The following is a 57,671-nucleotide window of genomic DNA, read 5'->3' on the forward strand; positions in this document are numbered from 1 at the left end:
GCACAGACGATCCTCAATGTGCCGATCCCCATCAGGAACCCCGCACCCCAAGGCCGCAACGGCTACCAACTGCCGCCGCCTGCGCATCCCTTCTCGACTTCACGATCTACAATGTCCAAGATCCATCCCGATCACGATGCGACATCGACCGGTGAACCGGATCGACGAGCTATCAATTTCAGATCGGGGAAGCGCAAACCGACCGGTTCGCGCTGGCAGGCATCTTTTCTAGCTCTCTCGGCCGATCGGGTCAAGCCCTTTTTTCGGCCTCTCCACCGAAGCGTCGGCGGAGCACTGAGCGGAAACGACCTTGCCCCCAATCAATCGGGGTCTCGACCATCGCCACATCCCTGTCCGGGTGCCGCCGTCAGCCGAGGAGCGGCTATATACGCAGGCCGATCCGGATCGTCCAGGGCAAAATTCACCACGTCACGATTTTGCCCTACCCCGCCTGTCCGGCTTCCGCTTCCGAATGGGAACGGGGAGGAGCAGAGCTTCTTCGTCGGGTGACCTGCGGGATGCACTTGCGGGATTGGCCTCCGCAAGACCATACAGTTGCGCCCCTGCCCCATCGCGATCCGGTCATGCACGATTTCACCCTCCTCCTGGACGTCCTGTTCCTGCTTCTGGCGGCGATCCTGGTGGTGCCGCTGTTCCAGGTTCTGCGCATCCCGGCGGTGCTGGGCTATCTGGTCGCCGGCGCCATGCTCGGCCCGCACACCCCCGGTCCGGTGGTCGATCTGGCGGTGCCCCAGGTGCTGTCGGAATTCGGCGTCGTGTTCCTGCTGTTCGCGATCGGGCTTGAATTGCCGGTCTCGCGCCTGCGGGCGATGCGGCATTACATCTTCGGCCTGGGACTGATGCAGGTCGGTCTGACCAGCGCCGCCATCGGCCTCGTCGCATGGTGGCTCGGCCTGACACCGGAGGCGGCGCTGATCGTCGGCGGCATGCTGGCTTTTTCCTCCACCGCCACGGTGCTGAAGCTGCTGGTCGAGCGTGGGGAGACGGTCGCCCGCTTCGGCCGCATTTCGGTCGCCGTCCTGATCTTCCAGGATCTGGCGGTGGTGCCGCTCCTGACCCTGCTGCCGCTGCTTGCGGACTCCAATGCCAGCATCCCGCTCGCCCTGGCCCTTGCCACGGGCAAGGCGGTGGCGGCCATCGTCGTCATCATGCTGCTCGGCCGCTTCGTCGTCCGCCCGGCCTATCGCTTCATCGCGTCGGCCGGCAATCCGGAGCTGTTCACCGCCACGAACCTGTTCGTGGTGCTGGCGGTCGGCTGGCTGACGGCGGAGGCCGGCATGTCGATGGCGTTGGGCGCCTTCCTGGCCGGCATGCTGCTGGCCGACACCGCCTATCGCCATCAGGTGGAAGCCGACATCGAGCCCTTCCGGGGCCTGCTGCTCGGCCTGTTCTTCATGACGGTGGGCATGTCGCTGGATCTGCCGGCGATGATGACAGAGGCGCAGACCATCGCCGCGATCACCGTCGCACTGCTGGTCGGCAAGAGCCTGTTGCTGTTTCTGCTCTGCCGTCTGTCGGGGTTGGGGCTGGCGACGTCGCTGCGGATCGGATTACTCCTGTCGCAGGGCGGCGAGTTTGCCTTCGTGCTGATCGGCAAGGCGGTCGGGCTTTCGGTGCTGGACGGTCACACCGGCCTGCTGCTGTCCTCTTCGGTCGCGCTGAGCATGGCGGTGACCCCGGCGATCGGCGCGTTGGCCCAGCGCCTTGCCCAGTTCATCGAGGCCCGGATGGGGGCAGAGGCCTTCGGCATCGAGACCAGCGACTTGAAAAGCCATGTGCTGATCTGCGGCTACGGCCGCGTCGGCAAGGCGGTCGCCAAGCTGCTGACCGAGCACAACATCGCCTATGTGGCGCTGGACCTGGAGCCGCAGCGCATCGCCGCGGCGCGCCATGACGGGCTGCCGGTCTATTACGGCGACGCCAGCCAGGGGAGCGTGCTGCGCGCCGCCGGGATCGAGCGCGCACGCGCCGCCGTGATCACACTGAACCGGCCGGACGCTGCCCACCGTGCGGTGGAAGCGATCCACGCCACGGCTCCGTCTCTGCCGATCATCGCCCGCGCCCACGACCTGGGGCAAAGCGCCGCCCTGGCCGGGGCGGGAGCGACCGCCATCGTGCCGGAAACCATGGAGGCCAGCCTGCAGCTCGCCGGCCTCGTGCTGCGCAGCGCCGGGGTCGAGACCGCCGCGGTCGACCTCAGCCTGAAGGCCTACCGCGAGGGCAACTACCGGGCGCTGGCCGAGCAGAAGAACGCGGACTGAGCCTTAGCGGGCGAAGACCCGCGCCCGGTCGATGTGGACGGCGCAGCGGTCGCCGGCGACGATGCCGAGCGTGGTGAGCCGCTCGCGGTCCATCTCGGCCTCCAGCGCCAGACCGGCGAGGTCGATCTCGATCCGCGCGTCGGGACCGACGACATGGATGCCGGAGATGCGCCCCGGACCGGCCGTGGCCGGGGTGACGCCGAGGTCGTGTGGGCGGACATAGGCCACCGCCGGTCCCTGCACGCCGCCTTCGGTCGGAATCGTCAGGGCGCCGCCGCCGACATGGGCGACGCCGCCTTCCACCGTGCAGTCGAAGCGGTTCACCTGCCCGAGGAACTCGTAGACGAAGGCCGAAGCGGGGTGATCGTAGACCTCCGCCGGGGTGCCGATCTGCTCGATCCGGCCCTGGTTCATCACCACCACGCGGTCGGCCAGTTCCAGCGCCTCTTCCTGGTCGTGGGTGACGAAGACGGAGGTGATGTGGATGTCGTCGTGCAGCTTGCGCAGCCAGCGCCGCAGTTCCTTGCGGACCTTGGCGTCGAGCGCGCCGAAGGGCTCGTCCAGCAGCAGCACCTTCGGCTCGATGGCGAGCGCGCGGGCGAGCGCCACGCGCTGGCGCTGGCCGCCCGACAGCTGCGCCGGATAGCGACCGGCGAAGGGCGACAGCTGCACCAACTCCAGCAGTTCGGTCACGCGCTGGCGGATCTGGGCGCTGCCCAGGCGCTGGCCGCGCGGCCGCACCTTCAGCCCGAAGGCGACGTTTTCGAACACGGTCATGTGCCGGAACAGGGCGTAATGCTGGAAGACGAAGCCGACCTGCCGGTCGCGCGGCTTCAGCCCCAGCGCCTCTTCCCCGTTCAGCAGAAGGCCGCCCGCATCGGGGCTTTCCAGCCCTGCCATGATGCGCAGAAGCGTGGTCTTGCCCGAGCCGGAGGGGCCGAGCAGGGCCAGAAGCTCGCCCGACTTCACCTCCAGATCGATTGAATCCAGTGCGGTGAAATCGTTGAAGCGCTTGGTGATGCCTGAAACCTGGATCGCCATGGGTCGCGTATTCCTCTCCAGAGTCCGGCGATCAGTGCCGGGCCGCCGCCAGCTCGTCCCCGAATCGCCACTCCAGCGCGGTCTTCACGACCAGCGTGACCAGGGCCAGCATGGCCAGGAGCGAGGCGACCGCGAAGGCGGCGACGAAATTGTATTCGTTGTAGAGAATCTCGACATGCAGCGGCATCGTGTTGGTCTCGCCCCGGATATGGCCGGAGACGACCGACACCGCGCCGAACTCGCCCATCGCGCGGGCGTTGCAGAGCAGAACGCCATAGAGCAGCGCCCACTTGATGTTGGGCAACGTGACCCGCCGGAAGGTCTGCCAGCCGGACGCACCCAGCACCAGCGCCGCTTCCTCCTCGTCGGAGCCCTGTTCCTGCATCAGAGGGATCAGTTCGCGCGCCACGAAGGGGAAGGTGACGAAGATTGTGGCGAGCACCAGCCCAGGCACCGCGAAGATGATCTGGACGCCCATGTCGCGCAGATAGGTGCCGAACAGGCCGTTCATCCCGAACAGCAGCACATAGATCAGGCCCGAGATCACCGGCGAGACGGAGAAAGGCAGGTCGATCAGCGTGATCAGCAGGTTCTTGCCGCGGAAGTCGAACTTGGCGACGCACCAGGATGCGGCGACGCCGAACACCAGGTTTGCCGGCACCGAGATGGCGGCGACGATCAGCGTCAGCTTGATCGCGGCGACCGCATCCGGTTCGATCAGCGCCGTCCAATAGGCGTCGACCCCGCGGCGCAGCGCCTCCACGAACACCGCGACCAGAGGCAGCAGCAGGAACAGCGCCAGGAACAGCAGGGCTCCCCCGATCAGCACGGCGCGGACCCAGGCGGGCTCGGTCAGGGCCGATTGGGCGGGCGGCACCGGGATGGAGGCCGGCACGGAAATGCCGGGGCCGGCGGGCATGTCAGCGGGCATGGCGCGACCTCATCCACTGCTGCAGAAGGTTGAGGATCAGGAGCATGAGGAAGGAGACACCCAGCATGGCCGTGCCGACCGCGGCGGCGCCGGCATAGTCGTACTGCTCCAGCTTGATGACGATCAGCAGGGGGACAATCTCGGTCAGGCCGGGCATGTTGCCGGCGATGAAGATGACCGAGCCGTATTCACCGACGCCGCGGGCGAAGGACAGGGCGAAGCCGGTCACCAGCGCCGGCAGGACCGCCGGCAGGATCACGCTGCGGAAGGTCTGGAAGCGCGAGGCGCCGAGGGAGGCCGCCGCTTCCTCCTCCTCCGCCGGCAGGTCCTGCAGGATCGGCTGGACGGTGCGGACGACGAAGGGAAGGCCGATGAAAATCAACGCGATGGCGATGCCCAGCGGCGTGAAGGCGACCTTCAGGCCGAACAGATCGTTCAGCGGCTTGCCCAGCCAGCCGTTCGGTGCATAGAGCGCGCTGAGCGCGATGCCCGCCACCGCGGTCGGCAGGGCGAAGGGAAGATCGACCAGCGCGTCGACCAGCCGCTTGCCGGGGAAGTCGTAGCGCACCAGCACCCAGGCCACCAGGAAGCCGAACACCGCGTTGGTCAGCGCCGCGGCGAAGGAGAGGCCGAAACTGACCTCGAACGCGGCGATCACACGGGGCGTGGTCACCGCCGACCAGAAGCCGCCCCAGCCGAGGCTGCTGGACCGGACGATCAGTGCGGCCAGCGGAACCAGCACGATGAGGCTGAGATAGGTGAGCGTGAAGCCCAGCGTCAGCCCGAAACCCGGAATGACGCTGGGTTTCCGGAAGAGGGGAACGGGGGCGCGGACCGTCACCGCGCCCCCCTTTCCCGCCAGAGCGCCGTCGCTGTCGGCAGCGGCGACCATGGGTCAGCGCCCCTTCTGGAAGATCTGGTCGAAGACACCACCGTCGGAGAAATGCTTCTCTTGCGCGGCACGCCAGCCCCCGAATTGGTCGATCGTGACCAGCTTAACATCCGCAAAGCGTCCCGCATACTGGCTCACCAGCTCCGGAAGACGCGGACGGTAATAGTTCTTCGCCGCGATCTCCTGCCCTTCACGGGTGTAGAGGAATTGCAGGTATGCCTCGGCCACCTTGCGGGTTCCCTTGCGGTCGACGACCTTGTCGACGACGGCGACCGGCGGTTCGGCCAGGATCGACAGGCTGGGCACCACGATCTCGAACTTGTCGGCGCCGAATTCCTGCAGCGACAGGTAGGCCTCGTTTTCCCAGGCCAGCAGGACGTCACCGATCTCGCGCTGGGTGAAGGTCACGGTTGAACCGCGGGCGCCGCTGTCCAGAACCGGAACGTTCTTCAGCAGCTGCGACACGAACTCCTTGGCCTTGGTCTCGTCGCCGCCGTTGGCCTGCAGGGCATAGGCCCAGGCCGCCAGATAGTTCCAGCGGGCGCCGCCGGAGGTCTTCGGGTTCGGGGTGATGACCTGGACGCCCGGCTTCACCAGATCGTTCCAGTCCTTGATTCCCTTCGGGTTTCCCTTCTTCACCAGGAACACGATGGTCGAGGTGTAGGGGGCGCTGTTGTTCGGCAGGCGGCTCTGCCAATCCTTCGGCAGCAGTCCGGCATCGGCGACGGCGTCGATGTCATAGCCCAGCGCCAGCGTCACGATGTCGGCGTCCAGGCCGTCGATGACGGACCGCGCCTGCTTGCCGGAGCCGCCATGCGACTGGCGCACGGTCAGGGCGCGGCCGGTTTCCGCCTGCCACTTCTTGGCAAACGCCTTGTTGAACTCGACATAGAATTCCCGCGTGGGATCGTAGGAAACGTTCAGCAGCGTGTCCTTGGAATCGGCGGCTGCAACACCCAGCCAAGCCAACGTCAGGCCGGCGGCGAGAAGGGTCAGGCGGCGAAGCGACATGGCAGGGATCTCCTTGGGTAGCTCCTGAATTGCACGAACTTCTTTCGTGGTATCCGTGCCGTCTTTTCTATTTCATATGTAGAGTTTGCCCATCGGTTGCGCGCTTGGGAAGTGGTTTTTTCGCATCCACCCACGAGAAAAACGCCAATTCCACTCAATCCATTGGCGTTAAAGCGGAAAGCTCCTCCGGCAACCTCGTTCGGCGCACCCTGGCGGAACCTGCACCGGATGGGGAACCGCATCCGGAACCGGCAACTTTGCCGGCCTCGGCCTGTTGAATAGCGACAGATCGACGAATTCAGGAGCACACACGATGGCTGGCAATTTCCGGAAAGTAGGCACTGAACTTCCGAAGGCCGGCACCTCGCGAGGATTGGGCCGTCCTGCCATGTGGACAATTCTGGGCATCCTCGCGGTCATGGCCCTGCTGCTGCTGTTCTTCCCGACTTGGTGACGGGGGCCGGCGGGGAGTAAGCCATGCTGGTCTACGGCGACCGGGACACCTGCGAGGATCCCCGCCGCACCATCGCACGGCTGAAACAAGGGCTTGCCGGTGCCGACCGGCTCCCCCCAGGAGCGGAGCGGCACGGCGCCTTGGTAACGCTGTTCATCGAAGCGGCGGAACTGGCGCAGGGTCTTGCCGACTCGGAATTCCACAGTGTCGGCGAGGATGATTGCACGCCGTTGCAGGAGGCGACCATGGCGGTCGTCATGGACCTCGCACAACGGGTCGCCGGGTCCTGGCGTCCGGTGGAGCGGCAGAAGTCTGCGGTCCCGCTCGATCCGTACTCTCTGGAGAGCTTGGTTGCTTTCCCCCTGCCGGACCTGATCCGCATGCGGCGGGCCGAGGGCTATGCCTTCTACAGCCTTTATCCCGAAGCCTGTCTCGAAGCCGCGTCGAGATTGCCAACGCGGTTCGCCAACGCCCCGGTGGTGATCGGGCTGCGCAGCATCGGCACCGGGCTGGCGGCCCTGGCGGCAGTGGCGCTGCAGTCTCGTCCACCGATAACGCTGCGCCCGGTGGGGCATCCGTTCCGGCGGGAACTGCGGATTTCGAACCGCCTCCGTGCCAGGATGCTGGCTGATCCCGGCGCCGCTTACGTCATCGTCGACGAAGGGCCGGGCCTGTCCGGCAGTTCGTTCGGCGCGGTGGCCGACTGGCTGGAATCGCAGGGGGTTGGTGCAGACCGGATCGCCTTCCTGCCCGGCCATGGCGGAGACCTCGGACCCCAGGCATCCGAGCCGCACCGCCGGCGCTGGGCCGCCGCAGCGCGCCCGGTGGTCGATTTCGATTCGCTGTTCCGGTCGGGCGAGGGGCCGTTCCCGCCGCTGGAGCGCTGGTTCGAGGATTTGCTCGGCCAGGCCTTGGCGCCCCTGGAAGACCTGTCGGGCGGGGCGTGGCGGCGGTTGCACGATTCCACAGGCGCCTTGCCGACCAATCCGCAGCAGGAACGCCGGAAATTCCTTCTGCGCACCAGTAGCGGTCCCTGGCTGCTGAAGTTCGCCGGCCTGGGCCGTGCCGGGAAGGAACTGCTCGAACGCGCCCGCGCGCTCCATGCCGCGGGCTTCACCGCCGAACCGGCGGGTTTGCGCCATGGCTTCCTCGCCGAACGCTGGCTGGAGGGCGCCCGCCCGCTGGCCAGCCCACTGACCGACATCACGCCGGATGCCGTGGACCGCCTCGCTGACTACCTCGGCTTCCGCGCCCGGCATCTGCCGGCCCCTCAGGACTCCGGCGCCGCCCTGCCCGACCTGCTGGCGATGGCCCGCACCAACGTCGCGGAGGCGCTGGGCAAGGATGCCGCCGCAGCGCTGGACATCTGGACGCCGGAACGACTGGCGGAGTTGGAGACTGCCGTATGCCGGGTGGTAACCGACAGCCGGCTGCATCGCTGGGAATGGCTGCGGCTGCCGGACGGGCGCCTGATGAAGACCGATGCGCTGGACCATGCCGCCGCCCACGACCTGATCGGTTGCCAGGATATCGCCTGGGACGTGGCCGGCGGCGTCGTGGAATTCGACCTGTCCGAGGCGCAGGCCCGCGCCCTGTGCCGTGCGGTGGACGCGGCAGCGGGGCTGGACCGGCGGCTGCTGGAATTCCTCCTGCCCTGCTACATCGCCTTCCAGATCGGCTACTGGACCTTCGCCATGGACAGCGACCCATCCGCCGCCGCGGAGCGCCGGCGCTATGAGGAGCAATGGCACCGGCGGATCGGAGATGGCGGTCGGACCGGCTAGGCCATTTCAGCCGACGGAGTCGCTCCGGCCAGCGCCTCGTCCAGGGCTTGCAGCAGGCCGTCGATGCGGTAGGGCTTCGGCAGCACCCGGATGCTCTCGGTCCGCGCCACGTCCTCGCTGTAGCCGGTCGTCAGCACAACCGGCAGGCCGGGACGCAGGGCGATCGCCTCGCGGCAGAGGTCGATGCCGCTCAGCCGGCCGGGCATCACGACATCGGAGAACAGCAGGTCGATGCGCTCCCCGCCGGCCAGCATCGGCAGCGCCTCGTCCGCGGTGGTGGCGCGCAGCACGATCCAGCCGGCATCCTCCAGCGCCGCCGAAACGGAGGAGGCGACGACCGGATCATCCTCCACCATCAGCACGCGGGCGGCTTCCCGGCGCCGGATCGCGATGCGGGCCGGCGGGGCGGCCACCCGCGGCGCCTGGGCGGAGGCACGCAGAAGAAGCGTGACGGTGGCGCCCTGCCCCGGCCGGCTGTCGATCCAGACGGTGCCGCCCGCCTGCCGGGCCAAGCCATAGACCTGCGCCAGCCCGAGCCCGGAGCCCTTGCCGACCTCCTTGGTGGTGAAGAAGGGGTCGAAGGCCTTGGCGATCACCTCCGGCGGCATGCCGGTCCCGGTGTCGCTGACCGACAGGCGCACGAACTCGCCCTCCAGGCCGGTGGGATCGCCGGGTTCGAGCGTCGCGTTTTCCGCCGCGATGGTCAGGCTGCCGCCCTGGGGCATCGCGTCGCGCGCGTTCACCGCCATGTTGATCAGCGCCAGTTCGAACTGGGTCGGGTCGACCTCGATCGGGCGAAGCTCGGGGGCGAAGCGGGTTTCCACCCGGATGTCGGCGCGTAGCGCGCGTTCCAGCAGGCCGGCCATGCCCAGAACCCGGTCGCGCAGGTCGATGGGCTCCGGGCGCAGGCTGTCGCGGCGGGCGAAGCCCATCAACTGCTGGACCAGCTTGCTGCCGCGGTCCACCGCCTGCATCCCCGCCTCCAGCAGCGGCGCCACGCGCGGCTCAGCTGTGCGGCGGCCGATCATGGTCAGGCAGCTGCTGAGCGCCTGGAGCAGGTTGTTGAAGTCATGCGCGACCCCGCCGGTCAATTGGCCGACCGCCTCCATCTTCTGCGCCTGCCGCAGCTGTTCCTCGGCCCGGCGCAGGGCGGCCTCCGACTCCTTGCGCGCGGTCACGTCGCGGCCCACCGCGTGGATGAAGCGGTCGTCGGGAACCGCGGTCCAGGAAATCCAGCGGTAGGATCCGTCCCGGTGGCGATAGCGGTTCTCGAACCGCATGGTGGTCAGGCCCGATTCCAGCCGGCCCGTCTCGGCCCCCGTCGCCTCCCGGTCCTCGGGGTGGACGTAATCGAGGAAGACCGTTCCCAGCAATTCCCGCTCCTGCCAGCCCAGCAGGGCGGTCCAGGCCGGGTTGACGGCGGTGATGGTCCCGTCGAAGCGCGCGACCAGCATGATGTCGGTCGACAGCCGCCACATGCGGTCGCGGTCGGCGGTGCGTTCGGCCACGCGCTGTTCCAGCGTCGCGTTCAGTTCGCGCAGGGCCTCCTCGGCACGCTTGCGGTCGGTGATGTCGTAACAGGCGCCGAGCACCCGCGTCACGCCCCCTTCCCCCTGCGGCCCGGCATGAGTGATCGCCTGCGCGCGCCGGGCGATCCAGCGCACCTCACCACTGCCGGGACCACTGCCGGGCCGGAGGATGCGGTATTCGACATAGCCCAATCCCTCCGCCGGCAAGCGGCCGGGCTGAAGGGTCGGCAGGGATGGCCGGTCCGCCGGATGGATCAGGGTGACCAGTTCCTCCAGGGGAACCAGAGGCCGCGGTTCGACACCCCAAAGCCGGCAGAATTCCGGCGACACCGCCAGCATCCCGTCCTCGCGCAGTTCGAAGGTGCCGACGCCGCCGGCATCCTGCGCGATGCGCAGCCGCTGCTCGCTTTCGCGCAACGCGTCCTCGGTGCGCTTCATCCCGGTCACGTCGTTGCCCTGGACGAACATGCCCGTGACTTGGCCCTGGTCATCCCGGATGGGCTGGAACACGAAGGTGACGAAGCGGTCCTCCAGCGGCGCGCCGGGCCGCCGCGCCAGCTTCGCGCGCATCCCTTCGCCGACGAACGGTTCGCCGGTGGCATAGACATGGTCGGCCAGTTCGAAGAAGCCCTGCCCGACCACTTCCGGCAGAGCCTGCCGCGCCGGCTTTCCGATGATGTCGCGGCGGCCGATCAGGTCGAAATAGGCGTCGTTCGCAATCTCAAAGACATGGTCGGGACCGCGCCAGACATACATGAACCCCGGCGCCTGCCGGAACAGGGCGCGGAAGCGCTCCCCTTCCGCCCGAAGCTGGCGGTTGGCGCGGCGCAGCTCGGATTCGGCCTGCACGCGCTCCACCGCCGACCAGGTCCGTTCGGCCACCTCCCCGACCAGTTCGACCTCATCGTCGCGCCACCGCCGCGGGGTCCGGTTGTGCACATAGAGCGCGGCGACCATCCGCCCCTGCTTCACCAGGCTGGCGGTGATGACGGCGGCGAATTCCAGGGCGTCGAAGGCCGCCCGCAGGTCCGGCGCCGCCGTGCGTGGATCGCGGGTGGCGTCGTGGATGACCAGCGTCTCCCCCTTGCGCAACGCCGACAGAACGGGCTTCCCGAAGCCCATCAGGTCATGCGTGCCGATGTGGGACTGCACCGTTCCGTCGGTCCAGTTGCGTTCGGTGGTGAAGAAGCGCTCGCCGTCGTCCATCCGGCCATAGCCGACGCGGCTGGCGCCGAGATGCCGCCCGATCGCCTCCGCCGCCGCGACCACCACGTCGAGCGGGTCCGACAGCTCCCGCAGACGGTGTTCCAGCTCGACATGGAAAGCCATGCGCCGCTCGGCCAGCACCGCCGCCGTCGTCTCGGTCACGATGCAGAGGAATCCGCCGACGGCGCCATCCATGGCCATGATCGGCGTATAGGAAAATGTGAAGTAGGCGTCCTCCTGATAACCGTTCCGCTCCAGCGGCACCGTCCAGTTCTCGTGCCTCAGGGCTTCGCCGCCCAAGACCTGACGGACGAAGCCCTGCACCTGCGACCAGGCGTCCGGCCATACCTGCGCCATCGGCCGTGCAAGCGCATCGGGATGCCGCGCACCGAGAATCTCGACATAGGCGTCGTTGTAGAGAAAGGTGACCTCCGCCCCCCAGCCGATGAACATCGCCTGCCGGGAATGCAGCATCAACCCGGCCGCGGCACGCAGTTCCGGCGGCCAGCCGGCAGGCGGGCCGAGAGGCGTCGCATCCCAGTCATGGCTGCGCATGAGCCCGCTCACCTCGCCCACGCCGGTCGGGAAGGCGGGCGGCACGGCAATGTCGGATGACGGTCTCACCGGCGAGGCCCGGCGTTGGCGGAGTTCGGGCAGCCTTGGGCGTCCATCACAAGCAAGCGAATGGTCAGAGTCGAAGCAATCCCTTATCACACGCCGGTAGGGTGACGAGGTAGCTGTCCAATCGTCAGCCCCGTTCGGGGTAGCACCTGTGTCGAAGGGGCAAGCGCCGTCGAACGGGCTTTGCACGGCAAAGCCATACTAATATATTGCAACCGGTGCCGCACGCTGGCCCCATCGGCCGCCTCGGGCGGCCGACACAGGGACAGCTTTCGGATGCTCCTCTCGGAATTGAGGCCCGCCGTGCTATTTTGGCCGGCGGCTTCCTTTTCCGTCCTGCGGACGCTCCCCCCTTATCAAGACCTGCAAACGGGACCTGGACATGACCTTGCCCTGCCAAGCGGTCCTGTTCGATTTCGACGGTGTGATCGTCGAATCGAACGCGATCAAGCTTGAAGCCTTCCTCAGCCTGTACCGCGGGCACGGCCCGGAGGTGGACCGGGCGATCGCCGATTTCTACCACCGCAACGGCGGGCTGCCGCGGGGGCAGATGCTCCACCACTTCGACCAAGTGCTGCTGGGCCTGCCGCGAAACGAGGAACGGATCGAGGACATGGTCCGGCGCGTCGGCGGGATGGTGGAAGACGCCGTCACCGCCTGCGAGGAGATCCCCGGCGCGCTCGACTTCATCCGCCGCCATGCCAACCGGCATCCGCTGTTCATCGCCTCCGGCACGCCGGAGACGGAGTTGCAGCGGATCGTGGAGCGCCGCGGCTGGACGCCGCTGTTCGCCGAGGTCGCCGGCAGCCCCCGCCACAAGACCATCGTCGTCGCCGACCTGATCGACCGCCACGGCATCGACACCAGCCGCAGCGTCTTCGTCGGCGACGCCCTGACCGACCTGGAGGCGGCGCAGTCCAACGGCCTGCCTTTCATCGGCGTCGTCCGCCCCGGCGCGGAGAACGTGTTCCCCGCCGGCACCCACATCGAACCCGACCTGACCGCGCTGGAAGGCGCCATCGCGACGGTGCTGGGACGGGCGTGAGCGCGCCGCCCACGATAAGGTGATGCGGAACGGCCGGCCCGAACACTGCGCCGGCCGGCCCGATCCCCCGCCGGAGGCCCGGCAATCTCGTGAAACTCTCCGTCCCGCCGCTTTCCCCTGCGGCAAACTGTCCGTTCGGGCCTGGAAACGCCGAAGCGGTTTGCCTTCGGTTCTAATATATTAGTATAATAATGCCACGATGCTTCCGGTGAGGCCCAAACCATGACCGCGGACCCATTGGAAACGGCACTGCTCCTGCGCGTGGTGATGATCCTGGGGCTGATGCTTCTCGGTTTTCTGTAACCTCTTCCACGGGGATGCCTGGACAATGGCGACCTACACCGACCTAAAGCGCGACGATTACCGCGCCACCATCGACGGCAAGCCGGTGGACCTGTTCACCCTGCGCAACGGCCGGGGCATGGTGGTGCGGATCACCAATTACGGCGCCAAGATCGAACAGATCCTGGTTCCGGACCGCGACGGCGTTCTGGGCGACGTCGTCCAGGGTTACGACACCATCGACGGCGCGACGGGCGGCCAGCCCTCCATGGGGTCCTTCATCGGGCGCTATTGCGGGCGCATCGACGGCGGCCGCTTCACGCTGGACGGCGTGGAGCATCAGGCGTCGGTGAACAGCCCGCCCAACACCGTGCATGGCGGCCAGCGCGGCTCCCGCTTCCGGGTCTTCGATGCCCGCCAGCTGGACGAAGCCAGCCTGGAACTGACCTACGTCTTCCAGGATGGCGAGGAGGGCTTCCCCGGGACCCTGCCGGTGCGGCTGGTCTATTCGCTCGGCGACGACAATGCCCTGACCATCGCCTGGACCGCTGTGGCGGCCGACAAGACCACCATCGCCAACTTCACCGACCACACCTTCTTCAACCTGTCGGGCGATCTCGGTTCCTCCATCCTCGACCATGTCGCCACCGTCCACGCCGGCCGCTATCTGGCGCTCAGCGACACCGCGGTGCCGACCGGCGAGGTGGTGGACGTCACCGGCACCCCGCTCGACTTCCGCAAGCCGGCGGCCTTCGGCGACCGCATCGACGCCGACGACCGCATGCTGGCGCTCGGCAAGGGCTATGACCTGCATTACGTGATCGACAAGCCGGCATCCGGCCCCGCGCCGGCGCTGCAGGCCCGCATCCTCCACCCCGGCAGCGGCCGGACGCTGGAGGTGCTGTCGACCGAATCCGGCCTTCAGCTCTACACCGGCAATTTCCTGGAGGGCAAAGCCCCCCGCGACATCGGCAAGGGCGGCACGCTCTACACCAGGCACAGCGCCTTCTGCGCCGAACCGTCGAAGTTCCCGAACGCCGTCAACATCCCCTCCTTCCCCTCGACCGTGCTGCGCCCCGGCCAATGGTACGCCGGGTCGATCGTCTACCGGTTCGGGGTGGCCTGAGGCGGCAACGCCGCCCGCCCCCCTTCCTGTCCCGCACGGCCACCATCTTCTCTTCGGAGCCTGTTACCCCCATGAGCACTGCCAAGCCGATCCGCCGTTACCGGCAGACGAAAATCGTCGCCACGCTGGGTCCGTCCTCCTCCTCGCCCGCGATGATCCGCCGCCTGTTCGAAACCGGCGTCGACGTCTTCCGCCTGAACTTCAGCCACGGCAGCCACGAGGACCATGGCGAGCGCGTCCGCGCCATCCGCGCGCTGGAGGAAGAGACCGGCCGCCCCGTCGCCATCATGGCCGACCTGCAGGGTCCGAAGCTGCGGCTGGGCCGCTTCGCCGACGGTCCGGTGACGCTCACCGCCGGCCAGTCCTTCTGCCTCGACCTGCTGTCGGAGCCGGGTGACGCCCGCCGGGTCGGCATGCCGCATCCGGAGATCTTCGCCGCCCTGGTGCCGGACGCCGAACTGCTGCTGGACGACGGCAAGGTGCGGCTGCGGGTGACCGCCTGCGGCGCCGACTTCGCCGAGACCGTGGTGGTTTCCGGCACGAAGCTGTCCGACCGCAAGGGCGTCAACGTCCCCGGCGTCGTGCTGCCGCTGTCGCCGCTGACCGCCAAGGACCGCGCCGACCTCGACTTCGCCCTCGACCAGGGAGTCGATTGGGTGGCGCTCAGCTTCGTCCAGCGTCCCGAGGACGTGGCCGAGGCGCGCAAGCTGATCGGCGGCCGCGCCGCCCTGCTGTCCAAGCTGGAGAAGCCGCAGGCGATCCAGCATCTCGACCGCATCGTCGAGATGTCGGACGGCGTCATGGTGGCCCGCGGCGACCTGGGCGTGGAAATGCCGCCGGAGGACGTGCCCTCGATCCAGAAGCGCATCGTCCATGCCGCCCGTCTGGCTGGCAAGCCGGTGATCGTCGCCACCCAGATGCTGGAATCGATGATCTCCGCCCCCGCCCCAACCCGTGCGGAGGCGTCCGACGTCGCCACCGCGGTGTTCGACGGCGCCGATGCTGTCATGCTGTCGGCGGAAACCGCATCGGGCGAATATCCGATCGAAGCGGTGTCGATCATGGACCGCATCGCCCGGCGGGTGGAAGGCGACACGCTCTATCGCAAGATGATGGACGCGCAGCACGCCGATCCGGAGCAGACCGCATCCGACGCCATCACCGCCGCGGCCCGTCAGGTCGCCCACACGATCAAGGCGGCGGCCATCGCGACCTACACCACCAGCGGCTCCACCACGCTGCGGGCGGCCCGCGAACGGCCGGAGGTGCCGATCCTCTGCATGACCGAAAAGGCCGCCATCGCCCGCCGCCTCGTGCTGGCCTACGGCGTCCACGCCGTGCTGACCGAGGACGTGCAGAACTTCTCCGACATGGTGCACAAGGCCGCCCGTCTGGCCTTCGTCCATGGGCTGGCCGAGGAAGGGCAGCGGCTGGTCATCACCGCCGGCGTTCCGTTCGGCATGCCGGGATCGACCAACATCCTGCGCATCGCCTGGGTCGAGGCGCCGAGCCGTCAGGACCGCGAGCGCGAAGCGCAGGCCCGCAAGCCGATGGAACTTACCGAGGCCTGATCGGCAGCCCGGCATAACCGCAGCTTCTGCCAACAGCCAGGCTTCCGTTTCGAAGAACCGGAAGCCTGGCGGAGCACGCAAGCGAATAACCGATCGGCCTTCAGGTCCCGCTTCCTCGACGAGGCGGAGGATCGATCCACTCCCATGCAATCCGCGACCGTCCGACAAATATCAGGGTTTCCCCCAATAGCATCGCGCCGGAATTTGCGGTGCCGCCGCAGAACATTCTTGAGACAACACCCTCGCTTCATCGGCGGCTACTGTCAGCCTGGATAGACAATTAACCTTTTCTTCGGTGCTTCACGAATAAGGATGAGCTCTGGCACCTTGGTGCCGGTGATCGTCATCCTTTTCGATCCGGGACAATGCACCAAGCCCTGACCGCCGAGCCGACCGCCGGATTCGACTGGCTTCCGGACCGCAAGCAGGCTCCGGTGGATGCCGTGCACGACGCGCTTCCGGTGGGGATCGCGTTCCTCGACCGGCGGCTCCGTTGCCTGCGGATGAACCGTCGCATGGGCGCCATGGCCGGACTGCCATCCTCTTCGGCGGCGGGCGTGTCGTTGGCCGACCTCTGGCCGGAGGCGGAGGAGGCATTGCGCGCGGCCCTGCCGGCCGTCCTGGCCGGCGCGGTGGTCGAGGGCATCCCGCTGACCGGCACCGACGCGGCGCTGATCGCCGCGCTGCACCCCCACAGCGACGAGGATGGAGCCGCTCTCCTCTGCATCGTGGAGGACCGCACCGAACTGCGGCGGCGGGAGGCCGACCTCCGGCAGTTCGAGGAGCTGCATCGCCACACGCTGGAGCAGAGCAACCTCTATCCCTGGTGCAGCGATCCCGACGGCACGCCGCGGACGACGCCGCGCTGGCGCGACCGCATCGGCCAGACCACTGAGCAGACCGCCGGGCAGACCGCCGGGCAGACCGCCGGGCAGACCGCCACCGCCGAAGGTTGGAGCGCCGCACTCCACCCCGACGACCGCGCGCCCTTCGCCGCCGCCTGGGCCGTGGCGCTGAATTGCGGCACGCCGCTTGAGATAGACCTGCGCCTGCGCGTCGTGGGAGAAGAGGCGCAAGGCGGCGACGGCTATCGCTGGTTCCGCCGCCGCGCCTCCGCCCACCGCGGCGGGGATGGACGCATCCTCCATTGGTACGGCACGGACGAGGACATCCACGAGCGCCGTATGGCCGAGGACGCGCTGCGCGAGAGCGAGGACCATTACCGCCATTCGGTCGAGCTGAACCCGCAATTCCCCTTCACGCTCGATGCCGACGGCCGGCTTCTGGAAGTTTCTTCGCGCTGGCGCGCCCTGGTCGGCCTGACGCACGAGGAGACGCTGGGGCATGGCTGGATGGGCGCCGTCCACCCCGACGACCTCAGGAGCACCCTGGACAATTGGGCCGACGCCATGGCGACCGGTGTCCGGATGGATCATGAAAAGCGCATCCGCATGGCCGATGGCAGCTATCGCTGGTTCCGCGCGCGTGCCACGGCCCGCCGCGACGCGACCGGCCGGGCCATGCGCTGGTACGGCTCGACCGAGGACATCCACGAACGGAAGATGACGGAAGCCGCCCTGCGCGAGAGCGAGGCCTTCGCCCGCCAGATCCTCGACAATACGCCGGAATGCGTCAAGGTGCTGGACATGGAGGGGCGGCTGACCTTCATGAGCATCCCCGGCCTCGCCCTGATGGAACTCGACAGCTTCGACTGCGTGAACGGCCAACCCTGGGAAACATTCTGGCCCGAGGAACGGCGGGCGGAATTGCGGACTTCGGTGGAAACCGCGCGGCAAGGCGGCACCGCCCGTTTCATCGGCTTCTGTCCGACGGCCAAGGGCACGCCCAAATGGTGGGACAATCTGGTCTGCCCCCTGCCCGGCCCCGATGGGCGACCGCAGCGGCTGCTGGCGATCTCCCGCGACATCACCGACATCCAACTGGCCCGGCAAAAGGCGGACGAGTCCACGGCCCTGCTGTCCGGCGTGCTGGAGAGCACGACCGACAGCGTGGTGTTCGTCGATCGCGACTGGCGCATCACCTACCGCAACCCGGCCGCCGCCGCCATCCATGAGGGCTGCGGCATCCGGCTGGGCGACGACTTCTTCGGCGCCTTCCCGCAGCAGACCGGCACCCGCGACCTCTTCCGCCGGGCGATGGTGGAGCAGCGGCCGGTGGTCTTCGAGGAATTCGTCACGACACTCGGTGAATGGACGGAGGTTCATGCCTTCCCCACCGCGCAGGGCCTGTCGGTGTTCTTCCGCAACGTCACCGAACGCCGCCGCATGGAAGAGGAGCGGCGCGCCGCGCAGGAGAAGATCGCGCGTCTCGCCCGGCTGGATTCGCTGACCGGCCTGTCCAACCGCCTCTATTTCCAGGAAAGGCTGGAGCAGGCCCTGCGCGAGGCGACACCCGACGGCGTGATGGCGGTCCACTACATCGACCTGGACCAGTTCAAGGCGGTCAACGACACGTTGGGCCATCCGGCCGGCGACGCGCTGCTGCGGCAGGTGGCCGACCGGCTGCGCGGCTGCATCGGCGCGGCCGACCTCGTGTCCCGCTTCGGCGGCGACGAGTTCGCCATCCTCCAGCCCGGCCTTTGGGGAATGGGAGAGGCGGAGGAGCTTGCCCGCTGCATCGTCTCCGTCCTGGCACAGCCCTTCGACGTCGATGGCGCCCAGATCCAGACCGGCACCAGCATCGGCATCGCCCTGGCCCACCGCGACGGGACCGACGCCGATTCGCTGATGAAGGCGGCGGACATCGCGCTCTACCGCGCCAAGGCCGACGGGCGCAACACCCACCGCTTCTTCGCGCCGGAGATGGCGGAACGGCTGAAGGCCTTCCACGACCTGAAGCTCGGCCTGCACGACGCCCTGCGCCATGACGAATTCGAACTGTACTACCAGCCGCTGATCGCCACCGACGACGGCCGCATCCGCGGGCTCGAGGCGCTGATCCGTTGGCGCCATCCCGGGCGCGGCCTGATCAACCCGGCCGACTTCATCCCGGTGGCGGAGGAAACCGGCCTGATCGCCCCCATCGGCGAATGGGCCCTGCGCACGGCCTGCCGCGAGGCCATGCGCTGGCCGGACGGGATCGGGGTCAGCGTCAACGTCTCCTCCGTCCAGTTCCGCAACAAGGGACTGGTCGAGGCGGTGCGCAACGCCCTGGCCGAGACCGGCCTCGCCCCCGGCCGCCTGGAGCTGGAAATCACCGAATCCGTCCTGTTGCAGGACGACGACACCAACCTCCACACTCTGCGGGAACTGCGGGCGCTCGGCACCCGCATCGTCATGGACGATTTCGGCACCGGCTATTCGGCGCTGGGCTATCTCTGCCGTTTCCCCTTCGACAAGGTGAAGATCGACCGCAGCTTCGTCGCCGACCTGCCGCGCTGCACCGGTTCCACCGCCGTGGTGCAGGCAGTGGCCGGCATGGGCCGCAACCTCGGCATCGTCATCACCGCCGAGGGGGTGGAGGACCGGGCGCAGCTCGACGCCGTCCGCCGGCTTGGCTGTCACGAGGCGCAGGGCTACCACGTCTCGCGCCCGATCCCCGCCGCGGAGGTGCCGGCGCTGATCGATCGGCTCCAGGGCGGCCGGCTGCAGGGCGGCGGCTGACCACCCAGCCCTGCACCGCCGTCAGTCCAGATCCAGCAGCGGACCGAAGGCCTCCTCCAGGCTGGTGCGGTGCAGGCCGAGCTTTGCCGGGTTGCCCGGCGTCAGGTTCACGGCACGGATCAGGCGGCGCAGCACGCGGCCGTCGGCCACATCGACGTCGATGATGTTGATGCAGCCGTAATCCTGTTCGAAGGCCGACAAGGCGGACAGCCCGGCCCCACAGGCCCAGGACAGCAGCATGCGGTTCACCCCGTCATGGGCGGCCAGCGCCAGATGGGTCCAGCCCGGTTCCAGCACCAGCGCCTCGATGGCCGACACCACCCGGTCGCGGACTGCCGCGAAGCCGTCGCCGCCGGCGAAGCTGCCCTCCTCGGTGGCGGCGTCGAAGCCATAGACATAGGCGGTCTCGCGGTTTTCCTTCGGAATGCCGGCCAGCCGCCCGGCGCGGATTTCCAGGAAGGCCGGGTGATCCTCCACCAGCAGCCCATGCGGTTCGGCAACCAGCTCCGCCGTCTGCCGCGTGCGGGCGAGGCCGGAACACAGCACGCGGTCGAGCGGTACGGCGGAGAGCAGCCTGCCGGCCGCCCGCGCCTCTTCCCGCCCGCGCTCGGTCAGGGCGGCCAGCTTCGGGTTCAGCGGCTTGCCGTCGGCATCGTAATAGGAGACATGCCCATGGCGGAGCAGGTACAGGCGTCGCCGCGCGACGGTGCTGTCCAGCGGGGCGAAGGGGCTCATCGACCGGAACCCGGCGCTTCGGACCGGGACGTTTCAGCCGCCAGCCGCTTCGGATTGCTCACCGCCAGCCTTGCCCGCGTGATGTCCATCAGCACCGCACGAAGGGCCGCCTGCCGCTCGGGAGAATCGAACCGTCCGGCGTCGATGTCGGTGCAGAGCCGGGGCAGCAGCGCCCGCAGATCGCCCTTGGCATCGATGAGTCCCCCGATCGCAGCGGCAAGCTCCGCTTCGCCTTTGCCGCCGGCCGCCAGTTCGCGTTCGGCCACGCCGAGCGCGTTGGCGATCATCAGCGCGGTGAAGCGCTGGTCGGCAGGAATCACGGGCAGGATCGCTTCGCGGAAGCTGCGCAGCGCGATGGCAACGAGGTCGCCGGCCTTGGGATCGTCGTTGATCATACGAAACCTCCGCGCGCCGCGACGGCGTCCAGGTGCAGCAACAGGTCCATTTCGATCTCCGGCAGCATCCGCCCGGTCAGCGCCAGTTCCAGCGAAGGTTCGGTGCCGGAGATGTGGCGGTTGGCCTGCTGGATGGCGATCACCGCCCAGCGCATGCAGGCCGCCGCTTCCCAATAGGCGACGGCATGCGGGTCCACGGGACGGCCGGCGGTCTCCTCGTAGCCCGCATAGAAGTCGACCCGGTCGGCGATGCCGCCGGCCTCGCGGTCGTTGCGGCCGAAGCGCCAGCAGGCGGCGCAGAACCAGCCCAGATCCTCCATCGGGTCGGACCAGCCCGCGAACTCCCAATCGATGATCGCGGACAGCCGCCCGCCCTCGACCATATAATTGCCGGTGCGGTAATCACGGTGGCACAGCACGAGGTCGCCGGATGGCGGCGCGTTCCGCTCCAGCCAGCGCAGGCCATAGGCCAGCACCGGATCGGTCACGGCATAGCGCCCGGCCCAGCGGCGGAAATCCTCCACGGCCTGCAACGCCGCCGTCGGTTCGGGCAGGGCCAGGAACTCCAGCCCCGCGGTTCCCGGCCGCACGCGGTGGATCAGGCCGAGCTGCCGGCCGAGTTCACGGGCCAGATCGCGTTGCGGCGCCTCGCTCTTGACGATGCGGAAGCCGGCGGCGATGCCCGCCGCCCGCCGCATGATGTAGAAGGGCGCGCCCAGCATCGCCGGGTCCGATCCGACGAACAGCGGCTCCGGAACCGTGGCGCCGGCCGCGAAGACGGCGCCGAGAACCGCCGCCTCCTGCACCTTGCCGAGGCTGGCCGACACGCCGGAGGCGGAGCCGGTGCGCAGCACGCAGGCATGGCGGCCGTCCAGCCGTCCGCCGTCAATTTCCAGCGTCACCGCCAGGTTGAGCGAGATGGCGCCGCCGCTGAGCCGCCCCTCCTCCGTCACCGTCACGGCCCTGGCGCCGGCCTGCCGGACCAGCCAGGATTCCAGCGCCGCCTTGCGCTCAGCGGTCAGGCCGGTGTCGCCGCCGCTCATCGCCAGCCCCAGAAATCGTCGCCCTCGGCGAGATAGCTGCGGCTCAGCACCATCTTGTGGACCTCCGACGCGCCGTCGACCAGCTTGGCCTGCCGGGCGTAGCGGTAGATCCATTCCAGCACCGTGTCCTTGGAATAGCCGCGCGCGCCGCAGAGCTGGATCGCCGTGTCCGCCGCCTTGAACAGCGTGTCGGCGACCTGGACCTTGGCCATCGACACTTCCTTGCGGGCAAAGCTGCCGCTGTCGAGCGCATGGGCGGCCTTCATGGTCAGCAGCCGGCCGATCTCGATCTGCATCGCCGTCTCGCCCAGCATCCACTGCACGCCCTCATGCTCGGCCAGCGGCATGCCGAAGCTCTCGCGCTCCTTTACATAGGCCGCCGCGATCTCCAGGCAGCGCTTGGCAAGGCCGGTCCAGCGCATGCAGTGGGTCAGCCGCGCCGGACCCAGGCGGATCTGCGTCGCCTTCAGCCCGTCGCCGACCTTCATCAGCACATTTTCGTCCGGGATCTCCAGCCCGTCGAAGATCAGTTCGCAATGGCCGCCATGCTCCTCCGGCCCCATGATCGGGATGCGGCGCTCGATGCGCCAGCCGGGCTGGTCCTTGTCGAACAGGAAGGCGGTCAACCCCTTGCGCGGATCGTCCGACGTGCGCGCCATCAGGATGAAGTGCTGCGCCGCGTCGGCCCCGGTGATGAACCATTTGCGGCCCGAGACGACCCAGCGGTCGCCCTTGCGCTCCGCCCTCGTCTTCATCATCGACGGGTCGGAACCGCCGCCGGGATGCGGTTCGGTCATGGCGAAGGCGCTGCGCACCCGGCCCTCGACGATGGGGGCGAGCCAGCGCTCCTTCTGGGCCGGCGTGCCGACCATGCTCAAGAGCCGCATGTTGCCGTCGTCGGGGGCGGCGGCGTTGAAGCAGACCGGGCCGAAGATCGACCGGTTCATCTCCTCGTAGCAGGCGGCGACGCCGACCATCGGCAGGCCCTGCCCGCCGACCTCCTTCGGCAGTTGCAGGGTCCACAGCCCGGCGGCCTTGGCCTTGGCGCGCAAGGTCGCCAGGGGGGCGTCGGCGATGTTCTCGTGCTCGTCCCAGTTGGCGCGGTCGGCCTCGACCGGGAGGATCTCCTCCTCGACGAAGGCGCGCACGCGGCGGCGGTAGTCGTCCAGCTCCGGGGGAAGGGTGAAATCCATGGAACGGCTCCGTTCGCTTGAGTGCGATCGGTTCGGACGGAAACGTCCGAAGCGTGAATCGCACGAAAAATCATAAGCCTAGAGTCCGTCAGATGCTTCAGTAAGCATCTGACGGACTCTAGAGGGAGGACACCAGATGGCCGCCGTCGACGGCGAGAACCGATCCGGTCATGTAGGCGCCGGCATCCGACGCCAGCAGCAGCAGCGGCCCGTCCAGATCGGACAGCCGGCCGAGCCGGCGCTGCGGGATGCGCTTGACCAGCGCCTTGCCGGCGTCGCTGGCGAAGAAATCGGCGTTCAGTTCGGTCTCGACATAGCCGGGGCAGAGCGCGTTGACGCGGATGTCGTAGCGGGCCAGTTCCAGCGCCATCGCTTTGGTCAGATGCACCAGACCGCCCTTGGCCGCGATGTAGGACGACACATGGCCGGCAACCCGCATGCCGAGGATGGAGGCGATGTTGACGATGGTCCCGCCCCGCCCGCCGCCCTGCGCATCGTCGCGCATGCGCCGCGCAACGTCGCGGGCAACGCGGGCGCAGCCGGTCAGGTTGGTGTCGATCACCCGGTCCCACTCCTCCTCGCTCATGTCGAGGAAGGGGCGCGTGGCGGTCACGCCGGCATTGTTGACCAGGATGTCGATGCGGCCGAGCCCATCCCAGGCCTGCCCGACCGCCGCGGAGACGGAGCCGGCATCGGTGACGTCCATCGCGACCACCAGGGCGGTGCCGCCGGCCGCCTCGATTGCGGCCTTCGTCTCGGCCAGCGCGTCGGTGCGCCGGGCAGCCAGCGCCACGCGGGCGCCCGCCTTTGCCAGCACCCCGGCGAAATGGCGGCCCAGGCCGCTCGACGCGCCGGTGATCAGCGCCGTCCTGCCGGTCAGGTCGATGGTGAAGCTCATGCTTCCTCCCGTGATTGGGCCGTGGTTGGGATTTCTTTGCGGACGCCTCCGCAGGCACCCTGAACAGCGCTCTTGAAAAAACGAGCGAGCGCTCGCTTTATATCCCTGACGCCCGCCTTGTGCAAGAACGATTGCCGTCACGAACGATAGGACCCGACCGCATGAGCAGCTTTCAGGAGTTCCAGGCCCGGCACGACCTGTCGATGGAGGCACTGTGCGCCCGCATCCTGGAACGCCATGCCGCGACCATCCGGGTGAAGAAGCCGGCGGTCGCCATCGCCAACCTCGCGCGCATCGTGGAGACGACGCTGACGCTGGCGAACCGCAAAGGCTTCCATTCCATGAGCCTGCGCGACCTGACCGAACAGTCCGGGCTGAGCATGGGCGCGCTCTACGCCTATTTCGACAGCAAGGACACGCTGCTGATGATGATCCTGGGCCAGGTGGTCGGCGTGGTGGAGGAGGTGCTGGGCCGGCCGCCGGAGGCACTTGCGACGGATCCCGCCAGCCGGCTGCGCTGGCTATTGGAAACGCATCTCTATCTGACCGAGGCGATGCACCCCTGGTTCGTCTTCGCCTATATGGAGGCGAAGGCATTCCCGAAAGAAGGACGCGAACTTGCCGTCAGCAGCGAGATGATGACGGAATCGATGATCGCCGACGCGCTGGCCGACGGTGTCGCCCGCGGGCTGTTCGCGGTGCCGGACGTGTCGATGGCCGCGGTGCTGATCAAGCCGATGCTGCAGGACTGGTACGTCAAGCGCGCCAAGCACCGCCGCCGCGGCGTCACCCCCGACCTTTATGCCGAGCAGTTGATCGCCTTCGTCGAGGCGGCGGTGAGACTAAGGACGATGCAGGCGGCGGGGCGCTGATCCGCAACGGAACAGCGCCCCCGGCCGCGGACTTACTTCACCAGCGGGCAGCCGCCCTTGTCCATCGGGCGATAGGCCTCATTGCCCGGAATGGTGGTCAGCACCTTGTAATAATCCCACGGCCCCTTGGATTCGGCCGGGGTCTTCACCTGCATCAGGTACATGTCGTGGACCATGCGGCCGTCGGCGCGCAGCGTGCCGCCCTTGGCGAAGGCGTCGTTCACCGGCGTCTCGCGCATCTTCACCATCACCGCCTTGGCCTCGTCGGTGCCGGCGGCCTCGATGGCCTTCAGGTAGTGGCGCACGGCGGAATAGCTACCGGTCTGGATCATGCTGGGCATCTTGCCGGTCTTGGCCATATAGGCCTTGGCGAAGGCGCGGGCATCGTCGTCACGGTCGGCGTTCCAGCCATCCATCAGCACCAGCCCCTGCGCCGCCTTGAGACCCAAGGAATGCACATCCGTCGGGAACATCAGCAGGCTCGCCAAGGTCTGCCCGCCCTGCGGCAGGCCGAACTCCTGCGCCTGCTTGATCGAGTTGGCGGTGTCGCCGCCGGCATTGGCGAGCGCGATGACCTTCGCCCCCGACCCCTGCGCCTGCAGCAGGTAGGAGGAGAAGTCGGCCGTGTTCAGCGGATGCCGGACGGAGCCGGTGATCTTGGCGCCGTTGGCCTTCAGCACCTCGGTCAGCGACTGTTCCAGCGCATGGCCGAAGGCGTAGTCCACGGTCAGGAAGTGCCAGCTGTCGCCCAGGATCTTGGCGCCCGCCTTGCCCATGCCCTGGGCCAGCGCGTAGGTGTCGTAGGTCCAGTGGGCCGTGGTCGGCGAACAGGCCTCGCCGGTCAGCTGTGCGGCACCGCCGCCGGAGATCAGGAAGACGCGGTTCTTGCGCTTGGTGATGTCCTGCACCGCCAGCGCGACTGACGAGGTCGGAACGTCGACGATCACGTCGACCTGCTCGGTGTCGATCCACTTGTTCACCAGCGACGCGCCGATGTCCGGCTTGTTCTGGTGGTCGGCGAAGATCACCTCCACCGGCTTGCCGGCGACCTTGCCGCCCATCTCCTCCACCGCCATGCGCACCGCCTCGACCGAGCCCATGCCGGTCGGGTCGGCATAGACGCCGGTCATGTCGTTCAGGACGGCGATCTTGACCTTGCCGTCGGAGATTTGAGCTTGGGCAGAGGCTTGAGTGGCCCCCGCGATCAGTGCGGCGGAACAGACACCGGCGGCCAGAATCCAGCGTTTCATGGATGTTTCCTCCCTGTTTGGTTGGTTTTTCGGGTGGTCAGAAAGCGACGTTGTCGCCGCCCTTGGTCTGCAGCATCGCCCGCGCCTCCTCCGGCGTGGCGATCTCCAGGCTCAACTCTTCGAGGATGCGGCGGATCTTGGCGACCTGTTCGGCGTTGGAGGTCGCCAGCTTGCCGCGCCCGGCATAGAGGCTGTCCTCCAGCCCGACGCGGACGTTGCCGCCGAGGATGGCGCTCAGCGTGACGAAGGACATCTGGTGGCGCCCGGCGGCCAGCACCGACAGGTAATAGTCGTTGCCGAACAGCCGGTCGGCCGTGGCCTTCATGTGCATCAGGTTTTCCGGATCCGGGCCGATGCCGCCGAGAATCCCGAAGATGCATTGCGTGAAGAAGGGCGGCTTGACGATGCCGCGGTCGGCGAAATGCGCGAGAGTGTAGAGATGGCCGACGTCGTAGCACTCGAACTCGAACCGGGTGCCGACATCGCCCAGTTCGCGCATGCCGCGCTCGATCTGGGCGAAGGTGTTGGACAGGATGAAGTCGGTGGTCGACTCCAGATAGGGCTTCTCCCAATCGTGCTTGAAGCTGTCGAACTTCGCCGCGGCGCCGGAGATGTTGAAGTTCATCGACCCCATGTTCATCGACGCCACTTCCGGCTGCGCCCTCTTGGCCGCGGCCAGCCGCTCGTCCAGCGTCATGCCCAGCCCGCCGCCGGTGGTGATGTTCAGGATGGCGGCGGTCTGCTGCTTGATGCGCGGCAGGAATTCCATGAACAGATCCGGCGAGGGCGAGGGCTTGCCCGTCTCCGGATCGCGGGCGTGCAGGTGGAGCATCGCCGCACCGGCCTCCGCCGCCGCCACGGCGTCGCGGGCGATCTCGTCCGGCGTGACCGGCAGATGGGGCGACATGGTCGGCGTGTGGATCGAACCGGTCACCGCGCAGGTGATGATGACCTTGTCGGCGCGTTTCATCGGGTGTCTCCTCCCTTGTTTTCCGTAATGTCGAGTGCGGTCAGGAGCCGGTGCGCAGGGCCCGGCGTTCCTGCTGGAGCGTCTCGATCAGCGCCAGGAGCAGTTGGTCGCGCTCCTGCGCCAGATCGGCCTGGGACCGGCCGTGCAGCGCCTCCCGCATGCCGGCGGTCAGCTGGTCGCGCAGCTCCGGCGTCAGCGCCGGGGTGCCGAGATCCCGCCACCAGCCCTCCATCGCCGGGCCGATATGGTTGAGGAAATGGGACATGCCGCCCTCACCGCCGGCGAGGTTGAAGATCATGTTCGGCCCCATGATCGCCCAGCGCAGGCCCGGCCCCTCCGCGATGGCGGTGTCCACATCCTCCACGCTGGCGAGCCCGGTGGCGACCGCATGCACCGCCTCGCGCCAGAGCGCCGCCTGGAGCCGGTTGGCGAGATGGCCGGGCACCTCGCGGTTCAGGCGGATCGGGCGCTTGCCGACCGCACGGTAGAAGGTCATCAGCCATTCGATCGTGCCGGCCGTCGTGTCCCGGCCGCCGACGACCTCGACCAGCGGGATCAGGTGCGGCGGGTTGAACGGGTGGCCGACGGCGAAGCGTCCCGGCATGCGGCGGCCCTGCTGCAGTTCGCTCATGATCAGGCCGGAGGTGCTGGAGGCCACGATCACCTCGTCGTCCAGCACCTCTTCCAGCGCGGCGTAGAGCGCGCGCTTGACGTCGTCGCGCTCCGGCGCGTTCTCCTGGACGAATCGGGCGCCGCGCGCCGCATCGCGCGGGTCGGTGTGGAAGCTCCACGTCTCCGGATCGGCGCCGGGGGCGAGGCCCAGCCGTTCCAGCGCCGGCCAGGATTGGGCGATCAGGCCGCGCACCACCGCTTCCGCGGCGGGATTGGGGTCGCTGACGGCGACGCTCATCCCCCTGGACAGGAACAGCGCCGCCCAGCTGGCGCCGATGGTGCCTGCGCCGATGACGGCGACGCGACCCACCGCGTCAGGATGAGGGACCACCGGCCCCTGAAGGTCCGTTCTGGTGCCGGTCGGTCTGGCCGCCGGATTGGCCGCTGGGTTGGCCCTGGGATCGAGTGTCATGGTCCTCCCCGGATGTTCTTGTTTTGCCCAGGCCGTTCATCAGCAGGTCGATGCACTGGGCGGCGATGTCGTGGGCGCTGAGGCCGCCGTTCGGCTGGTACCAGCGGCCGATCCAGCTCAGGGCGCCCGCCACGGTGAAGGCGGCGATCTTCGGATCGCAGGGCGCGATGCAGCCCTCGGCGATGCCGCGTTCGATCAGGCGGCGGAACTTGCGGTCGATGCTGCGCTTCAGGGACCGCAGCGTTCGGCGGCTTTCCTCCGTCAGCGGTTCCTCGCCGACGCGGATGACGCACATACCGAAATCCATGGTGACGATCTCGGCGTATTTGCGCATCACCGCGATCAGCTCCTCATAGGCGCTGCCGCCATGGCCGATCACGTCGTTGGAGGCCTCGTCGAGCATCTCCAGCCCGATGCGCACGCACTCGAAAAGGATCTCCTCCTTGTTCCTGACGTAATAGTAGATGGTCGGCTTGGTGACGTTCAGACGCCGCGCGATGTCGTCCAGCGAGGTGTTGTGGTAGCCCATCTCGTTGAAGGCCCGCGCCGCCGTCCGCAGCACGGCGACGCGCTTCGCCTCCCGCTCCGTCTGGCGGTCGGATGACGCCTTCCATGGCGATTGGCTGTCCAAAGATTCCTGCATCGCGTCAACACTCCGTTCCGGCACGCGCTCTTCCCCCAGCCTTTGCATTCCCCTCCGCTTCTGTCCATCGCCCCGACGGCAGCAATAGCGACAGCCGCAGCAGCCACAGCCGATTGGTCGCCACACACACTGTTGACCATCGCATCAATCTGCCTCATCCTACTCGCAAGTAACATGCCTTCCAACAAGTATGTTGAGGGCGCAAACATCGAGGGAGGAGGAACGCATGGACAGCATCGCCCTGGCCCGGACCGACAGCATCGGCGCAGCGCTGGCCCGCAGCGCCCGGCGTAACGCCACGCGGACCGCCCTGACCTACGAAGAGCGGGACTGGAGCTTTTCCGGACTGCACCGTGCCGCGCTGCGGGTGGCCCGGCGGCTGGGCGACCTGGGCATGCGTCCGGGCGACCGGGTGGCGGCCTATGGCCGCAACTCCGACGCCTATGTGATCGCCTGGCTCGGCTGCGCCATCGGCGGCTTCATCCATGTGCCGATCAACTACGCCCTGACCGGAGAGGAGCTGTCCTACATCGTCGAGCAGTCGGGCGCCCGCATGCTGCTGCACGACCCCGACCTCGCCGCCAACCTGGAGGGCGTCCACGCCGCTGGCCGGGTGGAGCAGTTCGGCACGCTGACGGTTGGCGACGCCGGTGGCCTGGACATCCTGGCGGTGGCGCTCGACGAAACGGCTCCGGCGGAGGTCGACACGGCGGTTCGCGCCGACGACGTGGCGCAGCTTCTCTACACCTCCGGCACCACGGCGGCGCCGAAGGGGGCGATGATGACGCACGGCGCGCTGCTGGCGGAGTATCAAAGCTGCATCTACAGCTGCCGCCTCGACCAGGACGACCGCTCGCTGGCCGCCTTGCCGCTCTATCATTCGGCGCAGATGCATGTGTTCGTCATGCCGCAGCTGCTGATCGGGGCGACGACGCGGCTGATCCAGGCCCCGGCGCTGAAGCGCTGCCTGGAGCTGATCGAGCGCCACGGCATCACCTCCTTCTTCGCGCCGCCGACGGTGTGGGTCGGGCTGCTGCGCCATGCCGATTTCGACGCGCACGACCTGTCCTCGCTGCGCAAGCTCTATTACGGCGCCTCGATCATGCCGGTGCCGGTTCTGCAGGAGCTGCGCCAGCGGCTGCCCAACGCCCAGGCCTTCAACTGCTATGGCCAGAGCGAGATCGGGCCGCTCGCCACCGTCCTGCGGCCGGAGGAGCATGAGGCGCGTCCCGCCTCCGCCGGGCGTCCGGTGCTGAATGTCGAGACGCGGGTCGTCGATCCCGACATGAACGATGTGCCGCCGGGCACCCATGGCGAGATCGTCCACCGCTCCCCCCAGCTGATGGTCGGCTATTGGGGCAAGGAGCAGGAAACGGCGGAGGCGTTCACCGGCGGCTGGTTCCATTCCGGCGACGTCGGCTATTTCGACGAGGAGGGCTATCTCTACATCGTCGACCGCATCAAGGACGTCATCAACACCGGCGGCGTCCTGGTCGCCAGCCGCGAGGTGGAGGAGGCGATCTACACCCATCCGGCGGTGGCGGAGGTGGCGGTGGTCGCCCTGCCCGACCCGAAATGGATCGAGGCGATCAGCGCCTTCGTCGTGCTGCGCGACGGCCAGACCGCGACGGAGGAGGAGCTGGTCGCCCATGTCCGCCAGCATCTGGCCCACTTCAAGGTGCCCAAGCGGATCGAGTTCCTCGACACCCTGCCCCGCAACACCGCCGGCAAGCTGCTGAAGCGCGAACTGCGCAAGTCCCACGGCGCCTGAGCGTCTTTGCCGCTGGATAAAGCCCCTCTCCCCTTGCGGGAGAGGGGTTGGGGTGAGGGGGCGCAAGCCTGATTCCCTCCAGCCTTTGGCCGGCAGCACCCCTCATCCCGCCCCACAAGGGGAGAATGGCATCCGATCCAGATGCGTTGCTGTTCAAGTTTCAATCGCGATAGCCCGAACCGACCACCCGTACTCAAGGATCGAGAGCGATGAACCAAATCTTCGCCGCGGGCCGCACCCGCTTGCCCGCCACTCTCCCGGAGCACGCGTGATGGAAAGGGCAATCCGCAAGGTCGCGGTGATCGGCGCCGGCTCCATGGGATCGGGCATCGCCGCGCAATTCGCCAACGGCGGCGTGCCGGTTCTGCTGCTCGACGTCGCCGGCCCTGAAGACGACCGCACCGCTCCGGCCCGTGCCGGCGTGGAACGGCAGCTGAAGGCGCAGGGCTTCATGGACCCGTCCGCCGCTGAATTGGTGAGCGTCGGCAGCATCGAGGACGATCTGGCCGCCGTCGCCGACGCCGACTGGATCGTCGAAGCGGTGGTGGAGGATCCGGCGGTCAAGCGCCGGCTGTTCGCCCGGCTCGATGCCCTGCGCAAGCCGGGGGCGGTGGTATCCTCCAACACCTCCACCATCCCGCTGGCACAGCTGACGGAGGGGGCGTCGGAGGCGTTCCGCCGCGACTTCGTCATCACCCATTTCTTCAACCCGCCGCGCCACATGCGGCTCATGGAGCTCGTCGCCGGCCCCGGCACCGCGGCGGAGACCGCCGCCCTGGTCCGCGATGTTGCGGAGACCGTGCTGGGCAAGACCGTGGTGGATTGCCGCGACACGCCCGCCTTCATCGCCAACCGGCTGGGCTGCCATTGGATGTCGGTCGCCGCCATCGAGGCATTGCGCCACGGCCTGACGGTGGAACAGGCGGACGCCGTGGCCGGTGCGCCCTTCGGCGTGCCGCGCACGGGGATCTTCGGGCTGCTGGATCTCGTCGGCATCGATCTGGTCCCGCTGGTGTGGGGCAGCCTGCTGGGCGCCCTGCCCGCCGGAGATGCCCACCACCGCCACGATTTGACGGCCGAGCCGTTGATCCGCCGCCTGATCGCCGAGGGGCGGATCGGCCGCAAGGCCAAGGGCGGCTTCTACCGTCTTGCCCCCGGCGGCAAGGCGCGCGAGGCGCTGGACCTCGCCACCGGAGAGTACCGTCCACAGGCGGACGCCGCAGCCAACCGCGATCTGGCGGCGCTGATCCGGCAGGAGGATGCGGCCGGACGCTACGCCTGGGCCGTGCTGTCCAACAGCATCGCCTACACCGCCGCCGTGGCGGGGGAGATCGCCGACGACGTGGCGGCCATCGACACCGCCATGCGGCTCGGCTATGGCTGGGCCGAGGGGCCGTTCGCGCTGGCCGACCGGGTGGGCTGCGCCGCCATCGCCGACCGGCTGGCGGCGGAGGGGCGCGAGGTGCCGCCGCTGCTCGCCACCGCCGCGGCTGAGGGAGGCTTCTACCGCCGCGCCGCCGCCGGGCGGGAGACCCGCAGCACCGTTGGCGTCTGGACACCTGTCCGCCGGTCGCCGGGCGTGCTCGACCTCGCCGAGGTGAAGGAGCGCGGGCCGCGCTTCGCCGGCAACGGCTCGGCCTCGGTCTGGGATCTGGGCGGCGGCGTCGCCTGCCTCGAATTCCACACCAAGATGAACGCCATCGACCAGGGCATCCTCGCCATGGTCGCGGAGGCGGCGGAGCGGGTGCCGTCGGCGTTCCGCGCCCTCGTCCTCTACAACGACAACCCGCGCGCCTTCTCCGCCGGGGCCAATCTCGGCTATTTCGTCGAGCGGCTGGAGGCCGAGGACTTCGCCGCGCTGGAACGCTTCGTCGAGCAGGGGCAGGCGGCCTTCCGCGCGTTGAAGCATGCCGCCATCCCGGTGGTCGGCGCGCCGGCCGGGCTGGCGGTCGGCGGCGGCTGCGAGGTGCTGCTGCATTGCGACGCCATCCAGGCCCATGCCGAGACCTACATCGGGCTGGTCGAGTTGAAGGTCGGCATCGTTCCGGGATGGCGCGGCACGGCGGAGCTTCTGCTGCGCTGGGGCCGCAGGACCGACCGGCCCGCCGGTCCGGAGGGAAATGCGCAGGCGGCCTTCGGGACCATCGCCGGCGCGCGCATCACCGGTTCGGCGCTGGAGGCACGGATGCTCGGCTACCTGCGGCCGGAGGACGGCATCACCATGGGCCGCGACCGGCTGCTCGGTGACGCCAAGGCAAGGGCGCTGGCGTTGGCCGAGGGCTACCGCCCGCCGGGCGTGGGCTCCGTCACCCTGCCGGGTCCGGAGGGGCGGGAGGCGCTGCAGGCCATCGTCCGGGGCTGGCGGCAGGACGGGCGGGCCAGCCCCCATGACGAACTGGTCGCGGGCTGGCTGGCCGGCGTGTGCTGCGGCGGTCCCGAAGCCGGTCCGCAGACCCCCACCGACGAGGATACCCTCGCTGCATTGGAACGTGAGGCCCTGTCCGCCCTGATCCGGGAACCAGCCACCCGCGCCCGCATCCGGCACATGCTGGACACCGGCAAGCCCCTGCGGAACTGAGGAGCACACCCATGGCCGTTTATCAGCCGCCGCTTCAATCCATGCGCTTCCTGGTCCATGAGGTGCTCGACGCGCCCGCCGTGCTGGCGGACGCAGGGTGGGAGGAGATGTCGGGCGACCTGTTCGACGACGTTCTCGCCCAGGCCGGCCGCATCGCCGCGGAGGTGCTGTTCCCACTGAACCGGTCCGGCGACGAGGAGGGGGTGCGCGTCGAGGCGGACGGCGTGCGCATGCCCGCCGGCTTCGCCGACGCCTACCGCGCGTGGCGGGAGGGCGGCTGGAACGGGCTGGCCGGTGATCCCGCCTATGGCGGACAGGGCATGCCGGCGCTGCTCGACACGCTGGTGACGGAGATGGTGTGCGGCGCCAACCTCGCCTTCAGCATCGTGCCCGGCCTGACCCAGGGCGCCATCCGCGCCATCGCGGCGCATGCGGGCGACGCGTTGAAGGACGTGTATCTGCCGCGGATGATTTCCGGCGACTGGACCGGCGCCATGGCCCTGACCGAGCCCCACGCCGGCACCGACCTCGGCCTGCTGCGCACGCGGGCGGAGCCGGGGCCGGACGGCAGTCATCGCCTGACAGGCCAGAAGATGTTCATCTCGTCAGCCGACCACGACCTGACCGACAACCTCGTCCATCTGGTGCTGGCCCGCCTGCCCGATGCGCCGCCGGGCACGCGGGGCATCAGCCTGTTCCTGGTGCCGAAACGGTTGCCGGACGGCTCCCGCAACGGCTGGACCGTGCTGTCGTCGGAACAGAAGATGGGCCTGCACGCCTCGCCCACCTGCGTGGTGTCCTACGAAGGGGCGGTGGGCTGGATGGTGGGGCAGCCGCACCGCGGCCTGCCGGCCATGTTCACCATGATGAACCACGAACGGCTGTTCGTCGGCATCCAGGGCATCGGCGTCGGCGAATGCGCCGCCCAGTCCGCCCTGGCCTACGCGCGCGAGCGCGAGCAGGGACGGGCGCCAGACGGTCCGCGCAATCCCGATCGGCCTGCCGATGCGATCATCCACCTGCCCGACGTGCGCCGGATGGTGCTGACCGCCCGCGCGCTGACCGACGCCGGCCGGGCGCTGGCCGCCTGGACCGCGCTGTGGATGGACCGTGCCCATCGCTCCGACGATCCCGCCGTGGTGGAGGAGGCGGAGGATTGGGCGGCCCTGCTGACCCCGGTCATCAAGGCGGCCGGCACCGATTTCGGCTTCGAGGCGGCGGTGCTGGCCCAGCAGGTCATGGGCGGCCACGGCTATATCCGCGACAACCGGGTGGAGCAGCTGGTCCGCGACGTGCGGGCGACGCAGATTTATGAGGGGACGAACGGCGTCCAGGCGCTCGACCTCGTGCAGCGCAAGCTGACTCTGCATGGCGGCCGGCCGGTCGCCCGCCTGTTCGCGGCGATCGACGCGGCGGCGAGGGACCTGGAGGCCGAACCGCTCACCCGCGACATCGCCGGCCCGCTGCGCGACGCGGTGGAACGGCTGCGCGGGACGGTGTCCTGGCTGGCGGAGGCGGGGTCACACAGCCCCCTCGCCCCGGCGGCAGCGGCGACGGACACGCTGAGGCTGATGGCGCTGGTGGCCTATGGCTGGATGTGGGGGCTGATGGCGGCGGCGGCGGCACGGCGGCCGGAGGGCTACGACGGTGCCTATCTGGACGGGCGGATCGGACTCGCCCGCGTCTTCGCGAACCGCCTGCTGCCCGAGACCGCGGCGCTGGAGCTGCGTATCCGCAGCGGCCACGACAGCCTGTTCGATCCCGGCCTGCCGGCCGACCTTGCCGCCTTGGACGGTTAGGGCCGAAGGAGCATGGGTTGACGCAGGTCAAGGCGGATTCCGCGGAGATCTGCTTTGCTTGTGGAATGGCACCGGTTCGACCAGGAGCGCCCCGATAACGGCCGACGCCGTCTGCTTTGGGAGGACGCGACATGAAACTGCGGATGCTCGTTCCCCTTCATACCTATCCCGATGGCAATCCCGACAGCATCGCCCGGCTGGTGGCGATGTACGCCCGTCACCTGCAGGCGGATGTCTGCGCTCTCGCCTGCAACATCGACCTGCCGAACCCATCCAGCATCCTAGGCTCCCTGGCCATCAACGTGCCCACGATGATCCGGGAGGCGAAGGCCGGAAGCCGCGCGCGGTCGGCGGCCCTGATCGACGCCATGAGGGCCGAGCTGGACCCGTTGGGGATTCCCCTGCGCACCATGGAGGCCGAGCGCTATCCAGCGGAGTTCGGCGACGTCATCGCCCGTCAGGCGCGCTATCACGACATCGTCCTGTTCGGCATGGGCCAGCGCGACGGCATATCGCGCCTGACCGCCGAAGCCGTGATCTTCGGGTCCGGCCGCCCCACTCTTCTGGTTCCGGACTCCGCACCGGCGAGCCCCCCGGACCATGTGGTGATTGCCTGGGACGGCGGGAGTGCCGCCGCGCGGGCCGTGTCCGATGCCCACCCGTTCCTGCGCCGCGCCGGAACGGTCACCATCGTCACGGTGGCCGGTGAGAAGCCTCTGACGGACGACCATGCGGGCGAACGGCTGGCGGAGTATCTGGCCGATCACGACATCAAGGCCCAGCCGTCCCGGCTGCAGGGCGACGATCGACCCATCGCGAACATCCTGCAGGCGCATGTGCGCGATGTGGGCGCGGGGCTGCTGGTGATGGGAGGCTTCGGCCATTCCCGGATGAGGGATTTCGTCCTGGGCGGCGCCACGCGGGGAGTATTGGAGGATCTTCGGGTTCCCGTGCTCGTTTCGCACTGATTGCGGCAGACACCGCATTCACCGGGACGCCGCGGTTACTCGAGCGCGACCGGCGGTCAGGGACGCAACGCCTTCAGGACCAGTTCCACCATATGGGCGAGCCGCTCCTCCCGCGCCGGCTCGGCCAGCAGGTCGCGACCGAAGATGACTGACAGGGTGTGGACGTTGGACAGGTAGAAATAAGACAGGCCGGCAATGGAGATGTAGAGCTGCACCGCATCCACCCCGGCCCTGAACACCCCAAGCTCCACCCCGCGCGCCAGCACGTCGGCGATCATCTGGACGAAGGGCGAATGCATCGACTGGACATGGGCGGAGGTCTTCAGCAACTCCGCCCGGTGCAGGTTCTCGATGTTCAGCAGCGCCATGAATTCGGGGTGATCGATGAAATACTGCCAGGTGAATTCGATCAGCCGCGCGATGGCGTCGGGCGGATCCAGCATCTCCAGGTTCAGCGTGCGTTCGGTGGCTCGGATATGGGCATAGGCCCCCTCGAGGACCGCCAGATACAGCTCCTCCTTGTTGCCGACATGGTAGTAGAGCATGCGCTTGTTGGTGCCGGCCTGCTCGGCGATGCGGTCGATGCGGGCGCCGCCCAGACCGTAGCGCGCGAACTCCTCCGTCGCGGCGGCCATGATGCGGGCCCGCGTCCCTTCCGGGTCACGGGTCGCCTTGGCCGGCGCGGCGGCTCTGTTCGGCGTCGGTGCGGGCGGCACCGGCTCGGGTGCGTCGGTCAGGCTGTCCATGCGGGAAGCCGGCTCCTGCGATACGGGAAGGGGGCGGTCTTCCCCGATGGTAGAGCGTCGGCCGGCGAATTCAAACCACGCTGCGGTGCCGTTCGATGCAGGTGTCCAGCACCTCGCCCATCGGCCGTTCCCACCAGTTGTTTTGCGAGAAGATCTCCACCTCCGAAAAGCCGGCGAAGCCGCACTCCTCGACCCAGCCGCGGATGCGCGGGATGTCGATGACGCCGTCGCCCATCATGCCGCGGTCGAGCAGCAGGTCGGTCGTCGGCACCAGCCAGTCGCAGACATGGAAGGCCAGCAGCCTCTCCTTGCCGGCACGGCGGATCTGCGCCTCCAGCTGCGGATCCCACCAGACGTGATAGACGTCGACCGCCACCCCCAGCACCCCGGTCCGCGCCGGGTCGAGCCGGTCGCAGAGGTCGAGCGCCTGGGCCATCGTGTTCACGCAGGCGCGGTCGGCGGCATACATCGGGTGCAGCGGCTCGATCGCCAGCGGCATGCCGGCCTTGCGGGCATAATCCAGCAGCTCGGCGATGCCGTCCTCGACCTGTGAGCGGGCCAGCGCGATGTCCTTGCCAGGCGCCGATCCGGGGCGGGAATATTGCGGCAGGCCGCCCACCACCAGCACGAGACAGACGGCACCCAGCGCCGCCGCCTCGTCCACTGCGCGGCGGTTGTCGTCGCGCACCTCCGCCGCCTTGGACGGGTCGGCCGGAAACATGCCGCCGCGGCAATAGCCGGACAGTGCCAGTTCTCCCGCCCGCACCGCCCGCATCGCGGCGTCCAGCCCCACCGCCGCCACCTGATCGCGCCAGGGCGAAACCGCACGGATGCCGCGGCGGGTGCAGGCGTCGAGAATCTCCACCAGATCGCCCTGCTTGCGAACGGTGGCGGTGTTGATAGACAGCCAGCGGTGATCTCCGGAAAAGTCGCGCATCACGAAATCCCCCGCACCGCCAGAACCGCTGCCATCCGCCGCGCCGCCCGGTCGGGATCGGACAGCAGCCCGGCCTTGTCGGCCAGCCGGAACAGTTCCGCCAGATGCAGGGTGGAGCGCGTGCTCTCCTGCCCGCCGACCATGGTGAAATGGTCCTGGTGTCCGTTCAGATAGGCCATGAAGACGACACCGGTCTTGTAGAAGCGGGTCGGCGCCTTGAAGATGTGGCGCGACAGCGGCACGGTGGGGGCGAGGATGTCGTGGAATCCCGCCTCGTCTCCGTCGGCCAGATGGGCCAGCGCCGATGCTGCGGCCGGTGCGATGGCGTCGAAGATGCCGAGCAGCGCGTCGGAATGGTGCTGCCCGTCGCCGGCGATCAGTTCCGCATAATTGAAGTCGTCGCCGGTGTACATGCGGACGCCGCCCGATCCATTGGCGGGCAGCCGCCGCCGCATGACGATCTCCTTGTCCTTGTCGAGCAGCGAGATCTTGATGCCGTCCACCTTGGGCGCGAAGTCGCCGATGATCGACAGCGCGGTGTCCATCGCCGCGTCGATGTCGGTGGCCCCCCAATAGCCGGCCAGCGCCGGGTCGAACATGTCGCCCAGCCAATGCAGGATCACCGGCCGCTTCACCTGCGACAGAATGCGGCCATAGACGCGGATGTAATCCTCCGGCCCCTTGGCGACGCGGGCCAGCGCGCGCGACGCCATCAGGATGATGCGGCCGTCGAGCGCTTCGATCGCCTCGATCTGCTCCTCATAGGCGCGGATGACGTCGTCGATATCGCGGGCGTTCTCCGGCGGCAGGTGGTCGGTGCCGGCGCCGCAGGCGATGACCCCGCCGCGCGCCTTGGCGGCGGCGAGCGAGCGGCGGATCAGCTCCAGGGACGTCGGCCAGTCCAGCCCCATGCCCCGCTGCGCCGTGTCCATCGCCTCGGCGACGCCAAGGCCGAGATCCCACAGATGCTCACGGAAGGCGATGGTCCGGTCCCAGTCGATGGCGGGGGCCAGCCACGGATCGCAGTTTGCCAGCGGGTCGGCGACCATATGGGCGGCGGCGAAGGCGATGCGGGTCAGCGGCCGGTCTGTGCGGGCGGGAAAGCCGCGCGGCGGGGCGAGGGTGTAGCTTTCGATGCTGCGGTCGGGGCGGGGGAGGCGGATGGTGGGCATGGGTATTGTTCCTGGAAGAGTCGCGGCGACGAGCCCCATCCCCATCCCTCCCCCACCTTCGGTGGGAGAGGGGGTAGAACGCTTGTCGGCGTGACTTGATCGCGTAGCAGCGGCAGTCCCCTCTCCCGCAAAGCGGGGGAGGGTTAGGGTGGGGGTCTAACTCGGCCGACGCCTCACCCCTCGATGGCCGGCACATCCACCCAGCGGCGCTCGCGCCAGCTCTGCAGCGCGCATTCCACCAGTTGGACGCCCTTGGCGCCTTCGATCAGGCCGTGCCTGTAGGGCGCATCCTCCACCACATGGCGGATGAAGGACTCCCACTGCACCTTGAAGCCGTTGTCGAAGACGGCGTTGTCCGGCACCGGTTGCCAGGTGTCGTAGAAGTCGATGGTCTGCTTCTGGTCGGGGTTCCACACCGGGCGCGGGGTGCCCTGGCGCGGCTGGATCACGCAGTCGGTCAGGCCGGCGACCGCCGAACCGTTGGTGCCGTCGACCTGGAAGGTCACCAGATCGTCGCGATAGACCCGCGTGCACCAGGAGGAATTGATGGTGGCGATCACCCCGCCCTCAAGCTCGAACATCGCATAGGCGGCGTCGTCGGCGGTGGCCTTGTAGGGCTTGCCCGTCTCGTCCCAGCGTTCCGGAATGTGGGTGGCTCCCAGGCAGGAGATGCTCTTGACCTGCCCGAACAGATTGTCGAGCACATAGCGCCAGTGGCAGATCATGTCGAGGATGATGCCGCCGCCATCCTCCTCGCGATAGTTCCAGGACGGGCGCTGCGCCGGCTGCCAGTCGCCCTCGAACACCCAGTAACCGAACTCGCCGCGCACCGACAGCATGCGGCCGAAAAAGCCGCTGTCACGCAGCATGCGCAGCTTTTCCAGGCCAGGCAGGAACAGCTTGTCCTGCACCGTGCCGTTCTTCACCCCGGCCTCCGCCGCCAGCCGGACGACGCGCAGCGCCTCGTCCAGGTTGGTGGCGATGGGCTTCTCGCAATAGACATGCTTGCCGGCGCGGATCGCCTTCTCCAGCAGGGTCGGCCGCATCTGGGTGGTGCCGGCGTCGAAGAAGATCACGTCGTCGCGGTTTTCCAGCGCGGCGTCGAGATTGTCGCTCCAGCGCTCGATGCCGTGTCGGCGGGCCAGCTCCTGCATCTTCTCGGCGTTGCGGCCGACCAGGATCGGGTCGGGCATGACGCGCGTACCGTCGGACAGGGCCACACCGCCCTGGGCGCGGATCGCCAGGATCGAGCGGATCAGGTGCTGGTTCATGCCCATCCGCCCGGTGACGCCGTGCATGATGAGGCCAAGGCGCTTGGTGCTCATGGGGGAACTCCTTCGGAAAGCGCTGATGTCGGGTTTGAAAGGGGCGACAGGCCGGACCAGTCGGGATCCGTTGAATGGGCGAAGCCGGGACTGCGTAGCGGAGCCGTCGGCAGCCGGCCGGAGCCGGTGGCGAGCCGGACCGTCCCGTCGGTGTCGCGGGCGTAGAAGCCGGGATGCGCGGCGAGGAAGGCATCGGCCTCCGCCTCGCTGCCGAAGCCCTCGCCATACTGGTGGCCGTTGCGTTCGGCGTGCGGGATGCCGAGGACGGCGACCAGCGCGGTGTCCTGCTGCACCGACAGTCCGGCTTGGCAGGTCAGATCCTCGGCGGAGATGAAGTGCGGCGGCCCCCACGCCGCGCAGCGGGCGCGGTTGAGCATCGCCTTGTACAGGCCCTTGCAGGACTTGGACGACACGCCGCGATAGCCCAAGGCGCGGGCGCACGGGAAGGCATCATAGCCGTCGTCGGATTCGTCGATGATGACCGGCACCCGCTCCGCCACCGCGCCCAGCGGCCGGGCGAGCGCCGCCTCCCGTGCGATGGGCTGCTCCAGATAGGCGAGCGCCCTGCGGAAGCCCGCCAGCGCCGGGGCGGCGTCCATCCGGTCGAGAAACTCCGCGACATGGCCGGCATCGCGGTACTGCTCGTTGCCGTCGAGCGTGGCGCGATGGCCGGGAACGGCCTTCTCCAGAACGGCCGACAGTTCGCCAAGCCGGTCGATGTCGGCGGAGATGTCGCCGCCCAGCTTGATCTTGAACCAGCGCAGCGGTGAGCGCTCCAGCAGGGCGCGTAGGTCGTCGGGCTTGTCCAGCAGGCCGACGGTGTGACGCAGTTCCACCTCGGCAAGTGGGGAGAGGCTCTTCAGGAAAGCATCCAGATTGAAACCGGCGAGGTCGGGCGTCAGCCGCGCATCCAGCCCGGCGACGTTGGCGCCCAATCCCTCGAACGCATTCAGCCCCAGCACCCGCAGAAGCCCGTCCAGAACCGCCTTGTCGATCTGCGCCGGACCGAAGGCGGCGGCCAGCTTCGGCTCCAGCGTCGGCGTGAAGGCGGCGTGATGGCCGAAGGCGGTGTCGAGGCGGCCGTCGGACAGATAGGCCTCCCGCGCTTCCACCAGCGAACGGCGCAGGCCGTCCACCGTGTCGGCCGGGCTGCGGTCGGGACGCTTGTCGAACCATTTCGGCATCATCATCTCGGCCGTCGCCCCCCAGGCCTCGCCATGCCCCTCCACGTCGACCAGGGCACGGACGAAGGCCTGCGGTGCGGCCTCCACCGTCACCGCGCCGAAGCGGAACGGCTTCACGAAGCGAACGGGCCGCTCGTACAGCTCGATGGCGCGGATGCGCAGACGGGGGGCGGGCATGGAATGGTCTTTCGTGGTGATGGTGTCTGGCCCCCACCCTTCCCATGCGGGCGCATGGGCCCCTTCCCTCCCCCGCCCAGCGGGAGAGGGTCAGGGTGGGGGTCTAACGTGGCTCCCTAATCCAGATGCCCCTGCGCCGCGAAATGCTTGCGAATGGTCTGGGTCAGCTGGATGAAGACGGGGTCGCCCATGACGTCCAGCGTCCGCGGGCGCGGCAGCGGGACCTCGTAGGTGGCGGCGATGGTGCCGGGGCGTTCCGACATCACCATCACCCGGTCGGCCAGGAACACCGCTTCGGGGATGGAGTGGGTGATCAGGATCACCGTCTTGCCGGTCTCGAACTGGATGCGCTGCAGCTCGACGTTCATCCGCTCCCTGGTCATGGCGTCGAGCGCGCCGAACGGCTCGTCCATCAGCAGGATCTTCGGGTCGTGCACCAGCGCCCGGCACAGGGCGGCGCGCTGCTGCATGCCGCCCGACAGCTGCCAGGGGTATTTGTTCTCGAACCCCGTCAGCCCGGTCATCCCGATCAGCTTGTGCGCACGCTCCAGATAGCGCTCCCGCGGCAGGCGGCGGATTTCCACCGGCAGCATGATGTTACGCAGCACCGACCGCCAGGCCAACAGGGTCGGGCTCTGGAAGACGATGCCGGTGTCGTCGTGCGGCTCCGTCACCGTGTCTCCTTCGATGCTGATGGTGCCGCTGGTGACCGGCAGCAGCCCCGCCAGCATCTTCAGCAGGGTGGACTTGCCGCAGCCGGACGGGCCGACCACCACCAGGAACTCGCCCGGCCGCACGTCGAAGGTGATGGGGCGGAGCGACGGCACCTCGCCGTCGCGGCTGCGGTAGGTCTTGGTCACGCCGTCGATGCGGATCAGCGGCGCGCCGGATAGGCGCTGCGTTTCCGCTTCGCCCACCAGTTTCAACTGAGGCTGTGCCATGCTCTCCTCGTCGTGCCTTGCGGGGGGCCGGTCGGTCGCCACGGGTCGGTCACTTGGCGGCGGCGTTCATCGCCTTCGCCGCGGGGTCGGCCGGCAGGAAGTCGCGGGTGTAGAAGCGCTTGGGGTTCTCCTTGGCCGAGGCGTCCAGCCCGCCATATTCGACCAGCATGTCGACCGTCTCCTTCATGTTGGCGTCGGTGACCTGGAAGGGCCGCATCCCCTGCGTTTCCTTGGTGCGGTAGAGCGGAATGGTCAGCTCGAAGCCTTCCTGCAGTGTGTCCGGCTTGCCGCCCTTCGGGTTGGCCTTCAGGATGGCCGCCGCAGCCTCCTTCGGCGCCTTTTCCGCCTCCTCCACCGCCTTGGTGGTGGCGGCCATGAAGCGGCGGACGAGGTCGGGGTTGTCCTTCAGCGTGTCGGTGTTGGCGATGATGCCCGACGAGACCATGTTGACGCCGTAATCGGCGAAGCGGATCGGCGTCACCGACTTGCCGGTGGCGTCCTTGATCTTCATGCTCTGGTCCATGACGTAGCCCAGCAGCAGATCGGCCTGTCCGTTGATGACGGCGTTCAGCTTGGTCTGCGCGTCGCCGGACACAACTTCGAAGTCACGCTCCTTAAGGCCGGTCTTCTTCAGGAACAATGGCCAGATCTGGGACATGCTGTCGCCCGGCGTCATGGCGACGATCCGGTTCTTGATGTCCTCGGGCTTGCGGATGTTCTTGTCGGTGAAGCCCATCGCCGACATCGGGCTGGTCTGCAACAGCACGCCCGGCGAGGTCACCGGCGCGCCCTTCATCGCCGCCTTGATCATGGTCGGCACGTCGACATAGCCGAAGGTGACGCCTTTGCTGGCGACCAGCTGCGTCGTCACCGCCGACCCGCGGCCCTCCTGGATTTCCAGGTCGATCCCTTCGGCCTCGTACAGGCCCTTGTCCTTGCCGTAGTAGAAGGGCGCGTGTTCGCCGTAGACGTACCAGTTCAGCATCAGCGTCACCTTGTCGGCGGCCTGCGCCGGCAAGGTGGAGGCGGCAAAGGCGCAGAGCGCCGCGACGATGGTTTTCTTCATCACGACCGGTGTCCTCCCATGGGTGGTGGATCGCCCCGTCGGCCGGCGCTGTGCGGCGTCGGGGTTCTTGTCGGTGAATGGAGTTTTTTGGTTTCGCGTCAGACGGTGGGGCTGAACTTGTCGCGCTGGCTGGCGTGCCAGGGGATGGCGAAGCGTTCCAGCACATCGATGACCCAGAACAGCACCACGCCCATCAATGCCAGCACGGTCAGCGCCGCGAACATCAAGGGCAGTTCGAAATTGCCGATGGAGCGTTGCAGGACGAAGCCGATGCCGGAGTTGGAACCGACGAATTCGCCGACCACCGCCCCCACCACCGCCAGGGTGATGGAGACCTTCAAGCCTGCGAAGATCGCCGGCAGCGCATGCGGCAGGCTGACCATCCGGAAGGTCTGCAGCCGCGATGCCTTCATCGAGCGGGCGAGGTCCATCATCTCGCCATCCACCGACTTGAAGCCCTGCACCGCCGATACGACGACGGGGAAGAAGCCCAGCAGGAAGGCGGCGATCACCTTCGGCATCAGGCCGAAGCCGAACCACACTACGAACAGCGGCGCGATGGCGACCTTGGGGATCGACTGCGAGAAGACCAGCAGCGGGTAGACATAGGCCTCCACCGTGCGCGATCCGGCGATCAGCATCGCGATGGGAATGCCGAACAGAACCGACAGCGCGAAGCCGCCCAGCGTCGCCGTGAAGGTCGGGACGGATTCGGACAGCAGCCGCGGCCATTCGTCGATCATCGCCAGCACGACGTCGCCGGGCTTGGGCACCAGATAGGCGGGCACGCCGAACAGCCGGACCGACAGATCCCACAGAACCAGCAGGATGACCATCAGCAGGATGGGGCGGACCCAGTCGGAATTGAGCAGGCGCAGTGCTGCGCCCGAGCGTGAGCGACGTTCCATGCGTCTTCTCCGGCCGGCGGGCTCGGGCGGCCGAAGGAGCGGCCGCGGTGTTTTAACCGGCTGGTTAAAAGTACGCCCGCGCTGCCGTTCCGGTCAACGCTTACAATGGTGGTAACGGACTATTTTGCATGCTGACGGTTTGCGGCTGGCGCCGGGGCATCCGCGGCCTGGATTCCGGGAAGCTCGACCTTTCCCATTTCCACAACTCAGCCGTTAAAATCTATCCATAAAATTATAGGGTTTGTTTAATACATCTTTAGGGAAAATAACCCAGCGTGACTGAAGAAAGATCGCGGTCCGTTTGCGTATCAATCAGACGACTCTCATCTCCACCCAGGCTACATCAGTGCGGACCCTAGAAATGAATGCCGCTACATTCACCCAGCTCCAAAGTCCTTTGGCTCGTGGCGAGCAGAACATTTATGGATCTTCTGGAATAAATCTGAAGTTGCATTCTTTGCATAAATCCATGTCGGAGCAAGGTGCGCAGTCATGAGTCAGGAAGAAGCCCGGCTGGACGCGCTACGCGAACTGAACCTGCTGGATACGGCGCCAAGTGAGAGCTTCGATCGCATCACCCGCATGGCAAGCCAGCTGTTCGGCCTGCCGATTGCCGCCGTCTCGCTGACCGACAGGGACCGGCAGTGGTTCAAGTCACGTGTCGGCGTCGACCACTGGCAGATCCCGCGTGAAAAGGCGCCGTGCGGACAGGTCGCGGAAAGCTGCGACCTTGTGGTCATTCACGACTTCGACAAGGACGATTGCTATCGGGACAGCCTTCTGGCCCGGTCCGGCATCCGGTTCTACGCGGGCGCTCCTCTGATCACCCGCGAAGGACACACGCTCGGTGCGATGTGCGTGCTCGGTACGGAGCCGCGCGCGATCACCAGTCAGGAAACGGCGGCGCTCAAGGATCTTGCAGCGATGGTCATGGCGCAGATCGAACTGCAGCATGCCCTGGGACGGATCGATCCGGTCAGCGGTCTGCCGAACCGCACGCAGTTCATCGAAGACATCGAGGATCTCGCACGGGATCATCCGGGGGAGCAGCGGCATGCCATCCTGGTCGATCTGATCGACGTCGCCCAGCACACCGCCACGCTCCGCGCCATCGGCCCGGCCTTCACCGATGACCTCGTGCGGGCGGCCACCCGGCGTCTGCGGCGCGTGGTCGGTCCTGACACAAGGATCTATCAGATCGGCACGACCCACCTCGGCTATCTGCCGCCTGTCATGGGCGAACAGGAAATGATGGCCGCCGCCGCCAGGATACCGACCGAGTTGGGCAAAGTGAGCGGCGCGCAGGAAACGCCTGTGGTCATCCGCGCGGCCATCGGCGTGGCTCCGTTCCAACTGGGCGCGGCCACCCCACAACATGTCCTGCGCATGGCCTACAGCGCTCTGCAGGATGCCCGCGAGGCGGACAGAGGGGTCGGCATCTATTCCGCGTCGCTCGACGACGCTCACCGTCGCCGCTTTCAACTGCTGGCCGATTTTCCCCAGGCGCTCGCCGCGGCCGACCAGCTGACGCTCGTCTTTCAGCCGCGCGTGGACATCCCGACCGGCAGATGCGTCGGTGCGGAGGCGCTGCTGCGCTGGTCCCATCCCGTTCTCGGCGCAATCCCGCCTGGGGAATTCGTCCCTATCATTGAGCAGACCGCTCTCGCCGACGGCATGACCGACTGGGTCGCCCGCACCGCGCTGTCACAGCTGGCGGCGTGGCAAGCCGCGGGCATCGATCTGACGCTTTCCATCAACATCTCGGCATCGAACCTGGACCAACAGGATTTTCCCGCCCGTCTGGCCGGTTTGGCCAAGCAGTGTCACGTTCAACCGGATCGCATCGAACTGGAACTGACCGAAAGCGCCATTCTCCGCAATGGCGAAAACGCTTTGCAACGGATGGAAGATCTGAGATCGACAGGCTTCGGGATCGCCATCGACGATTTCGGCACCGGGTACAGCAGCCTGTCCTACCTTGAAAAAATACCGACGGACGTGGTGAAGATCGATCGCTCCTTCATCCAGGGACTCGGCGATCAGGACCGCAGCTGTACGCTGGTAAGCGCGATGATCTCCCTGATCCATCAGCTGGGCTATCGGGTCGTTGCCGAAGGGGTGGAGAACCACGCCGCTTTGGGCATGCTGTCCGAACTGGGATGCGACGAAGTCCAGGGCTACCATATCGCGCGCCCGATGACGGCGGCGGTGTTCGAAGGTTGGCTGCGCGATCACTCGGAAGGTAGGGGGTGACCGCCGTGGGGAGCCACCGGGCGATCAACGGCGATACCGTCCGTCCCCCCATTGTCCTTCAGGCCGAGACCCGCTGCCAGCCCAGCCGCTTGTAGCGCGCTTCCAGAATGGTCGGCGTCGCGCAGGCGTAGCCGAACCAGAGCCCCACCAGCATGAGGGCCCCGCTGGGCCAAAGCAGCAGGGCGACGACGGTCAGAACCGCGTGGATCGCGCTGTGCATCCACTCGCCCTTGGACGCGAAATAGAACGGGCCGCACAGGAACGCCCAGACACCGGACCTGTTGGACACCGCTTCCGTCTGGCCGGTCTCGGGGTTTTGGAAGATGGTGGCTGATGACGGCGATGCCATGTTCGTCTCCTTGGCTTGCCGGACCCAGTCTGGACGACGGTCGCCGCACCCGTCGCTTCCGCCAGCCGGCTTTCCCGCATGGTGGACAATCGGGCGCCGCGATGGCCGCTCGTCAGGCCTCGGCCGCGCTTTCCTCGTTTCCGGTTCCGCGCAGGACCTCCAGGAAACGCTCCAGCACCAGATTCGGCTGGGCCCCCTTCTTCGTCACCACCTGAAACTTCAGGGCATGATGGTAGGTGTCGGGCAGCAACGCCCGCATCATGCCGCGCTCGACCCATCGCCGCGCGTAATGGGTGGGCAGAAAGCCGACATAGCATCCGGTGAGGATCAGGAAGGCCACCCCTTCGCGGTCGGTCGCCGTCGCGGTGTTGTTCAGCTCATGGGGAAGCTGCGCCTGGGTCGGCGCCACGGCGTCGGCGGCCTCGACCTCCTCCCGCATCACCGTTGCGTCGGGACGGTCGAACAGCGGATGACCGTCGCCGCAGTAGAGCAGGGATTCCTCCTGGTAAAGCGGAAGACCGGCCAGTCCCGGCAAACCACGGCGGACCGGTACGACGCCGACGTGCAACTGCCCGTCGAGCACGCCGCGCTCGATCTCATTGGGTGGGATCATGCGGATGTTGACGCGAACCTCCGGCGCCAGTTGCTTCAGGCTGCGCAGGGCGTGGGTCACCCGCATCTGCGGCATGGTGACGAGATTGTCGGTGATGCCGATGTTCAATTCGCCGCGCAGGCGGCCATGAACGGTGTTGATCTCGCTGCGGAAGCTCTCGGTGCTGGCCAGCAGGCGCAAGCTCGCCTCATAGGCCAGATGCCCTTCGTCGGTCAGCCGGAAACCCGCCCGCCCGCGCCGGCACAGCGTCAGGCCGAGCCGCCGTTCAAGATCCGCCATGTGCTGGCTGATCGCCGCCCGGCTGATGTTCAGCTCCACCTCGGCAGCGGAAAAACCACCGCACTCCACCACCGTCCGGAAAACACGCAGCAGCCGGATATCGGCATCGCCGATCGGGGCCAGGGACCGGGTGGGCTTGCTCATGCTGGGACCATGTCTTGGGGCAAGATAGTTAAGCGCTGGGTTATGTGAAGTTCTTATAGTTTGAATTTAATCGCAACCGGGAAGCGCGCACACTTGTCGCTGACAGCGCCCCTGACAGATGCGGCCCTTAACAGAAGCGGCCTCTAACAGAAACGGCCCTTAACAGAAGCGGGAGAACAGCGGATGGCCCCCCTGGACAACGATCATGCCCAGTCCCTCGGCAAGGCTGCCGGACTAACGCGCGAGGAACTCGACGCCTATTGGATGCCGTTCAGCGGCAACCGTCAGTTCAAGAACAACCCGCGCATGATCGTGAAGGCGGAGGGGACCTGGTACTGGGACGCCGAAGGCCGCAAGATCTATGACAGCCTGTCCGGCCTGTGGTGCAGCGGCGCCGGCCATTGCCGCCGCGAGATTTCCGAAGCGGTGGCCCGCCAGATCGCGGAGCTGGATTACAGCCCGGCCTTCCAGCACGGCCACCCGGCCGCCTTCAAGCTGGCGCACAAGTTGGCGTCGATGACCCCGGCCGGCCTCGACCATGTCTTCTTCGTCGGTTCGGGCTCGGAAGCCGCCGACACCTCGCTGAAGATGGCGCGGGCCTATTGGCGGATGAAGGGCCAGCCGAGCAAGACCAAGCTGATCGGCCGGTCCAAAGGCTATCACGGCGTCAACTTCGGCGGCACCAGCCTGGGCGGCATCGGCGGCAACCGCAAGCTGTTCGGCACCGGCGTCGACGCCGACCACCTGCCCCACACCCTGCTGCCGCAGAACCTGTTCGTGAAGGGCATGCCGGACGAGGGCGCCTTCCTGGCCGACGCGCTGGAGGAACTGGTGGCGCTGCATGACGCCTCCAACATCGCCGCGGTGATCGTCGAGCCGCTGGCCGGCTCGGCCGGCGTGCTGCCGCCGCCGAAGGGCTACCTGCAGCGGCTGCGGGAAATCTGCGACAAGCATTCCATCCTGCTGATCTTCGACGAGGTCATCACCGGCTTCGGCCGCATGGGCGCCCCCTTCGGCGCCGACGCCTTCGGCGTGGTGCCCGACATCATGAACGTCGCCAAGGGCCTGACCAACGGCGCCGTCCCGATGGGGGCCGTCGTGGCGAAGCGCGACATCTACCAGGCCTTCATGGACAATGGCGGGCCGGAATACATGGTGGAGTTCCCGCACGGCTACACCTATTCCGCCCATCCGGTCGCCTGCGCCGCCGGCCTCGCCGCGCTCGACATCTTCGAGCGGGAGAAGCTGTGGGAAAAGGCCGCGGCGCTGGCGCCGCACTTCGAAAACCTGATCCACGGGCTGAAGGGGCTTAAGAACGTCGCCGACATCCGCAATTACGGCCTGACCGGCGCCGTCACCATCGCGCCGCTTCCGGGCGAGCCGGCCCGCCGGCCCTACGAGATCGGCGAGAAGTGCTGGAAGGCCGGCTATTACGTGCGCTTCGGCGGCGACACGCTGCAGTTCGGCCCGCATTTCCACAGCGAACCCGCCGACCTCGACCGCCTGTTCGACGTCGTCGCCGACGCCATCCAGGCCACGGCGTAAGGGCGACGGCGTAAGGGCGCCGGCCCAAGAGCGCCGGCCGCGCATTGCCCCCACCCTTCCCGCGGCTGACGCCGCGGGCCCCTTCCCTCCCCCGCTTCGCAAGGGAGGGGCTTACGCGTTGCGGCGGAGTTCCCTCCCCCGCCCAGCGGGGGAGGATAGGTGGGGGTCTAACTTCGCAAAGACGAACCCCCCAGGAAAGCCCGACCATGACCATCGTTGCCCACCTGATCGGCGGCAAGACCGACGCGCCCGCCGGCACCCGCACCGCCGACATCGTCAATCCCGCCACCGGTGACGTGGCAGGTCAGGTGGCCCTGGCCTCCCGTGCCACGGTGGAAGAGGCCATCGCCGCCGCCGAGGCCGCGTTTCCGGCCTGGCGCGCCACCCCGCCGGCCAAGCGCGCCCGCGTCATGTTCCGCTTCAAGCAGTTGCTGGAGGAGAATGCCGACCGAATCTGCGCGCTGATCACGGCGGAGCACGGCAAGGTCCTGGACGACGCCTTTGGCGAGTTGACCCGCGGCATCGAGAATGTCGAATATTCCTGCGGCGTGCCGGAGTTGCTGAAGGGCGAGTTTTCCAAGAATGTCGGGCCGGCCATCGACAGCTGGTCGGAGTTCCAGCCGCTGGGCGTCGTCGCCGGCATCACGCCGTTCAATTTCCCGGCGATGGTTCCGCTGTGGATGTACCCCATCGCCATCGCCTGCGGGAACACCTTCGTCCTGAAGCCGTCGGAGCGCGACCCAAGCTCCGCCCTGTTCATCGCCCAGCTGGCCGAGCAGGCCGGCCTGCCGCCGGGCGTGCTGAACGTCGTCAACGGCGACAAGGAGGCGGTGGACACGCTGCTGACCGATCCGCGGGTGCAGGGCGTCAGCTTCGTGGGTTCCACCCCGATCGCTGAGTATGTCTATTCGACGGCCAGCGCCAACGGCAAGCGGGTGCAGGCTCTGGGCGGGGCCAAGAACCACGCCATCGTCATGCCCGACGCCGATTTGGACAACGCGGTCAGCGCGCTGATGGGCGCCGCCTACGGTTCTTGCGGCGAGCGCTGCATGGCGATCTCCGTCGTGGTGGCGGTGGGCGACGAGGTGGCCGACCGGCTGAAGGACAAGCTGTCGGTGGCGCTGCGCGACTTGAAGGTCGGCGCCGGCACCTCGGCCGGCTGCGAGATGGGGCCGCTGGTCACCCGCGCGCATTGCGAGAAGGTGAAGGCCTATGTCGACCAGGGCGTCGCCGAAGGGGCGGAGCTGGTGGTGGACGGCCGCGGGCTGGTGGTGCCGGGGCATGAGAACGGCAACTTCCTGGGCGGCTGCCTGTTCGACCGCGTCACCCCGGACATGACCATCTACCGCGAGGAGATCTTCGGTCCGGTCCTCTGCCTCGTCCGGGTCAAGTCGATGCAGGAGGGAATGGACCTGATCGACGCCCACGAGTACGGAAACGGCACCTGCCTGTTCACCCGCGACGGCGAGGCCGCCCGCTATTTCAGCGACATGATCAAGGTCGGCATGGTCGGCATCAACGTGCCGCTGCCGGTGCCGGTCGCCTACCACAGCTTCGGCGGTTGGAAGCGGTCGCTGTTCGGCGATCTTTCGGCCTATGGTCCGGACGGCGTGCGCTTCTACACCCGCCGCAAGACCATCACCCAGCGCTGGCCGACCGGCGGCGTTCGTGAAGGCGCCCAGTTCTCTTTCCCGTCGATGAAGTGAAGCAGCTTTGGCTGTCGCGACGCCGGTGCCGGTGCCGGTGGCGGAGATGGCGCGCCGCCTGGGGGGCCGCCCGATGTCACAGCCGATCGCTGTCGATCCGGGGGGGCGATCCACGGATGTCAGACATCCGCGTCCTCCCGCCCCCCGTCGGCCGATGTCGTATGGAACAGAGCCAGGATACTGCCAGCCGGATTCCAGCCCAGCACCCGCGACAGCCCGACATAGCCGACGGACAGGCGCGGGTTCACCTCCACCACCACCGGACCGTCGGGGCGGTCGATGAGGTCGACGGCGACATAGCCGCGCAGCCCCGGGATCGCGGCGGCGATGGCGTGGGCCAGCGGCTCCCAGTCGGCACGCCGGTGCTCCATCGCCCCGACCTCCACGCCATGGAAGGAAAAGCTTCCATCCCCACGCTCCACCTTCTGGCGGTTGCAGCCGAGCAGCCGCACCCCGCCTGCAGCGTCGACCAGCATGGAAAGGCTGCACGCCTCGCCATCGACCAGCGGCTGGACGATCCAGCGACCGGCATGCGGCGGCGTCCAGGCGGCGATGTCGTCGACGACGAAGGTATCGAGGCAGCCGGCGCCGTCGTCCGGCTTCACCACATGACGGGCGGCGGGCGGCGCCGGGGCGCCGAAGGGAACGGTGGGAATGGCCGCGATGCCGTGGGCGGCCAACCGTGCCGCCGTCGCCGTCTTCGACGACGCGAGAGCGATGGCGTCGGGCGCGCAGGCGACCACCGGCCGGCCGGTGCCGCGGAACAGAGCGGCGACGTGACCCGACAGCCCGTCGCTTTCCGGCGCGATCGGCCAGACCACGTCGCACAGGGCGGCCGCCGCGCGCCAGCGCACCTCCGCGTCGTCGCCCGGTGCAACCGGGAACAGGGCGCCCTGGTCGGCCGGGAATGAGGGTGGAGCAAGGCGACTATCCCAGCACAGCGTGACGTGTATTCCATCCAGAGCGATCAAATCGCCGACCAGCGCCGCGACCATCGCCTGTGCATCTGCCATCAGATCCGTCGGAAGCGGCCCGTTGCACAGCGCGCCGCCGGTGACATACTCGCAGACCAGAACCCGACGAAGGCTGTTCTCCATGGACATCGTTCCCGTCATCGACCTGCTGGGCGAGCAGGTGGTTCATGCCAAGCGGGGGGAGCGCGACCGCTACCGCCCCATCGAAAGCGCGCTGACCGCAGGATCGGCACCCCAGGATATCGTGGCCGCGCTGCTGGCGCTGCATCCCTTCCGCGCCTGCTATGTCGCGGACCTCGACGCGATCCGCGGACATGGCGACCATCGCTCCACCGTTGCGGCGCTGCAGGCCCGCTGGCCGGAGGTGGCGTTCTGGGTCGATGCCGGTCTGGCGACGCCGGACGATTGCCGCCGCTGGCTCGGTGCCGGGATCCGCAATCTGGTGATCGGCAGCGAAAGCCAGGCGGACGGCGCGACTCTGGAAGCGGCGCTGGCGCTCGCCGGAGACAACCGGGTCGCGCTGTCGCTGGATGTCCGGCGGGGGGAACCGCTAGGGCCGGTGGCGCTGCATGAGGAGCCCGCCCGCTGGCCCAAACGGGTGATCGCCATGACGCTGGACCGGGTCGGTTCGGGCGAGGGGCCGGACCTGGACCGCATCGCCACGCTGGCGGCCCGACGCCCGGGGGTCCGGGTGTGGGGAGCCGGCGGCGTGCGCGACGCGGCGGATCTGGACGCGCTGACCGCGCACGGAACCGATGCCGTGCTGGTGGCCAGCGCGCTTCACGACCGGCGCCTCGACGCCGGGACGCTCGCCCGCTTCGCCTCCGGCCAACGTCCCTCCGGTCATGAGACGGCGAACGGGTGAAGCGCGGCGGCCTCGCCATCCAGCATCGACGGGGCGGCCGGATTGCCGGCGCTGTAGAAGCGCCACGCCGTCGGGAACGCTTGAACCGGCCCTTCATGCTGATCGCGCCGAAGCACTCCAATCGCCGTTGAGAACAAGCGCTCTCAGAGCAAAATAACCATTCGAGACTCTATATGGAGAAGGGAGCGCCGACGTCGATGGCTATCTATATCGTCCCAGATGTGTTGCTATTGAAGAATGATCATTCCACATCATCTCCTCATCGCCGAGGATGAAAATCTTGCGGCAATGGTATTGATAGAGATTCTAGAAGCCGAAGGCTTCCGGGTCACGCTCGCTCATAACGGGGTTGAGGCGCTGGAGGTCGACGAGAAGGACCCCGCCGCCCTTCTGTTGACTGATATGCGGATGCCCGTCATGGGCGGCGGGGCTCTGATTCGAGCGATCCAGCGGCGGCGTGCCGATCTGCCGATCATCGTCATGACCGGCTACACCGAATATCTCCCACAGGAGGTGCCGGGACGGCTGGTCGTCTTGCACAAGCCCTACAGTCTTTCCGCTTTGGCCGGCCATGTCAGAGCCCTCCTGTCCCGCCAGGAGACGGCTGAACATTGATCGAGGAAGTCCGCTCCCCGTTTCCCTTTGAACCGCCGGCCGGCACCACCACGCTTTTTCAAAGGAAAGTCATCATGCGCATCCGACTGGGTTACCAGCTGACCTTCAACTTTCCCGCTCCCACGCCGATGATCGTGATGCTGAACGTGCATTACTCGCGCGTCGGGGACCTGGAGCAGCCCGACCACATCGTCACCAGCGTACCGGCACCGATCCAGGGCTACCGCGACAGCTTCGGCAACTGGTGCAGCCGGCTGGTCGCGCCCGCCGGGCCTGTCACCATCAGCGCCGACAGCATCATCCGGGACAGCGGGATCCCCGACCCGGTCGAGCCCGGCGCCGTGCAGCACCGTGTGGACGAACTGCCGGCCGACACCCTGCTGTTCCTGCTGGGCAGCCGCTATTGCGAGACGGACGTCCTGTCGGACGAGGCGTGGCGGCTGTTCTCGGGCACCGCGCCGGGCTGGGCGCGGGTCCAGGCGATCTGCGATTTCGTCCACGACCATGTGACCTTCGGCTACGAACATTCGCGCCCGACGCGGACCGCGGCCCAGACCTATGCCGAGAAGCGCGGAGTCTGCCGTGACTACGCTCATCTCGCCATCGCCTTTTGCCGCGCCATGAACATTCCCGCGCGCTATTGCACCGGCTACATCAGCGACATCGGCCAGCCGCCGCCCTATGCGCCGATGGATTTCGCGGCCTGGATGGAGGTGTATCTCGGTGGCCGCTGGCATGTCTTCGACCCACGGAACAACGCCCCCCGGATCGGACGAATCCTGATCGCGCAGGGACGCGACGCGGCCGACGTGCCGCTTACCCACACCTTCGGCCCCAACACGCTGACGGGATTCCAGATCTGGACGGACGAGGTGGTCGCCTGATCGGTCCGTCCGGTCGTTGCCGGCTCGCCGCGGGCGCTTCATAAATCCGCTTCATAAGTCAGGCGGTTCCCGGCTCCAAGGGCCGGTCCGTCAGAGCGCGTCGCATGGCGGTCAGCAGAGGGTCAGGGCTGAGCGGCTTGTGCAGCAGCAGGAAGCCGCTGGCGCTCGCCTCCCGGATGCGCGCGGGCGAGGTGTCGCCCGTCAGGAGGATTCCGGGCAGCCGGGTGTCGAAATGCCGCTCCAGCCGCCTGATCGCATCCGATCCGGTTTCCGTTCCCTTGAGCCGGAAATCGGCGATGACCAGGTCTGGCGCCCGCCCCCCCAGTCGCTCCACCGCGGTGCCGCCGTCGGATGCCGCCACCGCATCATATCCCAACTCTTTGAGGAAGGCGGTAACCCCGTCGAGAACGGCCGGGTCGTCGTCGATCACCACCACCCGCTCGCCGTTGCCGCCATCGGGAATCGCCGTCTCCTCGTCCTTGGGAAGGGGATCGTCCGGACTGGCCAACGGCACCAGGATCTCGAACATCGATCCCCGCCCGGGTGTCGAATGGACCCGGATCGGGTGCTGAAGCAGCGTGGCGAGGCGTTCCACGATGGCAAGCCCCAGCCCCAGGCCCTGCCGCCGGTCGCGTTCCGGGTTGTCGACCTGATGGAACTCCTCGAAGATCGAGGCCAGCTGGTTCGGCGGAATGCCGCGCCCGGTGTCCCAGACCTGCATGCGCAGGTTCGGGCCGGCGCGGCGGCACCCCACCAGGATGCGCCCCTGGTCGGTGTATTTGATCGCGTTGGCGATGAAGTTCCGTAGGATGCGCTCCAGCAGCTTGGGGTCGCTCCGCACCGTCAGGCCGGTCCGAACGTTGTGCAACGACAGTTCGGCAGCCTCGGCCAGCGGCGCAAACTCGGCACACAGCGAGGCGATCGTCGTCTGGGCCGGACACGACCGGAACATCACCTCGATGATGCCGGCGTCAAGGCGCGACACATCCAGGATGTCGTCCAGCATGGCGGTCATGGCGCCCAGCGCGTTGCCCATGTTGACCAGCAGCTTGCCCGCCGCCTCGCCTTGATGCTGCATCGCCACCAGATGATGGAACATGATCAATGCCTGGACCGGCTGACGCAGATCGTGGCTGGCGGCGGCGAGAAAGCGGGTCTTGCTGGCGCTTGCCTGTTCGGCAGCCGCCTTGGCGGCGGCGAGGGCTTCGCGGACACGCACCTGCTCGGTGACGTCCTCCAGGGCCAGCAAGATCAGCCCGCCCGCCTTGTTCAAGCGGCGGGCATTCAGCAGCAGGGTGCGGCGTCGGGCGAAATGCCGGTCATCGGTGTCTTGGCCGCCGGACTCCTGACCGTCCGGCTCTCGACCAACGGTCAACTCCAGCGCCTCGATGACCGTGCCGTCGGGTATGATCCGTTCCAGCGCCCGGTGAAGTGCGGAATCGGCCAGCTGACCGCCGGCCATCTCCGCCAGATCGGCACCGAGCACGCCATCCGGCGTGGTGGCGAAGGATTGGTGGAAGGCCGCACTGGCGCCGACCACCCGCAACGTCTCGTCCAGCACCAGAAGCGGTTCGCGAACCGTATCGACGATGGCCTGGGCGAAATCGCGCTCCGCCCGCGCCGCGCGCAGCACCCCGGCCCGTTCGATGACCAGGCCCAGCACGCTGGCGATGGCCTGGACGAATTCCCGGTCGGCGTCGCTGAACCGCCCGGCCGTGTGGCTGAGCACCGCAAGGACGGATGGTCCCCGCGCCTCGCTGCCGAAGGGGACTGCCAGACCGCTGGCAGTCCGGCAGCCGGGCAGCGCCACGGCGGAACGGACGCGCCGGTCGGTGGCGAAATCCTCGACGATCAGCGGCTGCCGGGACCGGAACACCCGTCCGACCAGCGTCGCCATGTCGCTGGGGATCCTGACCGCGGAATCCTGCGGAAGGGAGAAGCCGACACTGCCGAGCAGGATCAGATCCTCGGCGTCCCCGGTGCGGCGGCCGGAGGGATCCTCGCCGGGGCCGAGGATGGCGACGCCGTCCACGTCTAGCCCCTCGGCGATGAGGTGGGCCGCTTCCGCCAGCGTCTCCGGCCCCTCCGCTCCGACGGGGTCCTTGCGCCCGAGATCGGCGATCAGCTTGTACTGGCGGGCGCGCAGGGCCATGGCCAGACTGGTGCGCTTCAGCGGCGTCACGTCGCTGAAGGTGATGACGACCCCCTCCACCCGTGCGTGCTGCGTGCGGTAGGGCTGGATGCGGCGCAGGTAGGTGGTGTCGCCGTCCATCGACACCTCCCGTTCCGAAGGCGTCATGGACGACAACACCGACCGGATGTCGGCCAGCAGGTATGGGTCGGAGAAATGGCGGGTGATGTCGGTGATCGGGCGTCCGGTATCCTGCGGCAGCAGAGCGAACAGCCGGGTCGCCGTCGGAGTGAAACGCTTGATCCGCAGGTCCGACGACAGGAAGATCGTGGCGATGTCGGTGCTGCTCAGCAGATTGCCGAGGTCGTTGGTGGTCGCCTCCAGCTCGTCGACCTTCTCATGGAGCTGGGCGTTCAGCGTGCAGAGTTCCTCGTTGAGGGATTGCAGTTCTTCCTTGGAGGTCTCCAGTTCCTCCGTGGTCGACTGGTACTCCTCCCCGATCGACAGGATCTCCTCGTTGGCGACCCGCAACGCCTCGCTGGTCGCGCTGAGTTCTTCGATCGTGTCGTTCAACTCCTCGCGGGTCATGCGCAGCTCGCTTTCGAGCTGTTCGACGCCGTCCATATCGGCCGGCGGCGGCGCGGCCTCGCCGGCCGGCATGCTTGGCGCCGTGTCGCCTGCCGTGAAGGTGACCAGGAGCAGATCGCTGCCGGCACGGGGGAAGCGCACCGGGATCACCAGAATGGTCACCGATACCACGACGCCCTGGCGTTTGTGCCTGATCCCGGAAATCTGGACACGGTCGTGCGAGGCGAGCGCCTGGGCGACGGCGCGGCGCAGTTGCAGGCGCAACTCCCCGCGCGTCATCGCCGTCAGATCCCAGGGCGGCTCCCCCGTCGGCAGGTCGAGGAACTCGCCGGTCGGGCCGAACAGGTATTGGACGCGATGCAGCCCGTCGATCAGAACCGCCGCCGGCGCGTATTCGAGCAACAGGGCCTGCCGGATGATGTCGGCCGGGCTGGTTCCACGCAAGGAGGTGGGCGGTGCCGGCACCGTGATCGCAGACCGCCCGCCCGTCGGCGGCACCGTCATCGCGGTACCGCGTGTCGTGCCGATTCTCCGGTAAAGGCGCCATTTCTTCGATAATGGCGCGAACAGGTCGGAGCGCGCGTCGACGGATTCCGCGGTGCCGAGGAGCAGGCCGCCATTCTCGACCAGAGCGAAATGGAACAGTGCGAAAATGGCCTTCTGCACGTCCGG

General features: G+C 67.9%; 44 protein-coding genes (1 of these 44 running past the window's edge). 18 read left to right on the forward strand and 26 right to left on the reverse strand.

Going from position 1 to position 57,671, the window contains the following annotated elements; translation table 11 throughout:
- The first annotated feature begins 584 nt into the window (after window positions 1-584).
- Window positions 585-2,282, forward strand: a complete 1,698-nt coding sequence (locus J2Y49_RS19420; RefSeq protein WP_310116530.1) for a monovalent cation:proton antiporter-2 (CPA2) family protein — start codon at window positions 585-587, stop codon at window positions 2,280-2,282.
- Window positions 2,283-2,285: 3 nt separating this feature from the next.
- On the opposite strand, the gene J2Y49_RS19425 is transcribed toward J2Y49_RS19420, so the two are convergent.
- The 4 genes from J2Y49_RS19425 to J2Y49_RS19440 are packed head-to-tail and all read right to left on the reverse strand — an operon-like array spanning window position 2,286 to window position 6,157.
- Window positions 2,286-3,323: a TOBE-like domain-containing protein gene (locus J2Y49_RS19425; protein ID WP_310116531.1), complete on the reverse strand. Its 1,038-nt coding sequence runs from the start codon at window positions 3,321-3,323 to the stop codon at window positions 2,286-2,288.
- Between the two features lie 31 nt (window positions 3,324-3,354).
- Window positions 3,355-4,254 (reverse strand): sulfate ABC transporter permease subunit CysW, encoded by a 900-nt coding sequence (gene cysW / locus J2Y49_RS19430; RefSeq protein ID WP_409017875.1) that lies wholly within the window; start codon window positions 4,252-4,254, stop codon window positions 3,355-3,357.
- Window positions 4,244-5,146 (reverse strand): sulfate ABC transporter permease subunit CysT, encoded by a 903-nt coding sequence (gene cysT / locus J2Y49_RS19435; RefSeq protein WP_310116532.1) that lies wholly within the window; start codon window positions 5,144-5,146, stop codon window positions 4,244-4,246. The genes cysW and cysT overlap by 11 nt, the downstream gene beginning before the upstream one ends.
- A gap of 3 nt (window positions 5,147-5,149) precedes the next feature.
- Window positions 5,150-6,157 carry a sulfate ABC transporter substrate-binding protein gene (locus tag J2Y49_RS19440; RefSeq protein WP_310116534.1) on the reverse strand — a complete coding sequence of 336 codons (1,008 nt, stop codon included), beginning with the start codon at window positions 6,155-6,157 and terminating at the stop codon, window positions 5,150-5,152.
- Window positions 6,158-6,470: 313 nt separating this feature from the next.
- Here J2Y49_RS19440 and J2Y49_RS19445 point away from each other — a divergent pair, with 313 nt between their 5' ends.
- Window positions 6,471-6,611: a hypothetical protein gene (locus J2Y49_RS19445; RefSeq protein ID WP_188092503.1), complete on the forward strand. Its 141-nt coding sequence runs from the start codon at window positions 6,471-6,473 to the stop codon at window positions 6,609-6,611.
- Window positions 6,612-6,634: 23 nt separating this feature from the next.
- Entirely contained in the window at window positions 6,635-8,395 is a 1,761-nt protein-coding gene (locus J2Y49_RS19450) for a hypothetical protein (RefSeq protein WP_310116536.1), read from the forward strand.
- Here the strand turns inward: J2Y49_RS19450 and J2Y49_RS19455 are convergent.
- Window positions 8,392-11,685, reverse strand: coding sequence for a PAS domain S-box protein (locus J2Y49_RS19455; protein WP_310116537.1), 3,294 nt, complete (start codon window positions 11,683-11,685; stop codon window positions 8,392-8,394). The genes J2Y49_RS19450 and J2Y49_RS19455 overlap by 4 nt on opposite strands.
- A gap of 448 nt (window positions 11,686-12,133) precedes the next feature.
- On the opposite strand from J2Y49_RS19455, the gene J2Y49_RS19460 reads away from it, so the two are divergent.
- From J2Y49_RS19460 to J2Y49_RS19475, 4 genes are all read left to right on the forward strand, one after another.
- Complete coding sequence (locus tag J2Y49_RS19460) at window positions 12,134-12,796, forward strand: HAD hydrolase-like protein (protein WP_310116538.1); 663 nt, start codon at window positions 12,134-12,136, stop codon at window positions 12,794-12,796.
- 328 nt (window positions 12,797-13,124) lie between these two features.
- Entirely contained in the window at window positions 13,125-14,204 is a 1,080-nt protein-coding gene (locus J2Y49_RS19465; protein ID WP_310116539.1) for an aldose epimerase family protein, read from the forward strand.
- A gap of 71 nt (window positions 14,205-14,275) precedes the next feature.
- On the forward strand, window positions 14,276-15,775 hold the full coding sequence (gene pyk / locus J2Y49_RS19470; protein ID WP_310116540.1) for a pyruvate kinase: 1,500 nt from the start codon (window positions 14,276-14,278) through the stop codon (window positions 15,773-15,775).
- A 365-nt stretch (window positions 15,776-16,140) separates the two neighbouring features.
- The gene (locus tag J2Y49_RS19475) at window positions 16,141-19,398 is read left to right on the forward strand and encodes an EAL domain-containing protein (protein WP_310116541.1); all 3,258 of its coding nucleotides are present in this window, start codon (window positions 16,141-16,143) and stop codon (window positions 19,396-19,398) included.
- Between the two features lie 21 nt (window positions 19,399-19,419).
- Here J2Y49_RS19475 and J2Y49_RS19480 read toward each other — a convergent pair whose 3' ends face one another.
- The 5 genes from J2Y49_RS19480 to J2Y49_RS19500 all read right to left on the reverse strand — a co-directional run bounded on the left by J2Y49_RS19480 (window position 19,420) and on the right by J2Y49_RS19500 (window position 23,662).
- Window positions 19,420-20,133 carry a histidine phosphatase family protein gene (locus tag J2Y49_RS19480; protein WP_310116542.1) on the reverse strand — a complete coding sequence of 238 codons (714 nt, stop codon included), beginning with the start codon at window positions 20,131-20,133 and terminating at the stop codon, window positions 19,420-19,422.
- Window positions 20,130-20,528 (reverse strand): DUF6285 domain-containing protein, encoded by a 399-nt coding sequence (locus J2Y49_RS19485; protein WP_310116543.1) that lies wholly within the window; start codon window positions 20,526-20,528, stop codon window positions 20,130-20,132. Before J2Y49_RS19485 ends, J2Y49_RS19480 begins: the two co-directional genes overlap by 4 nt.
- Complete coding sequence (locus J2Y49_RS19490) at window positions 20,525-21,571, reverse strand: phosphotransferase family protein (RefSeq protein WP_310116544.1); 1,047 nt, start codon at window positions 21,569-21,571, stop codon at window positions 20,525-20,527. Before J2Y49_RS19490 ends, J2Y49_RS19485 begins: the two co-directional genes overlap by 4 nt.
- Entirely contained in the window at window positions 21,568-22,764 is a 1,197-nt protein-coding gene (locus J2Y49_RS19495; protein WP_310116545.1) for an acyl-CoA dehydrogenase family protein, read from the reverse strand. Before J2Y49_RS19495 ends, J2Y49_RS19490 begins: the two co-directional genes overlap by 4 nt.
- A gap of 118 nt (window positions 22,765-22,882) precedes the next feature.
- On the reverse strand, window positions 22,883-23,662 hold the full coding sequence (locus J2Y49_RS19500) for a glucose 1-dehydrogenase (RefSeq protein ID WP_310116546.1): 780 nt from the start codon (window positions 23,660-23,662) through the stop codon (window positions 22,883-22,885).
- Window positions 23,663-23,823: 161 nt separating this feature from the next.
- On the opposite strand from J2Y49_RS19500, the gene J2Y49_RS19505 reads away from it, so the two are divergent.
- Complete coding sequence (locus J2Y49_RS19505; protein WP_310116547.1) at window positions 23,824-24,534, forward strand: TetR/AcrR family transcriptional regulator; 711 nt, start codon at window positions 23,824-23,826, stop codon at window positions 24,532-24,534.
- A gap of 32 nt (window positions 24,535-24,566) precedes the next feature.
- On the opposite strand, the gene J2Y49_RS19510 is transcribed toward J2Y49_RS19505, so the two are convergent.
- Genes J2Y49_RS19510 through J2Y49_RS19525 form a run of 4 tightly spaced genes read right to left on the reverse strand, consistent with a single transcriptional unit; the run spans window position 24,567 to window position 28,481 of the window.
- Window positions 24,567-25,784, reverse strand: a complete 1,218-nt coding sequence (locus J2Y49_RS19510) for an ABC transporter substrate-binding protein (RefSeq protein WP_310116548.1) — start codon at window positions 25,782-25,784, stop codon at window positions 24,567-24,569.
- Window positions 25,785-25,821: 37 nt separating this feature from the next.
- Complete coding sequence (locus J2Y49_RS19515) at window positions 25,822-26,754, reverse strand: 3-keto-5-aminohexanoate cleavage protein (RefSeq protein WP_310116549.1); 933 nt, start codon at window positions 26,752-26,754, stop codon at window positions 25,822-25,824.
- Between the two features lie 40 nt (window positions 26,755-26,794).
- Window positions 26,795-27,757 carry a 3-hydroxyacyl-CoA dehydrogenase NAD-binding domain-containing protein gene (locus J2Y49_RS19520; RefSeq protein ID WP_310116550.1) on the reverse strand — a complete coding sequence of 321 codons (963 nt, stop codon included), beginning with the start codon at window positions 27,755-27,757 and terminating at the stop codon, window positions 26,795-26,797.
- Window positions 27,741-28,481, reverse strand: coding sequence for a TetR/AcrR family transcriptional regulator (locus J2Y49_RS19525; RefSeq protein ID WP_310116551.1), 741 nt, complete (start codon window positions 28,479-28,481; stop codon window positions 27,741-27,743). The genes J2Y49_RS19520 and J2Y49_RS19525 overlap by 17 nt, the downstream gene beginning before the upstream one ends.
- A gap of 226 nt (window positions 28,482-28,707) precedes the next feature.
- Here J2Y49_RS19525 and J2Y49_RS19530 point away from each other — a divergent pair, with 226 nt between their 5' ends.
- The 4 genes from J2Y49_RS19530 (at window position 28,708) to J2Y49_RS19545 (ending at window position 35,597) form a co-directional block, all read left to right on the forward strand.
- Window positions 28,708-30,252 (forward strand): fatty acyl-CoA synthetase, encoded by a 1,545-nt coding sequence (locus J2Y49_RS19530; protein WP_310116553.1) that lies wholly within the window; start codon window positions 28,708-28,710, stop codon window positions 30,250-30,252.
- Between the two features lie 271 nt (window positions 30,253-30,523).
- The gene (locus J2Y49_RS19535; RefSeq protein WP_310116554.1) at window positions 30,524-32,830 is read left to right on the forward strand and encodes a 3-hydroxyacyl-CoA dehydrogenase NAD-binding domain-containing protein; all 2,307 of its coding nucleotides are present in this window, start codon (window positions 30,524-30,526) and stop codon (window positions 32,828-32,830) included.
- An 11-nt stretch (window positions 32,831-32,841) separates the two neighbouring features.
- Window positions 32,842-34,629 (forward strand): acyl-CoA dehydrogenase, encoded by a 1,788-nt coding sequence (locus J2Y49_RS19540; protein WP_310116555.1) that lies wholly within the window; start codon window positions 32,842-32,844, stop codon window positions 34,627-34,629.
- A 131-nt stretch (window positions 34,630-34,760) separates the two neighbouring features.
- Window positions 34,761-35,597, forward strand: coding sequence for a universal stress protein (locus J2Y49_RS19545; protein WP_310116556.1), 837 nt, complete (start codon window positions 34,761-34,763; stop codon window positions 35,595-35,597).
- A 56-nt stretch (window positions 35,598-35,653) separates the two neighbouring features.
- On the opposite strand, the gene J2Y49_RS19550 is transcribed toward J2Y49_RS19545, so the two are convergent.
- The 8 genes from J2Y49_RS19550 to J2Y49_RS19585 all read right to left on the reverse strand — a co-directional run bounded on the left by J2Y49_RS19550 (window position 35,654) and on the right by J2Y49_RS19585 (window position 44,053).
- Window positions 35,654-36,343 (reverse strand): TetR family transcriptional regulator, encoded by a 690-nt coding sequence (locus tag J2Y49_RS19550; RefSeq protein ID WP_310116557.1) that lies wholly within the window; start codon window positions 36,341-36,343, stop codon window positions 35,654-35,656.
- Between the two features lie 70 nt (window positions 36,344-36,413).
- The gene (locus J2Y49_RS19555) at window positions 36,414-37,280 is read right to left on the reverse strand and encodes a sugar phosphate isomerase/epimerase family protein (RefSeq protein ID WP_310116558.1); all 867 of its coding nucleotides are present in this window, start codon (window positions 37,278-37,280) and stop codon (window positions 36,414-36,416) included.
- On the reverse strand, window positions 37,280-38,452 hold the full coding sequence (locus J2Y49_RS19560) for a dihydrodipicolinate synthase family protein (protein ID WP_310116559.1): 1,173 nt from the start codon (window positions 38,450-38,452) through the stop codon (window positions 37,280-37,282). Before J2Y49_RS19560 ends, J2Y49_RS19555 begins: the two co-directional genes overlap by 1 nt.
- Window positions 38,453-38,625: 173 nt before the next feature.
- Entirely contained in the window at window positions 38,626-39,777 is a 1,152-nt protein-coding gene (locus tag J2Y49_RS19565) for a Gfo/Idh/MocA family oxidoreductase (RefSeq protein WP_310116560.1), read from the reverse strand.
- Window positions 39,774-41,138, reverse strand: coding sequence for a hypothetical protein (locus tag J2Y49_RS19570; RefSeq protein WP_310116561.1), 1,365 nt, complete (start codon window positions 41,136-41,138; stop codon window positions 39,774-39,776). Before J2Y49_RS19570 ends, J2Y49_RS19565 begins: the two co-directional genes overlap by 4 nt.
- 116 nt (window positions 41,139-41,254) lie before the next feature.
- Window positions 41,255-42,079 (reverse strand): ABC transporter ATP-binding protein, encoded by an 825-nt coding sequence (locus J2Y49_RS19575; RefSeq protein ID WP_310116562.1) that lies wholly within the window; start codon window positions 42,077-42,079, stop codon window positions 41,255-41,257.
- A 49-nt stretch (window positions 42,080-42,128) separates the two neighbouring features.
- Entirely contained in the window at window positions 42,129-43,145 is a 1,017-nt protein-coding gene (locus J2Y49_RS19580) for an ABC transporter substrate-binding protein (RefSeq protein WP_310116563.1), read from the reverse strand.
- 98 nt (window positions 43,146-43,243) lie between these two features.
- Window positions 43,244-44,053, reverse strand: a complete 810-nt coding sequence (locus J2Y49_RS19585; RefSeq protein ID WP_310116565.1) for an ABC transporter permease — start codon at window positions 44,051-44,053, stop codon at window positions 43,244-43,246.
- 492 nt (window positions 44,054-44,545) lie between these two features.
- On the opposite strand from J2Y49_RS19585, the gene J2Y49_RS19590 reads away from it, so the two are divergent.
- Window positions 44,546-46,306 carry a GGDEF and EAL domain-containing protein gene (locus tag J2Y49_RS19590; protein WP_310116566.1) on the forward strand — a complete coding sequence of 587 codons (1,761 nt, stop codon included), beginning with the start codon at window positions 44,546-44,548 and terminating at the stop codon, window positions 46,304-46,306.
- A gap of 58 nt (window positions 46,307-46,364) precedes the next feature.
- Here the strand turns inward: J2Y49_RS19590 and J2Y49_RS19595 are convergent, their stop codons facing one another.
- Window positions 46,365-46,655, reverse strand: coding sequence for a DUF2628 domain-containing protein (locus J2Y49_RS19595; protein WP_310116567.1), 291 nt, complete (start codon window positions 46,653-46,655; stop codon window positions 46,365-46,367).
- Window positions 46,656-46,767: 112 nt separating this feature from the next.
- Complete coding sequence (locus tag J2Y49_RS19600; RefSeq protein ID WP_310116568.1) at window positions 46,768-47,691, reverse strand: LysR family transcriptional regulator; 924 nt, start codon at window positions 47,689-47,691, stop codon at window positions 46,768-46,770.
- A gap of 183 nt (window positions 47,692-47,874) precedes the next feature.
- Between J2Y49_RS19600 and J2Y49_RS19605 the strand changes: the two genes are divergently transcribed.
- Window positions 47,875-49,236, forward strand: a complete 1,362-nt coding sequence (locus J2Y49_RS19605; RefSeq protein WP_310116569.1) for an aspartate aminotransferase family protein — start codon at window positions 47,875-47,877, stop codon at window positions 49,234-49,236.
- 206 nt (window positions 49,237-49,442) lie between these two features.
- Window positions 49,443-50,942 (forward strand): CoA-acylating methylmalonate-semialdehyde dehydrogenase, encoded by a 1,500-nt coding sequence (locus tag J2Y49_RS19610; protein ID WP_310116571.1) that lies wholly within the window; start codon window positions 49,443-49,445, stop codon window positions 50,940-50,942.
- 119 nt (window positions 50,943-51,061) lie between these two features.
- On the opposite strand, the gene J2Y49_RS19615 is transcribed toward J2Y49_RS19610, so the two are convergent.
- The gene (locus tag J2Y49_RS19615) at window positions 51,062-52,039 is read right to left on the reverse strand and encodes an ATP-grasp domain-containing protein (RefSeq protein WP_310116572.1); all 978 of its coding nucleotides are present in this window, start codon (window positions 52,037-52,039) and stop codon (window positions 51,062-51,064) included.
- On the opposite strand from J2Y49_RS19615, the gene J2Y49_RS19620 reads away from it, so the two are divergent.
- The 3 genes from J2Y49_RS19620 to J2Y49_RS19630 all read left to right on the forward strand — a co-directional run bounded on the left by J2Y49_RS19620 (window position 52,038) and on the right by J2Y49_RS19630 (window position 54,280).
- Window positions 52,038-52,781: a HisA/HisF-related TIM barrel protein gene (locus J2Y49_RS19620; RefSeq protein ID WP_310116573.1), complete on the forward strand. Its 744-nt coding sequence runs from the start codon at window positions 52,038-52,040 to the stop codon at window positions 52,779-52,781. The two genes, J2Y49_RS19615 and J2Y49_RS19620, sit on opposite strands and share 2 nt — an antisense overlap.
- 237 nt (window positions 52,782-53,018) lie before the next feature.
- Window positions 53,019-53,396 (forward strand): response regulator, encoded by a 378-nt coding sequence (locus J2Y49_RS19625; protein ID WP_310116575.1) that lies wholly within the window; start codon window positions 53,019-53,021, stop codon window positions 53,394-53,396.
- A gap of 74 nt (window positions 53,397-53,470) precedes the next feature.
- A complete protein-coding gene (locus J2Y49_RS19630; RefSeq protein ID WP_310116576.1) occupies window positions 53,471-54,280 on the forward strand; it encodes a transglutaminase family protein in 810 nt (269 codons plus the stop codon).
- 58 nt (window positions 54,281-54,338) lie between these two features.
- On the opposite strand, the gene J2Y49_RS19635 is transcribed toward J2Y49_RS19630, so the two are convergent.
- Window positions 54,339-57,671, reverse strand: the 3' portion of a protein-coding gene (locus J2Y49_RS19635; RefSeq protein ID WP_310116577.1) for a chemotaxis protein CheB. The gene runs 1,242 nt beyond the window's last position; 3,333 of the gene's 4,575 nt are visible here — the last part of the coding sequence; the start codon falls outside the window, past its right edge; its stop codon occupies window positions 54,339-54,341.

Origin of the sequence: Azospirillum sp. BE72 (genome assembly GCF_031455875.1) — a bacterium.
Classification (GTDB): Bacteria; Pseudomonadota; Alphaproteobacteria; order Azospirillales; family Azospirillaceae; genus Azospirillum.

Coding starts and splice junctions, on each gene's coding strand:
- J2Y49_RS19420 (WP_310116530.1), top strand. CDS start 585: ATGCACGATTTCACCCTCCTCCTGGACGTCCTGTTCCTGCTTCTGGCG.
- J2Y49_RS19425 (WP_310116531.1), bottom strand. CDS start 3,323: ATGGCGATCCAGGTTTCAGGCATCACCAAGCGCTTCAACGATTTCACC.
- cysW (WP_409017875.1), bottom strand. CDS start 4,254: ATGCCCGCTGACATGCCCGCCGGCCCCGGCATTTCCGTGCCGGCCTCC.
- cysT (WP_310116532.1), bottom strand. CDS start 5,146: ATGGTCGCCGCTGCCGACAGCGACGGCGCTCTGGCGGGAAAGGGGGGC.
- J2Y49_RS19440 (WP_310116534.1), bottom strand. CDS start 6,157: ATGTCGCTTCGCCGCCTGACCCTTCTCGCCGCCGGCCTGACGTTGGCT.
- J2Y49_RS19445 (WP_188092503.1), top strand. CDS start 6,471: ATGGCTGGCAATTTCCGGAAAGTAGGCACTGAACTTCCGAAGGCCGGC.
- J2Y49_RS19450 (WP_310116536.1), top strand. CDS start 6,635: ATGCTGGTCTACGGCGACCGGGACACCTGCGAGGATCCCCGCCGCACC.
- J2Y49_RS19455 (WP_310116537.1), bottom strand. CDS start 11,685: ATGCGCAGCCATGACTGGGATGCGACGCCTCTCGGCCCGCCTGCCGGC.
- J2Y49_RS19460 (WP_310116538.1), top strand. CDS start 12,134: ATGACCTTGCCCTGCCAAGCGGTCCTGTTCGATTTCGACGGTGTGATC.
- J2Y49_RS19465 (WP_310116539.1), top strand. CDS start 13,125: ATGGCGACCTACACCGACCTAAAGCGCGACGATTACCGCGCCACCATC.
- pyk (WP_310116540.1), top strand. CDS start 14,276: ATGAGCACTGCCAAGCCGATCCGCCGTTACCGGCAGACGAAAATCGTC.
- J2Y49_RS19475 (WP_310116541.1), top strand. CDS start 16,141: ATGCACCAAGCCCTGACCGCCGAGCCGACCGCCGGATTCGACTGGCTT.
- J2Y49_RS19480 (WP_310116542.1), bottom strand. CDS start 20,133: ATGAGCCCCTTCGCCCCGCTGGACAGCACCGTCGCGCGGCGACGCCTG.
- J2Y49_RS19485 (WP_310116543.1), bottom strand. CDS start 20,528: ATGATCAACGACGATCCCAAGGCCGGCGACCTCGTTGCCATCGCGCTG.
- J2Y49_RS19490 (WP_310116544.1), bottom strand. CDS start 21,571: ATGAGCGGCGGCGACACCGGCCTGACCGCTGAGCGCAAGGCGGCGCTG.
- J2Y49_RS19495 (WP_310116545.1), bottom strand. CDS start 22,764: ATGGATTTCACCCTTCCCCCGGAGCTGGACGACTACCGCCGCCGCGTG.
- J2Y49_RS19500 (WP_310116546.1), bottom strand. CDS start 23,662: ATGAGCTTCACCATCGACCTGACCGGCAGGACGGCGCTGATCACCGGC.
- J2Y49_RS19505 (WP_310116547.1), top strand. CDS start 23,824: ATGAGCAGCTTTCAGGAGTTCCAGGCCCGGCACGACCTGTCGATGGAG.
- J2Y49_RS19510 (WP_310116548.1), bottom strand. CDS start 25,784: ATGAAACGCTGGATTCTGGCCGCCGGTGTCTGTTCCGCCGCACTGATC.
- J2Y49_RS19515 (WP_310116549.1), bottom strand. CDS start 26,754: ATGAAACGCGCCGACAAGGTCATCATCACCTGCGCGGTGACCGGTTCG.
- J2Y49_RS19525 (WP_310116551.1), bottom strand. CDS start 28,481: ATGCAGGAATCTTTGGACAGCCAATCGCCATGGAAGGCGTCATCCGAC.
- J2Y49_RS19530 (WP_310116553.1), top strand. CDS start 28,708: ATGGACAGCATCGCCCTGGCCCGGACCGACAGCATCGGCGCAGCGCTG.
- J2Y49_RS19535 (WP_310116554.1), top strand. CDS start 30,524: ATGGAAAGGGCAATCCGCAAGGTCGCGGTGATCGGCGCCGGCTCCATG.
- J2Y49_RS19540 (WP_310116555.1), top strand. CDS start 32,842: ATGGCCGTTTATCAGCCGCCGCTTCAATCCATGCGCTTCCTGGTCCAT.
- J2Y49_RS19545 (WP_310116556.1), top strand. CDS start 34,761: ATGAAACTGCGGATGCTCGTTCCCCTTCATACCTATCCCGATGGCAAT.
- J2Y49_RS19550 (WP_310116557.1), bottom strand. CDS start 36,343: ATGGACAGCCTGACCGACGCACCCGAGCCGGTGCCGCCCGCACCGACG.
- J2Y49_RS19555 (WP_310116558.1), bottom strand. CDS start 37,280: ATGCGCGACTTTTCCGGAGATCACCGCTGGCTGTCTATCAACACCGCC.
- J2Y49_RS19560 (WP_310116559.1), bottom strand. CDS start 38,452: ATGCCCACCATCCGCCTCCCCCGCCCCGACCGCAGCATCGAAAGCTAC.
- J2Y49_RS19565 (WP_310116560.1), bottom strand. CDS start 39,777: ATGAGCACCAAGCGCCTTGGCCTCATCATGCACGGCGTCACCGGGCGG.
- J2Y49_RS19570 (WP_310116561.1), bottom strand. CDS start 41,138: ATGCCCGCCCCCCGTCTGCGCATCCGCGCCATCGAGCTGTACGAGCGG.
- J2Y49_RS19575 (WP_310116562.1), bottom strand. CDS start 42,079: ATGGCACAGCCTCAGTTGAAACTGGTGGGCGAAGCGGAAACGCAGCGC.
- J2Y49_RS19580 (WP_310116563.1), bottom strand. CDS start 43,145: ATGAAGAAAACCATCGTCGCGGCGCTCTGCGCCTTTGCCGCCTCCACC.
- J2Y49_RS19585 (WP_310116565.1), bottom strand. CDS start 44,053: ATGGAACGTCGCTCACGCTCGGGCGCAGCACTGCGCCTGCTCAATTCC.
- J2Y49_RS19590 (WP_310116566.1), top strand. CDS start 44,546: ATGAGTCAGGAAGAAGCCCGGCTGGACGCGCTACGCGAACTGAACCTG.
- J2Y49_RS19595 (WP_310116567.1), bottom strand. CDS start 46,655: ATGGCATCGCCGTCATCAGCCACCATCTTCCAAAACCCCGAGACCGGC.
- J2Y49_RS19600 (WP_310116568.1), bottom strand. CDS start 47,691: ATGAGCAAGCCCACCCGGTCCCTGGCCCCGATCGGCGATGCCGATATC.
- J2Y49_RS19605 (WP_310116569.1), top strand. CDS start 47,875: ATGGCCCCCCTGGACAACGATCATGCCCAGTCCCTCGGCAAGGCTGCC.
- J2Y49_RS19610 (WP_310116571.1), top strand. CDS start 49,443: ATGACCATCGTTGCCCACCTGATCGGCGGCAAGACCGACGCGCCCGCC.
- J2Y49_RS19620 (WP_310116573.1), top strand. CDS start 52,038: ATGGACATCGTTCCCGTCATCGACCTGCTGGGCGAGCAGGTGGTTCAT.
- J2Y49_RS19615 (WP_310116572.1), bottom strand. CDS start 52,039: ATGGAGAACAGCCTTCGTCGGGTTCTGGTCTGCGAGTATGTCACCGGC.
- J2Y49_RS19625 (WP_310116575.1), top strand. CDS start 53,019: ATGATCATTCCACATCATCTCCTCATCGCCGAGGATGAAAATCTTGCG.
- J2Y49_RS19630 (WP_310116576.1), top strand. CDS start 53,471: ATGCGCATCCGACTGGGTTACCAGCTGACCTTCAACTTTCCCGCTCCC.